Source organism: Corynebacterium sp. MSK019 (genome assembly GCF_030232425.1).
Taxonomy (GTDB): domain Bacteria; phylum Actinomycetota; class Actinomycetes; order Mycobacteriales; family Mycobacteriaceae; genus Corynebacterium; species Corynebacterium jeikeium_D.
This window is the reverse complement of sequence record NZ_JASPJT010000010.1, coordinates 1-57,671: the sequence shown is the minus strand read 5'-3', so window position 1 is coordinate 57,671 and position 57,671 is coordinate 1. Positions and strand designations below refer to the sequence as shown.

General features: G+C 60.4%; 45 protein-coding genes and 1 tRNA gene (1 of these 46 running past the window's edge). 20 read left to right on the top strand and 26 right to left on the bottom strand.

Going from position 1 to position 57,671, the window contains the following annotated elements:
- Nucleotides 1-1,115, top strand: the 3' portion of a protein-coding gene (locus tag QP982_RS08315; RefSeq protein ID WP_284870409.1) for a long-chain-fatty-acid--CoA ligase. The gene continues 721 nt to the left of window position 1, outside the view; the window shows 1,115 of its 1,836 coding nt (coding positions 722-1,836); its start codon lies off the left edge, out of view; the stop codon is at nt 1,113-1,115.
- A gap of 313 nt (nt 1,116-1,428) precedes the next feature.
- On the opposite strand, the gene QP982_RS08310 is transcribed toward QP982_RS08315, so the two are convergent.
- Nucleotides 1,429-2,604, bottom strand: a complete 1,176-nt coding sequence (locus QP982_RS08310) for a UDP-N-acetylmuramate dehydrogenase (RefSeq protein ID WP_284870426.1) — start codon at nt 2,602-2,604, stop codon at nt 1,429-1,431.
- Nucleotides 2,605-2,689: 85 nt separating this feature from the next.
- On the opposite strand from QP982_RS08310, the gene QP982_RS08305 reads away from it, so the two are divergent.
- The 3 genes from QP982_RS08305 (at nt 2,690) to purU (ending at nt 4,966) form a co-directional block, all read left to right on the top strand.
- Nucleotides 2,690-3,187, top strand: a complete 498-nt coding sequence (locus tag QP982_RS08305; RefSeq protein ID WP_284870408.1) for a DUF2505 domain-containing protein — start codon at nt 2,690-2,692, stop codon at nt 3,185-3,187.
- An 85-nt stretch (nt 3,188-3,272) separates the two neighbouring features.
- On the top strand, nt 3,273-4,043 hold the full coding sequence (locus QP982_RS08300; protein WP_049189514.1) for an LmeA family phospholipid-binding protein: 771 nt from the start codon (nt 3,273-3,275) through the stop codon (nt 4,041-4,043).
- 17 nt (nt 4,044-4,060) lie between these two features.
- Nucleotides 4,061-4,966: a formyltetrahydrofolate deformylase gene (purU, locus tag QP982_RS08295; protein WP_016421970.1), complete on the top strand. Its 906-nt coding sequence runs from the start codon at nt 4,061-4,063 to the stop codon at nt 4,964-4,966.
- Between the two features lie 182 nt (nt 4,967-5,148).
- Here purU and QP982_RS08290 read toward each other — a convergent pair whose 3' ends face one another.
- From QP982_RS08290 to QP982_RS08250, 9 genes are all read right to left on the bottom strand, one after another.
- On the bottom strand, nt 5,149-5,505 hold the full coding sequence (locus tag QP982_RS08290) for a DUF2516 family protein (RefSeq protein ID WP_016421969.1): 357 nt from the start codon (nt 5,503-5,505) through the stop codon (nt 5,149-5,151).
- A 79-nt stretch (nt 5,506-5,584) separates the two neighbouring features.
- Nucleotides 5,585-6,934 carry a DUF445 domain-containing protein gene (locus tag QP982_RS08285; RefSeq protein WP_069359366.1) on the bottom strand — a complete coding sequence of 450 codons (1,350 nt, stop codon included), beginning with the start codon at nt 6,932-6,934 and terminating at the stop codon, nt 5,585-5,587.
- 190 nt (nt 6,935-7,124) lie between these two features.
- Nucleotides 7,125-7,523 carry a hypothetical protein gene (locus tag QP982_RS08280; protein ID WP_016421967.1) on the bottom strand — a complete coding sequence of 133 codons (399 nt, stop codon included), beginning with the start codon at nt 7,521-7,523 and terminating at the stop codon, nt 7,125-7,127.
- A 40-nt stretch (nt 7,524-7,563) separates the two neighbouring features.
- Nucleotides 7,564-8,313: a succinate dehydrogenase/fumarate reductase iron-sulfur subunit gene (locus QP982_RS08275; RefSeq protein WP_016421966.1), complete on the bottom strand. Its 750-nt coding sequence runs from the start codon at nt 8,311-8,313 to the stop codon at nt 7,564-7,566.
- Nucleotides 8,313-10,331 carry a fumarate reductase/succinate dehydrogenase flavoprotein subunit gene (locus tag QP982_RS08270; protein ID WP_070439099.1) on the bottom strand — a complete coding sequence of 673 codons (2,019 nt, stop codon included), beginning with the start codon at nt 10,329-10,331 and terminating at the stop codon, nt 8,313-8,315. Before QP982_RS08270 ends, QP982_RS08275 begins: the two co-directional genes overlap by 1 nt.
- Before the next feature lie 19 nt (nt 10,332-10,350).
- Nucleotides 10,351-11,091: a succinate dehydrogenase cytochrome b subunit gene (locus QP982_RS08265; RefSeq protein ID WP_284870407.1), complete on the bottom strand. Its 741-nt coding sequence runs from the start codon at nt 11,089-11,091 to the stop codon at nt 10,351-10,353.
- 416 nt (nt 11,092-11,507) lie between these two features.
- The gene (locus QP982_RS08260; RefSeq protein ID WP_284870406.1) at nt 11,508-14,123 is read right to left on the bottom strand and encodes a glycoside hydrolase family 65 protein; all 2,616 of its coding nucleotides are present in this window, start codon (nt 14,121-14,123) and stop codon (nt 11,508-11,510) included.
- 15 nt (nt 14,124-14,138) lie between these two features.
- Nucleotides 14,139-14,912 (bottom strand): HAD family hydrolase, encoded by a 774-nt coding sequence (locus QP982_RS08255; protein ID WP_179078196.1) that lies wholly within the window; start codon nt 14,910-14,912, stop codon nt 14,139-14,141.
- 270 nt (nt 14,913-15,182) lie between these two features.
- Nucleotides 15,183-17,393 carry a malate synthase G gene (locus QP982_RS08250; protein ID WP_049192971.1) on the bottom strand — a complete coding sequence of 737 codons (2,211 nt, stop codon included), beginning with the start codon at nt 17,391-17,393 and terminating at the stop codon, nt 15,183-15,185.
- Between the two features lie 1,015 nt (nt 17,394-18,408).
- Here QP982_RS08250 and aceA point away from each other — a divergent pair.
- Together aceA and ramB are read left to right on the top strand one after the other, a co-directional pair.
- A complete protein-coding gene (gene aceA / locus QP982_RS08245; protein WP_016421960.1) occupies nt 18,409-19,701 on the top strand; it encodes an isocitrate lyase in 1,293 nt (430 codons plus the stop codon).
- 214 nt (nt 19,702-19,915) lie between these two features.
- The gene (gene ramB, locus QP982_RS08240; protein ID WP_284870405.1) at nt 19,916-21,340 is read left to right on the top strand and encodes an acetate metabolism transcriptional regulator RamB; all 1,425 of its coding nucleotides are present in this window, start codon (nt 19,916-19,918) and stop codon (nt 21,338-21,340) included.
- A 213-nt stretch (nt 21,341-21,553) separates the two neighbouring features.
- Here the strand turns inward: ramB and lpdA are convergent, their stop codons facing one another.
- Nucleotides 21,554-22,969, bottom strand: a complete 1,416-nt coding sequence (gene lpdA / locus QP982_RS08235) for a dihydrolipoyl dehydrogenase (protein ID WP_042389081.1) — start codon at nt 22,967-22,969, stop codon at nt 21,554-21,556.
- Between the two features lie 82 nt (nt 22,970-23,051).
- Between lpdA and QP982_RS08230 the strand changes: the two genes are divergently transcribed.
- The 7 genes from QP982_RS08230 (at nt 23,052) to QP982_RS08200 (ending at nt 31,153) form a co-directional block, all read left to right on the top strand.
- Nucleotides 23,052-25,226, top strand: a complete 2,175-nt coding sequence (locus tag QP982_RS08230; protein ID WP_284857013.1) for a prolyl oligopeptidase family serine peptidase — start codon at nt 23,052-23,054, stop codon at nt 25,224-25,226.
- 10 nt (nt 25,227-25,236) lie between these two features.
- Entirely contained in the window at nt 25,237-26,697 is a 1,461-nt protein-coding gene (locus tag QP982_RS08225; protein WP_070595100.1) for a M1 family metallopeptidase, read from the top strand.
- A gap of 18 nt (nt 26,698-26,715) precedes the next feature.
- Nucleotides 26,716-28,071: a lipopolysaccharide biosynthesis protein gene (locus QP982_RS08220; protein WP_284870404.1), complete on the top strand. Its 1,356-nt coding sequence runs from the start codon at nt 26,716-26,718 to the stop codon at nt 28,069-28,071.
- 80 nt (nt 28,072-28,151) lie between these two features.
- Complete coding sequence (locus tag QP982_RS08215; protein ID WP_049172388.1) at nt 28,152-28,973, top strand: glycosyltransferase; 822 nt, start codon at nt 28,152-28,154, stop codon at nt 28,971-28,973.
- Between the two features lie 23 nt (nt 28,974-28,996).
- On the top strand, nt 28,997-29,689 hold the full coding sequence (gene ppgS / locus QP982_RS08210) for a polyprenyl-phospho-N-acetylgalactosaminyl synthase PpgS (RefSeq protein ID WP_016421953.1): 693 nt from the start codon (nt 28,997-28,999) through the stop codon (nt 29,687-29,689).
- Nucleotides 29,686-30,108 carry a DUF2304 domain-containing protein gene (locus tag QP982_RS08205; protein ID WP_049172389.1) on the top strand — a complete coding sequence of 141 codons (423 nt, stop codon included), beginning with the start codon at nt 29,686-29,688 and terminating at the stop codon, nt 30,106-30,108. The genes ppgS and QP982_RS08205 overlap by 4 nt, the downstream gene beginning before the upstream one ends.
- Before the next feature lie 49 nt (nt 30,109-30,157).
- Nucleotides 30,158-31,153 carry a DsbA family protein gene (locus tag QP982_RS08200; protein WP_049172390.1) on the top strand — a complete coding sequence of 332 codons (996 nt, stop codon included), beginning with the start codon at nt 30,158-30,160 and terminating at the stop codon, nt 31,151-31,153.
- Nucleotides 31,154-31,214: 61 nt separating this feature from the next.
- Here QP982_RS08200 and QP982_RS08195 read toward each other — a convergent pair whose 3' ends face one another.
- Nucleotides 31,215-32,180, bottom strand: coding sequence for a GDP-mannose 4,6-dehydratase (locus QP982_RS08195; RefSeq protein WP_038629306.1), 966 nt, complete (start codon nt 32,178-32,180; stop codon nt 31,215-31,217).
- A gap of 129 nt (nt 32,181-32,309) precedes the next feature.
- Nucleotides 32,310-33,599 (bottom strand): MFS transporter, encoded by a 1,290-nt coding sequence (locus QP982_RS08190; RefSeq protein ID WP_070827639.1) that lies wholly within the window; start codon nt 33,597-33,599, stop codon nt 32,310-32,312.
- Between the two features lie 832 nt (nt 33,600-34,431).
- On the opposite strand from QP982_RS08190, the gene QP982_RS08185 reads away from it, so the two are divergent.
- Both QP982_RS08185 and QP982_RS08180 read left to right on the top strand, forming a co-directional pair.
- Nucleotides 34,432-35,775, top strand: coding sequence for an MFS transporter (locus QP982_RS08185; RefSeq protein WP_048732297.1), 1,344 nt, complete (start codon nt 34,432-34,434; stop codon nt 35,773-35,775).
- A gap of 214 nt (nt 35,776-35,989) precedes the next feature.
- Entirely contained in the window at nt 35,990-38,041 is a 2,052-nt protein-coding gene (locus tag QP982_RS08180; RefSeq protein ID WP_284870403.1) for an acyl-CoA dehydrogenase family protein, read from the top strand.
- 81 nt (nt 38,042-38,122) lie between these two features.
- On the opposite strand, the gene QP982_RS08175 is transcribed toward QP982_RS08180, so the two are convergent.
- A complete protein-coding gene (locus QP982_RS08175) occupies nt 38,123-39,094 on the bottom strand; it encodes an N-acetylmuramoyl-L-alanine amidase (protein WP_016421946.1) in 972 nt (323 codons plus the stop codon).
- A 161-nt stretch (nt 39,095-39,255) separates the two neighbouring features.
- Nucleotides 39,256-39,855 (bottom strand): TetR/AcrR family transcriptional regulator, encoded by a 600-nt coding sequence (locus QP982_RS08170; protein WP_284870402.1) that lies wholly within the window; start codon nt 39,853-39,855, stop codon nt 39,256-39,258.
- Between the two features lie 75 nt (nt 39,856-39,930).
- Here QP982_RS08170 and QP982_RS08165 point away from each other — a divergent pair, with 75 nt between their 5' ends.
- Nucleotides 39,931-40,899, top strand: a complete 969-nt coding sequence (locus QP982_RS08165; protein WP_016421944.1) for an ABC transporter permease — start codon at nt 39,931-39,933, stop codon at nt 40,897-40,899.
- 38 nt (nt 40,900-40,937) lie between these two features.
- Here QP982_RS08165 and QP982_RS08160 read toward each other — a convergent pair.
- Both QP982_RS08160 and QP982_RS08155 read right to left on the bottom strand, forming a co-directional pair.
- Nucleotides 40,938-41,010, bottom strand: a tRNA-Thr gene (locus tag QP982_RS08160).
- Between the two features lie 134 nt (nt 41,011-41,144).
- Nucleotides 41,145-42,518 (bottom strand): DNA polymerase III subunit delta', encoded by a 1,374-nt coding sequence (locus QP982_RS08155; RefSeq protein WP_016421943.1) that lies wholly within the window; start codon nt 42,516-42,518, stop codon nt 41,145-41,147.
- Nucleotides 42,519-42,600: 82 nt separating this feature from the next.
- Between QP982_RS08155 and QP982_RS08150 the strand changes: the two genes are divergently transcribed.
- Nucleotides 42,601-44,127, top strand: a complete 1,527-nt coding sequence (locus QP982_RS08150; RefSeq protein WP_070549776.1) for an adenylate/guanylate cyclase domain-containing protein — start codon at nt 42,601-42,603, stop codon at nt 44,125-44,127.
- 65 nt (nt 44,128-44,192) lie between these two features.
- Entirely contained in the window at nt 44,193-45,506 is a 1,314-nt protein-coding gene (locus tag QP982_RS08145) for a DUF418 domain-containing protein (protein WP_318155899.1), read from the top strand.
- Between the two features lie 46 nt (nt 45,507-45,552).
- On the opposite strand, the gene topA is transcribed toward QP982_RS08145, so the two are convergent.
- Nucleotides 45,553-48,513 carry a type I DNA topoisomerase gene (topA, locus tag QP982_RS08140; RefSeq protein WP_284870401.1) on the bottom strand — a complete coding sequence of 987 codons (2,961 nt, stop codon included), beginning with the start codon at nt 48,511-48,513 and terminating at the stop codon, nt 45,553-45,555.
- 270 nt (nt 48,514-48,783) lie between these two features.
- Here topA and QP982_RS08135 point away from each other — a divergent pair, with 270 nt between their 5' ends.
- Nucleotides 48,784-48,933 (top strand): hypothetical protein, encoded by a 150-nt coding sequence (locus QP982_RS08135; protein ID WP_224784285.1) that lies wholly within the window; start codon nt 48,784-48,786, stop codon nt 48,931-48,933.
- A 254-nt stretch (nt 48,934-49,187) separates the two neighbouring features.
- On the opposite strand, the gene QP982_RS08130 is transcribed toward QP982_RS08135, so the two are convergent.
- A complete protein-coding gene (locus QP982_RS08130; RefSeq protein ID WP_005511370.1) occupies nt 49,188-49,391 on the bottom strand; it encodes a cold-shock protein in 204 nt (67 codons plus the stop codon).
- A 315-nt stretch (nt 49,392-49,706) separates the two neighbouring features.
- On the opposite strand from QP982_RS08130, the gene QP982_RS08125 reads away from it, so the two are divergent.
- Nucleotides 49,707-52,043 (top strand): DEAD/DEAH box helicase, encoded by a 2,337-nt coding sequence (locus tag QP982_RS08125; protein ID WP_284870400.1) that lies wholly within the window; start codon nt 49,707-49,709, stop codon nt 52,041-52,043.
- Here QP982_RS08125 and QP982_RS08120 read toward each other — a convergent pair.
- The 7 genes from QP982_RS08120 to QP982_RS08090 all read right to left on the bottom strand — a co-directional run bounded on the left by QP982_RS08120 (nt 52,027) and on the right by QP982_RS08090 (nt 57,346).
- Nucleotides 52,027-52,392 carry an Rv3654c family TadE-like protein gene (locus tag QP982_RS08120; RefSeq protein ID WP_049171052.1) on the bottom strand — a complete coding sequence of 122 codons (366 nt, stop codon included), beginning with the start codon at nt 52,390-52,392 and terminating at the stop codon, nt 52,027-52,029. The two genes, QP982_RS08125 and QP982_RS08120, sit on opposite strands and share 17 nt — an antisense overlap.
- On the bottom strand, nt 52,389-52,742 hold the full coding sequence (locus QP982_RS08115; protein ID WP_053092999.1) for a TadE family type IV pilus minor pilin: 354 nt from the start codon (nt 52,740-52,742) through the stop codon (nt 52,389-52,391). The genes QP982_RS08120 and QP982_RS08115 overlap by 4 nt, the downstream gene beginning before the upstream one ends.
- Nucleotides 52,735-52,983 (bottom strand): DUF4244 domain-containing protein, encoded by a 249-nt coding sequence (locus QP982_RS08110; RefSeq protein WP_049189400.1) that lies wholly within the window; start codon nt 52,981-52,983, stop codon nt 52,735-52,737. The genes QP982_RS08115 and QP982_RS08110 overlap by 8 nt, the downstream gene beginning before the upstream one ends.
- Nucleotides 52,984-53,191: 208 nt before the next feature.
- The gene (locus tag QP982_RS08105; RefSeq protein ID WP_070595559.1) at nt 53,192-53,845 is read right to left on the bottom strand and encodes a type II secretion system F family protein; all 654 of its coding nucleotides are present in this window, start codon (nt 53,843-53,845) and stop codon (nt 53,192-53,194) included.
- Nucleotides 53,842-54,732: a type II secretion system F family protein gene (locus tag QP982_RS08100; protein ID WP_070595561.1), complete on the bottom strand. Its 891-nt coding sequence runs from the start codon at nt 54,730-54,732 to the stop codon at nt 53,842-53,844. The genes QP982_RS08105 and QP982_RS08100 overlap by 4 nt, the downstream gene beginning before the upstream one ends.
- A gap of 66 nt (nt 54,733-54,798) precedes the next feature.
- On the bottom strand, nt 54,799-55,944 hold the full coding sequence (locus tag QP982_RS08095) for a TadA family conjugal transfer-associated ATPase (RefSeq protein ID WP_083304408.1): 1,146 nt from the start codon (nt 55,942-55,944) through the stop codon (nt 54,799-54,801).
- Entirely contained in the window at nt 55,937-57,346 is a 1,410-nt protein-coding gene (locus QP982_RS08090) for a CpaE-like family protein (RefSeq protein ID WP_284870399.1), read from the bottom strand. The genes QP982_RS08095 and QP982_RS08090 overlap by 8 nt, the downstream gene beginning before the upstream one ends.
- Nucleotides 57,347-57,671: the final 325 nt, after the last annotated feature.

The following is a 57,671-nucleotide window of genomic DNA, read 5'->3' as shown; positions in this document are numbered from 1 at the left end:
ACACCTCTGGCACCACGGGATCGCCAAAGGGCGCACAGTTGAGTCACCAGGGGTTGGTAGCCAACATTCTGCAGGGCAAGGCCTGGGTGCCGGGCCTTGGCAAGGAGCGGGAAATCTCCCTCGGCATCCTGCCAATGTTCCATGCCTACGGCCTGACCATTGTCACCAACTTGTCCATGCTGATTGGCGCTGAACTGGTGCTGGTGCCGGCACCGGAGATTCCGCTGATTATGAAGGTGATGAAGAACAATCGCCCGACATGGGTGCCTGGTGTGCCGACTCTCTACGAGAAGATTGTCGAAGCCGCCGAGCGCGATAATGTCGACCTCTCCGGCGTGAAGTTCGCCTTCTGCGGTGCTGCTACCCTGCCGGTTTCCCTCGTGCAGAAGTGGGAGAAGCTCACTGGTGGTCGCCTTGTCGAAGGCTACGGCCTCACCGAAACGTCACCGATTATCGTCGGCAACCCGATGGACGGCAACCGCCGCCCGGGCTACGTTGGCCTGCCATTCCCTGACACCGAGGTCGCCATCGTTGACCCCGAAGATCCCACCAAGCTCCGCGCTGACGGCGAGGAGGGCGAGGTCATCGTCCGAGGCCCACAGGTTTTCGCCGGTTATCTCAACCTCCCGGAGGCAACGGAGAAGTCCTTCACCGATGGGCCTGCTGAGCTTCCCGCTGGCGATCGTTGGTACCGCACCGGCGATGTCGGAGTCATGGAGTCGGACGGCTTCATCAAGCTGGTTGCCCGCATCAAGGAGGTCATCATCACCGGTGGCTTCAATGTCTACCCGGCCGAGGTCGAGGAAGTACTGCTCTCCCACCCAGACATCACCGATGCCACGGTCGTCGGCCTCCCGAAGAGTGACGGCTCCGAGATGGTCGTGGCCGCCATCACCCTTGCTGACTACGCCCGACTGGATTCCGACGCCTACCGCGACCACTGCTACGACAACCTGACCCGGTACAAGGTGCCGCGCGCATTCTTCCACCTGGAGGAACTTCCTCGCGACCAGATGGGCAAGGTCCGCCGCCGCGATGTCCGCGACGTGCTGCTCACGCAGCTGGAGCAGAAGGGCCAGAGCGTCGATTCGCTTTCCCACCGCAAGCACCATTAGTTCACGGTGGTTTTGTAGTTGGGATAGGGGCCTGAGTAGAGCGGGCTCCTATCCCTTTAAGGCGGACCCCGGCTCCCCCCCCCAGACTTAGTGACTAGGTTTATGACAAAAAACTGAGGGTGAATAATATTCACATGTCATAAACCTAGTCACTTTCTCTATCCCCGACCCTGAGAGAAGGCCCGGGAGCGCAAGCTGAGGACTACTCAGCGGCTCCAGCGACTCCAGCGCCCCCCATCAAGCCCGCCAGCCCCATCAGGCACGCCAGCCTCTCCAGTCCGCCCCCACTGGCCATCAGCCACCCGCCGCGGGCCTAATCAATGCTCACGCCGACCCACACCGGCTCGGGCACCAGATTCACACCGAAGGCCTTTTCCACACCAGCGCGCACATCGCGTGCCAAAGCCACCAAGTCGGCAGCGGTCGTCGGCGCACCATCGCCGGACATCCCGCGGTTGGTCAGTGCCAGGGTGTGCTTAGTCGACAGTCGTGCGGGCGCACCGTCACCGGGGTAGCCCTTGGGGAACCCGGCGCGCTCGATAAGCCACGCCGCCGAGAGCTTCACGCACCCCTCGTGGCCGGGGCCAGCGGGGAATGCGGGCATATTCGCGGCCTCATCAGCCCCACGCAGCGAGGCAACCTTTGCACGCACGGTCTCCACCGAGTTCTCCGGAATGATCGGGTTGGTAAAGAAAGAACCCGCCGACCAGGTATCGCGGTCAGCATCTTCGAGTACCATACCCTTGCCCCGGCGCAGCTCAAGTACCTTTTCGCGGACCAGCTCAGCCGGCCTGCGAATCTCGCCAGCCGCAGCCTCTGCCTCATCGACGCCCAGGCGCCGCGCCAGTTCGCCATAGCGAAGTGGCACGGACATCCCATCCACGCTGAGCTCGAACCGCACGGCCAGCACCACTGCCCGTGCGGTGAACTTCAGGTTCGAGTAGCGGTAGGAAAGGTCGAGGGACTCCGGTTCCACCCACTCGACCGAGCCGGTTGCGCGATCGTAAAGCTGCACCGCGTCCAGAACCTGCGATACCTCAGCACCGTAGGCACCAACGTTTTGCACCGGCGTGGCTCCGGCCGATCCCGGAATACCCGACAGGCATTCCAGGCCGCCAAAACCGGCGTCGACACTCATCTCCACGACTTCGTCCCAGACTGCACCGGCCTCGGCCTCCACGATTGCCGACACGGACTCCAACCCGTGTCCGCGAGTGCTCATGGTCACGTTGTCGGCCTCGATCACCACAGCCACCAGCGGCTCGAGTTCATCGGCTACCACCAGGTTGGATCCGCCTCCCACGATGAGGAGGGGTACGTTAGCGTCGTCAAGCGTGCGTACGACATCGACCACAGCGTCCGTCGTGCTACACCGGACGACGGCACGCGGCACCCCGCCGAGGCGGAGCGTCGTCAAATCCGAGAAAGCGGTATGCGTGCTGAGCTCCACCCCCTCTAGCCCCGCAAGCCCATCGATGGCTTCTTCCATGTCGGAGGTCAGGTGAATTGGGTTCGGCGATTGGTCGAGATTTTCCACGCCCCTAGCGTAGTGCAAATTACGTATCATCAAGCGCATGACTACGACTAACACGCACACCGTCAACTTCGACCAGCCGATTGAGAAGGTTTACGAGGCCCTCACCGACACCGGTTTCTGGGAGAAGGTCGCAAACCGTTTCTCGGCAGCTGACGGCAAGGTGGAAAAGTTCGAGACCACCGATGCTGGCACGACCGTCGTGATTCGCCAGACCGTCTCTGCTGACAAGATTCCGGCGCAGGCGCAGAAGTTCGTTAAGTCCGGGGTCGGCATGACGCGCACGTTCGTCATCAGCCCGCTTAACGACGACGGCGCGACCTCCACCGTGACCACAGAAGCTTCGGGCGTACCGGCGTCTTTCAGTGCGTCCCAGAAGCTCACAGCCCAGGGTGAAGGTTCAGTGCTGACCACCAACTCCGAGTTCGCCATCAACGTGCCGCTGCTCGGTGGCAAGCTCGAGGAGAAGGCAGCTCCGTACCTGGAGCGCGTCCTCAACGCTGAGACCGCTGTGCTGGCGGACTACGTCACTAAGTAGGTTGCGCAGCGGGGCACACCGGGGCGGACACCAGGGCGAAGAAAGGTGGTAGCGGCGGAGCCGTCGTTAAGCAAGACTGGGAACCATGAGTTCTGCTAAACGCTCGTCGAGCGTCAAAGTCCTGCCCACCGTCCTCGGTGTCATCATCGTGGTGGCGCTCATTGCGATCGCCGGCGAAATCGGCGTCCGGATGTTCGTGAGCAAGGAGATTTCCGACGGCTACCGCACCTCCGCCGAAGAGCGTGGTGCGACGGTCACTGAAGACCCCAAGGTTTCTTTCGGCACCCGCCCGATACTGCTCGCCTTGGCCACCAAGTCAGTGCCCTCGATGGATCTGTCCACTCCGAACACACTGGAGGTCAAGAACCCGGAAGCGCTGGGTGGCGCACCGGAGATCAACGGTGACCCGGCAGCGGAAGTGCACCTGGAAAACGTGGATCTGAGCAATCGTGCGGATCCGACGGCAGAGTCGCTGCGAGTAGACGTCACAATCCCACCTCAACTGCTGCAGGCGCTAATTAACCGGGAAAGCGGTGTACGCGCTTCCACAATCACGCCGTTGCCGGACGAAGGCCTGTTCAACATTGAATTCGCCTCCGGATTTGCGACCTCCAAATTCCGCCCGATTGCCAACGGCGGTCATATCGAAATCAACTTGGAGGGCGGCTCAATCCTCGGCTTAAACCTCGATGGCCTGGCCGGCTGGCTGGGAGAAGCGAGCGGTACGCTGTTGAGCTACGACATCGGCCACGGTATGCAGGTGGAGGAAGCGCACGTCACCGGGGAGGGCCTGGCGTTGACGCTGACGGGCGCAAATCTGCCTTTGTCGACCGTGAGCGAACTTACCTTTAGCTAGCAGGTAAGATACCGAGAATGACTCGCTCTCTCATCACCGCAAATAGCGGTACTCCCACCGAGCGCCAGTACATCTTCTCGCTCGGCTGTCCAGACCGTACCGGTATCGTTTCCACCCTGTCGACCTTCCTGTCCGACATAGGTGCGTGGATTACCGAGGCGGACTTCTTCTCCGACCCGGAGACCGGATGGTTTTTCACTCGCCAGGCGGTCCGCGCCGACGCTCTCGACCTGACGGTAGAAGAGCTGCGCGAGAAGTTCGCTGAGCTCGTCGGTGATTGGGGCCCTGAGGTCCGCTGGAAGGTCACCGACAACGCTGTCCCGAAGCGCGCTGTCATCCTGGTGACCAAGGAAGGCCACTGCCTGCAGGATCTGCTCGGCCGCGTCGCACAGTCCGACTATCCGATGGAAATCGCTGCAGTAATTGGTAACCACCGCGATCTGGAGCCACTGGTCGCAGCGTATGACATTCCCTTCCACCACGTGCCCTTCCCCAAGGATGCCGTCGGCAAGCGTAAGGCATTCGATGAGGTCGCCGAGATTGTCGACGCCGAAAACCCGGATGCCATCGTGCTCGCACGTTTCATGCAGATTCTGCCGCCGGATCTGTGCGAGAAGTGGGAAGGCCGCGCAATCAATATCCACCACAGCTTCCTGCCGTCGTTCATGGGCGCGCGCCCGTACCTGCAGGCTTATCGACGTGGTGTGAAGCTCATCGGTGCCACCTGCCACTACGCCACTGAGGACCTCGACGACGGCCCGATTATTGAGCAGGACGTCATGCGTGTCTCCCACAAGTACACCGCTGCGGACATGCAGCGTGAGGGGCGCGATGCGGAGAAGCAGGTCCTCGCCCGCGGTTTGCGCTGGCACCTGGAGGATCGTGTGCAGGTCTACGGCAACCGCACCGTGGTGTTCCAGTAGGTTACCGTGGTGTTCCAGTAGGTTTTCGGGGAACCAGACCTATCCCTATCCCCTCCCCCAGAAAGAAAGTGTCTGGGTTTATGACAAAATCACCGGGTTTTTCACCCAGAAACTGTCATAAACCCAGACACTTTCTCAGTTGTGCGGGCTAACACCCGCCCTGGGCTAGCACCCGCCCGGGACTAATACCCGCCCTGTGCGTTCGACAAAATGTCCTTGATCTGTGGGCGAACATCCAACCAGTAAATCCCCGTGATGACTAGTCCGGCAATCAGCGGGATGCCCAGCATTGCCCAGCCCAGCCACGGCAGGAGTAGGAAGATAGCCGAACCGACCAGCATGCCGGCCCAGACGTTGCGGCTCTTGCGGTCTGCAGCGTCAAAGGCATCCGCGCGGGTGGTGATGACAAGCACCGCACCGATTAGCGCCAAGATGCCGATGACAAACGGAATGGCGAACTGAAACAGGACGTCCACATAGACGGAAATTGCCATCAGCGGCGAATCCGCAAGACTGGGCAAAGATGGTAACAGGCGCACCGGGGGAACAACTCCTTTAACAGGGATGCATTGCTTTTTACATGCTAACGCACACGGTCTGATGTGCTGGGTTGTGCTGCTAAATAGCCCCAAACACCAAGGTCGACAGGGTGTAAATAGCCAAACCGGCCAGTGATCCGACAACAGTGCCGTTAACGCGAATGAACTGCAGATCGCGACCGACCATCAGTTCAATCTTGTCGGAAGCCTCATCGGCGTCCCAACGCTCGACGGTCTCGGAAATGATCGAGGTAATCTCGCCCGCGTAGTTCTCAGCGATGAAGACGACAGCCGCTTCCAGACGGCGGTCCATTCGTTTGCGCAACTCAGGATCGGACTGGATCCGCTCGCCGTAGCGGGCGGCCGTTTCCGAGACCTTCCGACGGAGCAGGGAGTCCGGGTCGCGGGCAGCGTCGACAAGCTTTGCGGATGTCGATGCCCAAATCTTCGCCGGTGCCTGTGTGACGGCGGCGGACGAAAGAATGTCAGTCTTAATTTCTTCGACCTTGGCGATGGTCTTCTCGTCGTTCTGCAAATCAACGGCGAGCTGCGTGAGGAAGCGGTGGAGCGCCAGGCGCGCGTCGTGCTTAGGGTCATGCTGCACCTGCCAGGTCCAATCAACCAGCTCGCGATAGACCTTGTCGCCGATGAGATCGTTGACAAAGCTCGGTGCCCAGGAGGGGGCGCGCTCTCCGACGAGACGGTCGATAAGATTCTGCGAGCCCAGCGACTTCCGGTGCAGCCACTCAGCCATCTGCTGGACAATAGGCTCGGTGCGCCCTTCTTCGATCAGCTGCTCGAGAACCTTACCCGCTGGTGGCCCCCACTCCGGGGCTGCAACTTCGTCGATGACTGCTGACTTCAGCACTGCGGCGGCATCGTCAGGATTAATCGCCTCCAGCACATTTCCGGTGAACTTACCGACCTCTGCGGACACTTTGTCGGCGTTTCCCGGCGTTACCAGCCATTCGCCGATACGCTCAGGAATCTCGGCCTTACGCACCTTGTCCACAATCAAAGCGGGGTTCAGGAAGTTATCACCGACGAACTGCGCCAGGGACTCACCGACCTGGTCCTTCTTGCGGCGGACGATAGCGGTGTGTGGGATAGGAATGCCGAGCGGGTGGCGGAACAGAGCTACGACTGCGAACCAGTCGGCGAGGGCACCGACCATGCCAGCCTCAGAGGCAGCGCGAACGTAGCCCACCCACGCGGGCACAACTTCGCCTGCGGATAAGTGTGAAGACTCAATACCGCGGCATGTGAAATACACAGCGGTTGCGATGACCAGCAGCATCGTAGCGAAGGCCTTGGCCTTACGCAGTTGCGCACGTTTTTCCGCCTCAACCTCTGGTGATGGCCCGGGAACTTCGAGACGGTCCGAGACCGTATCTACAGCTGCCGGGAGCTTAGCGGGGTTGTTATCCATGTGTATAGATTAGGCGCCGAAAACGCGAAAATGCCACCGCGCCGCAGTCCGCTGTTGGTGAGAGAGGTACTTCTCAATACTTCCCTACCCCAGCGCACTGTGCACAGTGGCATCAACTGTGGAGGTGCTAGTTCAAAAGGCTAGCGTTGCATCCGCCTAGAGGCGAGCCCCTTTAAACTGGGGCAAGCCTTTAGTGGTGAGTGCCGAATTCCTTTCGGTAAGCCTTGTAGTCACGACGACCGATGGAGATGCAGGCCAGACCCGCAATAACCATAACCAGTCCGACTACCAGGCCAGCCCACATGAACACGCTGCCGTCGAAGTTCCAACCACCGGTGTAGTCGGTGTAGTTGGCGGCATCCTTAGCCAGGAAACCGTTGCTGTGAGAGGCAGCAGTCTGGTCGGCAAAAACGGTCGTTGCGAGACCGAAAATGAAGGTGCCCCAAGCCGCCAGAGAGGCGAGCATGAGTCCCATGCCAATCCAGGTAATGCTCTTGTGAAGCGAGGAGTATTCGGCATTCATGCTCTGAGGCACGTAACCGTCGACGAAGTGCTCTTCGCCCTGGTAACGCTTGACTGCATTCGCCATAATCTATGTCCCTTCTGGAAAACTCTAATCGAGAAAGAGTTTAGTCGTCCTTACCGCGGAAGAACGAACGAGCTCGTTCCTTGGTAACGGCGGCAACCGCAGTCAGCGGGATACCGGCCGGGCAGACGTCAGCACATTCACCATAGAGGGAGCACGGACCGAAGGTGCCTTCGACCTCGTCAACCATCTTGCGGGCACGCTTGCCACGCTCTTCCTTACCCAGCGGGACCAGGGAGAGGTGAACCAGCTTTGCGCCGGTGAACAGATGTGCAGCACCGTTCGGGCAAGCTGCGACACAAGCACCACAGCCGATGCAGGCTGCGTGGTCAAGTGCGAACTCAGCGGTCTCGTGGTTCAGGTGCAGAGTATCTGCATCCGGAGCGGTACCAGCGTTGATGGAGACGTAGCCACCCTGCTCGAGGACACGGTCCAGAGCGGAGCGGTCAACGACCATGTCCTTGATGACCGGGTATGCGGCGGAGCGCATCGGCTCGATCTTCAGGGTGTCACCATCGCTGAACTGGTGCAGACGCTGCTGACAGGTCGGGGTGTTCTGGCCCGGGCCGTGCGGACGACCGTTGACGTTCAGACCACAGGTACCACAGATACCCTCACGGCAGTCAGATGCGAACGCGAACGGCTCCTTGCCGGACTCGACGTACTTGGAGTTGACGTGGTCAAGCAGCTCCAGGATCGACATCTCTGCGACGGCGTCGTCAACGTCAACGGATTCAAAGTGTCCCTCGACGTTCGGACCTGCTTGGCGCCAGATTTCAAGGTGCAGTTTCATTACTTGTAGTTCCTTGTCATGAGCGGGACGGCTTCGAAGGTGAGCGGCTCGGCGTGGCGAATGAATTCGTGACCGGACAGATCCCATGCAGGACCATTGTTGCCTCGCTCCCATGCGGAAACGAAGCACCAGTTAGCGTCATCGCGCTCTGCCTCGCCATCTTCGGAGATGTGGTCATCGCGGTAGTGAGCACCGCAGGACTCATCGCGGTCGAGGGCGTCGACACACATGAGCTCACCGAGGTCGATGTAGTCAGCAACGCGGTTAGCGTACTCGAGCTGCTGGTTCATCTCGTTCGGCTCACCCGGAATGAACAGGTCAGACCAGAATGCCTTACGCAGTTCGCGGATCTCCTCGATACCGCGAGCCAGGTCTTCCTTGTTACGGGCCACACCACAGTCGCGGTAGAGAATCTCACCGAGCTGGCGGTGGAAGTACTCAGCGCCGTGCTTACCCTGGATGCTCATCAGCTTGTCCAGGCGAGCCTGAGCGCGGTCCAGTGCTTCCTTGGCCTCCGGGGCATCCTCAGCCAGGCGGTCGGTACCGAGCAGCGGGCCGAGGTAGTTCGGAATGGTGAACGGCAGGGTGAACCAACCGTCGACCGAACCGGACAGCAGGGAGTTTGCACCCAGGCGGTTTGCACCGTGGTAGGTCCAGGATGCCTCGCCACCGGTGAACAGACCCGGGATGGAGGTCATCTGGTTGAAGTCAGACCACAGACCACCCATGGTGAAGTGGCAGGTCGGAGCAATGCGCATCGGAACCTTGTACGGGTCCTCACCGATTGCCTCTTCGTACATCTGAATCAGGTTCGAGTAGCGTTCCTTGATGACCGGCTGGCCCAGGCGCTCAATTGCGTCACGCAGATCCAGGTAGACGGAGTTCTTCAGCGGACCAACACCGTAGCCGGCGTTAATCTGCTGAGAGTTGGCACGGGAAGCGACGTCACGCGGGACGAGGTTACCGAATGCCGGGTAGCGACGCTCCAGGAAGTAGTCGCGCTCGTCCTCCGGGATGTCGTTGGCCGGGCGCTCGTCGCCCTTCTTCTTCGGGGTCCAAATACGTGCGTCGTTACGCAGCGACTCGGACATCAGAATGGTCTTCGACTGCCAGTGCGCGTTGACCGGAAGACCGGTCGGGTGGAACTGGATGAAGGACGGGGATGCGAAGTAAGCACCCTGGTCGTATGCACGCATGATGGCCGAAGCGTTGGAGTTCTTGGCCAGCGTGGACATGTGGTAGACGTTGCCGTAACCGCCGGTAGCCAGAATAACTGCGTGAGCAGTGTGAACGGTCAGCTCACCATTGATGAGGTTACGCATGATGGCACCCTGGCAACGGCCGTCGGCGACGATGATGTCAACCAGCTCGTTGTGGGTGAAGATCTCGACGTTGCCGAGACCAATCTGGCGCTGCAGAGCCGAGGTAGTCGACAGCTGCAGCTGCTGACCCGTCTGACCACGGGTGTAGTACGTACGGGAGACCTGCACACCACCGAAGGAACGGGTTGCCAGGGTACCGCCGTACTCGCGAGCGAACGGAGCACCAATTGCATTCAGGTGGTCGATGACGCGGACGGACTCTACAGCCAGACGCCAGCAGTCGTTCTCGCGGCAGCGGTAGTCGCCGCCCTTAACGGTGTCCTTGACGTGGCGGTAAGCGCCGTCGTTGTCGACCTTCTTACCGCGAGCGGAGTTGACACCACCCTGTGCAGCAATGGAGTGCGCACGGCGCGGAGCGTCGTGGTAGGTGAAAACCTGCACGTCGTAACCGAGCTCGCCGAGGGCAGCAGCGGCAGCGCCACCAGCCAGGCCGGTACCGACGACCATGACGCGGAACTTACGACGGTTCAGCGGCGAAACCAGGTTGGCGTGATCCTTCTGGTACTGCCAGTGGTCCTTCATGGAGACCTTGTCACCCGGGGAGTTATCGGACAGAACCTTGCCGATCTTGACCCCGTCGACAACGCTTTCCGGCGCGCGGAAGTCCGCAGCGACGGTTGCTTCAGTGTTAGTCATAGTAAATTTCCTCCTCGACCTACGAGACCAGACCAGTCAGGACGGCGACTGGGATGAAGATGTTGCCGACAACAACCAGCAGCGGCAGCAGGCCGGACAGGAACAGCAGAACCTTGCGCCAGCGCTTACCGGTGATACCGAGGTCGGAAGTAGCAGTCCACAGACCGTGGGACAGGTGCAGCAGCAGAGCGAGCTGCGCAATGATGTACCAAACAACAACACCCGGACGCGAGAAGGACGCAATCACGTTCTGGTACGCCTCACCGTGCTCGAAAGAAGACGGAGCAACGCCAGCACCGATGGTCAGGTCCAGCAGGTGGAAGATGATGAAGGCCAGCAGCACGATGCCGGTGATCACCATCGAACGTGCAGTAAAGGTGTTCCAGCTGGACACCATGCCCTGACGGCGGAACTTGCCGCGGGACTGCTTAGCACGTGCAGCCAGGGTGAGGCCACCGAAAATGTGCAGGACAATAGCTACCAGCAGGACAATGCGGAAAATCCACAGAATGCCCTCGTTCGGAACTGCCGGAGCACCGACAGTGCGCAGGAAGGTCGCGTATGCGTTGAAGTCTTCCTCGCCAGCGAAAATCTTCAGGTTACCCAGCATGTGGACAATAACGAAGAGGCCAAACAGCACGCCAGTGACGGCCATGGTCAGCTTCAGAGCCCATGAAGGGTATTTAGGCTGCTCGCGCAGCGGTTCTACATTAATTTTGCCGTGCGCGATTGCGTCACGGTTTGAACTTTTAACAGTCATGGCACCTCCAGTGTCATATTCACTCTAAAGTCACACAGCGCCTGGTAAACATTTTTCCCCCTTTTGGGTGGGGATTTTCACAGGTTACCTAGGTCTTTTCTCCGCCTTTTCTCAGGTTATCGCATTTTAGCCACTTCTGACGTCGTCGCTGCATAAACCCTCTCCCCCACCATAAAAACGCCCCTACCCCGACTTTTGCCGATTTTTCCCCCGCCCAAACTAGCTAATAACGCAACATAAATAGCACGAAAATAAAAAACCGCCCACTTTTCTCAGGTGGACGGATTTAATACTCAATAATTATGTTGCGAAATTCTTTATTTTTACCCCTGCCGAATTCCCCAAAGGCCCAAACAGCCACCCCCAACAGGCAATCCCCCCCCCTATTGGCACCGTGTACGGCCGAAGCCGTCCGACTAATCCTCGCTCTGATCCGAGTTCGCCATCACCACGGTCAACGGCTCCGGACCAATGATCACCTCATGTCCTGCGACCATAATCGGCCCAACCTGGTGGTCTCCCTCCTCCAGGACGACTTCCACCGTGCGGCCGCGCACCGTCACTCGGATACGACAACCACGAATAGTGACTCGGTACGTCAGACCACTCCAGTCCTCCGGCAGACGCGGGTCAATACTGTAGCGGCCGTCATGATCGCGGAAACCACCGAAACCATAGACCAGGGACTGCCACACACCACCGGCAGATGCGACGTGGACACCATCGGCAGCGTTGCCATGCAAGTTCGCCAGGTCCACATAGAGTCCGCGTAGGAAGAAGTCCATTGCCTGCTCCTGCAAGCCCAACTCGGCCGCAACAATGGACTGCACAACGGCGGACAGCGAGGAATCACCGGTGGTGAGCGGATCGTAATACATGTAGTCTGCGCGCTTTTGTTCCGTCGTAAAGCGATTGCCCATGAGGAACAGTGCGAGGACGACGTCCGCCTGCTTAATGACCTGGTGACGGTAAATCGTCAGCGGGTGGTAATGCAGCAGCAGCGGGCGCAGCGGGCCAACTTCGGGATCGTCGAGATTCCAGCGCTTACGCAGCAGGAACTGGTCATCCTGAGGGTGAATGCCGAGCTTCTCATCGAACGGGATGTACATCGCCTCAGCGGCCTGCTCCCACTCTTCAACCTCGCGCTCAGTGAGGTCGAAGCGGTTGGTCAGTTCGCGATAGGCAGCAGGGCGATCACGCTTCATCTGCTTGACGACGTCCGCAGCAACCCGCAGGTTATACTGCGCCATCACGTTGGTGTACAGGTTGTTGTTCACCACCGTGTTGTACTCATCTGGACCGGTGACGCTGTGAATCTGGAACTCTCGATGCTCGGCATCGAAGAATCCCAGCGACATCCAGAATCTGGCCGTGCCGAGCAGCAGATCCGTGCCCTCCTTGAGCAGGAACTCCTCATCGCCGGAGGCATAGACGTACTTCATCATCGCGTACACGATGTCCGCATCGATGTGGTACTGCGCCGTGCCGGCCTCAAAGTAGGCCGAGGACTCCTGACCATTGATAGTGCGCCACGGGAAGAGGGCACCGTCGTGCGCCAGTTCGTCGGCACGCGCCCACGCGGCTTCGAGCATGTCCCAGCGGAAACGCATGGCATTGCGCGAGAATTGCGGCGACGTATAGGTAAGGAATGGGGTCACGTAGATTTCCGTGTCCCAGAAGTAGTGGCCGCCGTAGCCGGTGCCGGTCATTCCCTTGGCCGGGACGCCTTGGAATTCGGCGCGGGCGGCGGCCTGGATAATCTGCCAAATGTTCCAGCGCACTGCCTGCTGAATCTCCGGCTGATTGTAAATGACCACGTCAGAGCGCTCCCAGAAGCGTTCGAGCCACTCCTCCTGGTTCTCCATCAGCCCCAGCATGCCGATGCGGCCGACGCGGTTCAGGGTGCGCTCACAGCGGAATGCCAGCTCTTCGGCACGCACCTTACGGGAGGAGTGGTACGCGACCAGCTTCTCCAGGCGTATGACAGTGCCGACCGGCGCATCCAGGTTGAACAGGGAGCTGGCCACATCCGGCTCGGTCGACTGCGAAATCTCTACGAACGGCTCCGTGCCGTCGGGAGTGCGGACAGTAAAGGTGTGGTCCATGGAGGTAGCCACGGTCATACCGGAGTTCGCGCAGCGGTAGCCCAGCGTCGAGCGCTGCCCGTGCGCCGATTCCGACTGAAATGCCGGAATGAGAACGCGGTCTTCCAGCGCCTCGGCACGACGGGGATCCAGTTCGGTGCCCTGCGCCTTAGCGGCATCGTGGTATTCGTCCTCGCCGTCCTGGCGGTTGAGGATCTGCGAGTTAATCATCACCGCAGCATCCGCATCCAGCAGCTCGACTTCCAGACTCATCGCGGCGACATGCTTTTCCTGGAAAGACACCATGCGCTCAGAGGTGACGCGAACGCGCTTGCCACCCGGGGTGCGCCAAATGAACCGACGACGCAGCACACCCTCGCGGAAATCCAGGCTACGTTCGTAGTCGCTGACCTCAGCATTGCCGAGACGCAGGGGCTCATCGTCAATGTAGAGACGCATTGCCTTGGCGTCCGGAGCATTGGCAATCGTCTGCCCCTGACGGGCTAGGCCGTAGGCGTCCTCGGCGTGCCTAATCGGCCAGGTCTCATGCAGACCGTTGATATAAGTGCCGTGCTCACTGGAGTCACGGCCCTCCGGCGGGTTGCCACGCATGCCGATGTACCCGTTCGACAGCGCAAACAGCGTCTCGCCCAAACCGAGCGGGAGGCCGTTCGGCTTCGTCTCAATCAGACGCCACTCATCGACCGGAGTGATGTCTCGGTCCATGAGTCCCTCGGCATTTACAAGGTGGTGGTGCTTATCCGCACGATCCGCCGGGAAGTTACGACGCTGCTTACGACGAACTGGGGACACCGTCTCCTCCTGTTTTTCAGCCTCTGCGGTCTCCGCGTCGTGACCCTGCCCCTGCGGAATCACACGCTCGGTCTCGTCGACTGCTGCCGTGGTCGAATCGTTGGCCATGATGCCTTCCGGTTTTGTCTCAGCCATTTGTCACGAGCCAGCCTAGACGAGTGCCGCCAAGTCACTGACCACAACGTCGGCGCCCGCTCGGCGCAGCGCTTCCGCACCAGCACCGCGGTCAACACCAATGACCAGACCAAATGCGCCGGCTGCACCCGCTTGCACACCACTGATGGCATCCTCGACCACCACAGCATCGCGCGGCGCCACCCCCAGATTCTTCGCCGCGTACACGAAAGTATCGGCGGCTGGCTTACCCGGCAGGTTGTTCTCATGCGCCACCACGCCGTCAACAATCTCCACGAACCGCTCACGCAGCCCAGCGGCCGTCAGCACCGGCACCGCGTTCTTCGACGAGCTAACCACCGCCAACTGCGGTTTTTCGCTTGCCGACGAGTCCCCCGCGCCCTGTAACTCGTCGAGCAGCGCAACCGACCCCGGGTAGGCCTCAATTCCCCTCTCGACTCGCGCCAAGAAGTCATCATTTTTGCGCTTCCCGAGTCCGACAATCGTCTCGTCTTTCGCTGTGTCCTCATCGCTACCGTGCGGCAGCGAAATGCCGCGAGATTCCAGGATTGCTGCGATGCCCTCATCGCGGCGGCGGCCATCGAGGTAGGTGAAGTAGTCCTCCTCTGTGTAGGCCGAGACACCCTTGTGCTCGAAGTAGTCACTAAACATGTCCGCCCACGCCTGCTCGTGCACATCGGCGGTAGGGGTAATCACTCCGTCGAGGTCAAAGAGGATTGCGCCCGCGCTATGGAGGAATTCTTTGGCCTTAGCGAGGTTGGTAGCACTGTCGGTCGTGGAATTAGTCATGGGGGGGTCGCAGCTCCTTGGACGTTGCAGACTGCATTTTCTCAATTAACTTCCCAATCAACGCTAGCAACGTTGCCCCTACCCCGCTTGTGAACCCGGGTATCTCGAATCTGAGAATCATGGTGCGATTCCAACCCGAGCACCCAATGCGAGTGCTCCCGGCACAAGCTCGCCCTGCACGAAAAACAAAACTGCCGGCGCGCATGCGCGCCGGCAGTTTGGATATCTATTTTGTTATTTCAGGCTCGGCAGCCGCAGCCCGACCAAGAATTAATCCTGGTCGATACCCTCGCGCTTCTTGAACTCCAGGCGACGGCGGTGCAGGATCGGCTCGGTGTAACCGGACGGCTGGTTCACACCATCGAGGATGAGCTCCTTGGCGGCCTGGAAACCAATGGACTTGTCGAAGTCCGGAGCCATCGGCAGGTATGCCTCATCGCCCTCGTTCTGGCGGTCAACGACCTCGGCCATGCGCTCCAGCGAATCGATGATCTGCTCCTCGGTGACAACACCGTGCAGCAGCCAGTTAGCCAGAGTCTGGGAGGAAATACGCAGGGTAGCGCGGTCCTCCATCAGGTCAACATCGTTGATGTCCGGCACCTTGGAGCAGCCAACACCCTGCTCAACCCAGCGGATAACGTAGCCCAGGATGGACTGGCAGTTGTTATCCAGCTCGTTGGCCTTGTCCTCATCGGACCAGTCAGCGCCCGGCTCGCCAGCCTTAGCTGCCGCTACCGGGATGGTGAGCAGATCACCGAAGGTGTCGCGGCGACCGTCGGTAAGCAGCTTGTCCTGAACGCCGAAGACGTCAACCTCGTGGTAGTGGGTAGCGTGCAGGACACCACCGGTCGGGGACGGAACCCACGCGGTGGAAGCACCCTGCTTCGGCTGACCGATCTTCTGCTCCAGCAGCTCGGCCATCTGCTCGGTCATGGCCCACATGCCCTTACCAATCTGAGCCTTGCCCTGCAGGCCGTGTGCCAGACCGGAGTCGACGTTGTTGTCCTCGTAAGCCAGCATCCATGGAGCGGTCTTCTGGACAGCCTTGCGGAACATCGGACCAGCCTGGATGGAGGTGTGGATCTCATCACCAGTGCGGTCCATGAAGCCGGTGTTAATGAAGACGACACGCTCGGAAACAGCCTTGATGGCGGCGTCCAGGTTGACGGAGGTACGACGCTCCTCGTCCATCAGGCCGACCTTCAGGGTGTTGTGCGGAAGACCCAGCAGCTTCTCAACGTCTGCGAACAGCTCGTTGGTGAATGCAGCCTCATCCGGGCCGTGCTGCTTCGGCTTCACGATGTAGATCGAACCGGTACGGGAGTTCTTACGTGCGTTGTCCTGGTCCAGGCCCGGGATTGCACACACAGCGGTGACGACGGCATCCATGATGCCCTCGAAAATCTCCTCGCCGTCGCGGTCGAGGATGGCCGGGTTCTGCATCAGGTGGCCGACGTTACGGACCAGGTTCAGGGAACGACCGTGCAGGGTGACCTCGGAACCGTCAAGAGCGGTGTAGGTGCGGTCGTCGTTGATGGTACGGGACAGCTTCTTGCCGCCACGGGTGAACTCGACTGCGAGGTCACCGACGTTCAGGCCCAACCAGTTGGTGTAACCCAGGGTCTTGTCTGCAGCGTCAACTGCGGCGACAGAGTCCTCGAGATCCATGATGTTGGTGACAGCGGCTTCCAGGATGATGTCCTTGACGCCAGCCTTGTCGGTCTTGCCAACCGGGGACTCCGGGTCAATCAGCAGCTGGATGTGCAGACCGTTGTGCTTGAAGTAAATGGACTCCGGTGCGTCCTTGTCGCCGGTGTAGCCGACCAGGGTCTCCGGCTCGCGCAGACCGGAGGTAGCGCCACCTTCCAGGGTTGCCTGCAGGTGACCGTCGACGATGTCGTAAGAGGTGACGTCCGCGTGGGAACCGTCGACCAGCGGCAGAGCCTTGTCCAGGAAGTTACGACCCCATGCGATAACGCGGTCACCGCGGACCTTGTTGTAGCCCGGGGTGTCCTTCTCCGCACCGCCATCTTCAGGAATAGCGTTGGTGCCGTACAGCGCGTCGTAAAGCGAGCCCCAGCGTGCGTTCGCAGCGTTGATGGCGAAACGGGCGTTGAGGACCGGCACAACCAGCTGCGGGCCAGCGGTGGAAGTGATCTCGGTGTCGACGTTAGCGGTGGTGACCTGGAAGTCACCCGGGTTGTCAACGAGGTAGCCAATTTCCTTCAGGAATGCGACGTACTCATCCTGATTCTGCTCGCCCGGGTGTTCCTTGTACCAAGCGTCGAGCTTTTCCTGCAGCTCATCGCGCTTGACCAGCAGCTCGCGGTTGCGCGGAGTGTACTTAGCGACAATGTCACCGAAGCCGTTCCAGAACGCGTCCTTGTCCTCAATGCCGGCGGCGGGGAGTGCGGTGTCATTAACGAAGTCGTAAAGAACCTTCGCGACCTGCATTCCACCTGCCGAAATACGCTGTGCCATTGCTCTCCTCAAAACTATTGATTGCAATTTGCCCATCCAGCCATGGCCACGTCAGCGGCTCACACTGGATGCGTTGTTCCCCTACTGTATGTGATTCGGCGCACTTATGAACCGTCTTTTTCCATAACCGCCAACCGCCAGCCCGGTATAGCGCCGCTCACATTTGCCATTTCATTCGCTTTACGACGAGCACCCCGCGAACAGGCCCCACCCCTCCCCGATGACCATTCGGGCATTCAATCCTGACGCCACAACCAGCCCTCCCCCACCCGCATTGACCGCAGCATCCCCGGCGCTCTTTCCTCCAGCCACGGAACACCACACGCAATGGGAAAGTGTCGTGCCTCACAGGCATTTACTATTACGACCTGCACATCAACGGCCAGCGACCAATCACGTCGCTACAGTCTCCGCCTTCAAACCAGACCATAAAAGCGAGATGACAACCGAGACCCTGGCCACTACCCAGGGATGCTCCGGCGGGGTACTGACGGTGTAACGGCAGTGTATTTAGAAGCCCGTTTCTACCTTTGCGGCCGTAATTTCGGGGGTAGCGAAACACCCCCTAAACCCCAAACACTGTTAACGGCCAGCTTTGATAATTACCAAAATATAAATCACCCCAAAGCGGGGGGAACATTATTAGCGAGCCAGCCATAGGGAAATAACAGTACAAATGTACCGGCCGGTCACAGGCGAAAATTGTTAAAGCCAAGCTACACATCACAATGTTTGCAATCTTCACAAGTGTTATCCGTATTACATACTTGAATTCACATCGGAAGCTGCTTGACGAACGTAGCGCTATGCCCCAAAATGTGAGACATGGCACGCGGAAGCGGACATTGTTTTTGTTCGCGTGTTTGCGTGCAGGGGTACAGCATTTTGCTAGCGCCCCTGCATTCACGTGACACCGCGGTCACTATCGGGTCAGCCTGTAGATCGGTTCTGTCGGAATTGTTCTTAAGTCAGCACCCGGAGTTCAAAAAGCAAGCAAAAGGAAGTGACTCCGTTTATGTCTAACGTTGGTAAGGCACGTACCGCCGCCGAAATCCAGAAGGATTGGGACGAGAACCCGCGCTGGGAAGGTATCACCCGCGACTACACCGCTGAGCAGGTTGCTGAGCTCCAGGGCTCCGTCGTCGAGGAGAACACCCTCGCTCGCCGCGGCGCTGAGATCCTGTGGGAAGGCGTCAACGTTAAGGACGACTCCTACATCAACGCTCTGGGCGCACTGACCGGTAACATGGCCGTTCAGCAGGCTCGCGCTGGCCTGAAGGCTGTCTACCTCTCCGGTTGGCAGGTTGCTGGTGACGCTAACCTCTCCGGCCACACCTACCCGGACCAGTCCCTGTACCCGGCTAACTCCGTGCCGAACGTCGTTCGTCGCATCAACAACGCTCTGCTCCGCGCAGACGAGATCGCTCGCATCGAGGGCGACGACTCCGTCGACAACTGGCTGCTGCCGATCGTCGCTGACGGTGAGGCTGGCTTCGGTGGCGCTCTGAACGTCTACGAGCTGCAGAAGGCTATGATCAACGCTGGTGCCGCTGGTACCCACTGGGAGGACCAGCTCGCTTCTGAGAAGAAGTGTGGCCACCTGGGCGGCAAGGTCCTGATCCCGACCCAGCAGCACATCCGCACCCTGACCTCTGCTCGCCTGGCTGCTGACGTCTCCAACACCCCGACCGTCATCATCGCCCGCACCGACGCTGAGGCCGCTACCCTCATCACCTCCGATGTTGATGAGCGCGACCAGAAGTTCATCACCGGTGACCGCACCTCCGAGGGCTTCTACCACGTCCAGAACGGCCTGGAGCCGTGCATCGAGCGTGCAAAGTCCTACGCTCCGTACGCTGACATGATCTGGATGGAGACCGGTACTCCGGACCTCGAGCTGGCTAAGAAGTTCGCTGAGGGCGTCAAGGCTGAGTACCCGGACCAGCTCCTGGCTTACAACTGCTCCCCGTCCTTCAACTGGTCCGCTCACCTCGAGAAGGACGAAATCGCCAAGTTCCAGAACGAGCTGGGCAAGATGGGCTTCAAGTTCCAGTTCATCACCCTGGCTGGCTTCCACGCCCTGAACTACGGCATGTTCGACCTGGCTTACGGCTACGCTCGCGAGCAGATGTCCGCATTCGTCGACCTGCAGAACCGCGAGTTCGAGGCTGCCGAGAAGCGCGGCTTCACCGCTGTCAAGCACCAGCGCGAGGTTGGCGCTGGCTACTTCGACCGCATCGCCACCACCGTCGACCCGAACTCCTCCACCACCGCCCTGAAGGGCTCCACCGAGGAGGGTCAGTTCTAAGTCACTCGGCTTAGGGCTTAGGTCAAGGACCTAACTTCAACACCCAGCGAGGGTTGCACTTGCAGCCCTCGCTGGGTGTTTTTGTGTGTTCATCGACATGTCGACTCCGGGCCGTCGTGAAGCGTGCCTGAGAACCTCAGCACCTACACACGTAAGCAAAGGTTGCAACGGTTTTCTACACAAGTTCAGCAAAGCCCGCGATATGCTGGGCAGTATGTCGAAAACCTATGTCGGATCCCGCCTCCGCCAGCTACGCCGCGAGCGCGACCTCAGCCAGGCTGCGCTCGCACAGGCGTTGGGCCTCTCGGCTAGTTACGTCAACCAGATTGAGCACGACGTCCGCCCGCTGACTGTGCCCGTGCTGCTCCGCATCACGGACACATTCGGCGTTGACGCGACTCTCTTCTCCCGAGATGACGACTCCCGCCTCCTCGCTGAGGTCCAGGACGTGGTAATGGACAAGGAGATCGCTAAGTCTCCCATGGATCTGCAGGAGATCTCGGAAATGGTTCGCGACCACCCTGATATCGCCCGCATCATGGTGGACATTCACCGCCGCTACCGCAACGTCACGGACAAACTCTCTCTGGCCACCGAGGAGCGCAACTTCGGCAACAGCACCGACACCGCCTCCGGTTCACAGGCGCTGACCATGCCTCATGAGGAGGTCCGCGACTACTTCTACGCCCGCCAGAACTACATCGCTTCGGTCGACACGGCCGCCGAGGAGCTGGCTCGCGAGCTGCGCATCACCGACGAGACCACCGATGTCGTCTCTGTGCTGGCCGACAGGCTATCCAACGACCATGGGATTCGGATTGCGCTGGAATCGTCGTTAGGCGATGTGCAGCACAGCCTTGATCGGCGGACGAAGACGCTCTACCTCGCGCGGCACCTCTCGCCGGGGCAGCGGGCCTTCCGTATAGCCACGGAGCTGGGGTTTTTGGAGCAGGGCGAGACCATTTCCGAGGCTGTCGCGTCCGGGCATTTCATGTCGGAGGAGTCGCGGAAGCTGGCGCAGCGCGGAGTCGCGACGTACTACGCGGCGGCGCTGATTCTGCCGTATGAGTCGTTCCATGCGATGGCTGAGTCGAAACGCTACGACATCGAGCTGCTCTCGCGCACGTATGGAGTCGGCTACGAGACCATCTGCCACCGCCTGTCCACAATGCAACGGCCCAGCTTGCGCGGTATCCCGTGGACATTCGTGCGCGTCGACCGCGCGGGCAACATGTCCAAACGCCAATCCGCCACGGGCTTCCACTTCACGCATTCGGGCGGTACCTGCCCACTGTGGAACGTCTACGAGACCTTCTCCTATCCCGGCAAAGTCATGCGGCAGGTCGCGCTCATGCCCGACGGTCGGCCGTACATGTGGATCTCCCGTACTGTGGAACATCACGCGGCACGTTTCGGCAAGCCAGGCAAGGTTTTTGCCATCGGTTTGGGCTGCGAGGCCCGGCACGCTGAGCGCACCGTGTACGCCGATGGTCTCGATCTCGCGGACCTCGATGCCGCCACCCCGATTGGCGCCGGCTGCAGGGTCTGCTCCCGCGAGGCCTGTCCGCAGCGCGCGTTCCCGCCGATTCATCGGGATATCGACATCAACATGCACCGCTCCACCGTCTCGCCGTACTAGTTCGCTTCACGACGGGCGCAGGGCTGGCCTGTTTGCGGGGGCTTGGTTCGCGCAGGATGCCCCAAAAAAGGAAGACCCCAAAAAGAAAGTGCTTAAGTTTATGACACTTTCGCACCGATTTTCACGGTCAAACTGTCATAAACTTAAGCACTAACTCGTATCTGCCTGAGCCAGGACCAGCGAAGGCTGGCCCTAGGCCAAAGCCACAACCTCTTACAGGTTAATCATCTTGCCCATAACGCCCTCGGCTGCTTCCTTCATAGCCTCGGACATGGTCGGGTGAATGTGAACGGCGCGGCCGATTTCCTCAGTGGTCAGCTCGTACTTCTCAGCCAGAACCAGCTGCGGCATGAGCTCGGAAACGTTGGCGCCCACCATGTGACCACCCAGCAGCTCGCCGTACTCAGCATCTGCAATGAGCTTCACGAAACCAGCCGGCTCCGCCAGACCCTGGGCCTTACCGTTTGCAGAGAACGGGAAGGTGGAGACCTTAATCTCGCGGCCGTTCTCCTCTGCCCACTTCTTGGCCTGCGCCTCGGTCTTACCGAAGGAACCAACCTGCGGGTTACAGAAGGTTGCGCGCGGCATCATGTTGTAGTCCGGGATGGTCTCGGTCTCGTGTCCCGCCATGTGCTCAGCTGCGATAACGCCCTGTGCCTCAGCGACGTGTGCCAGCTGCAGCTTCATGGTGACGTCACCGATGGCGTAGATGTTGTCGACGTTGGTGCGCATGTACTCGTCGATGACAATCTCGCCGCGCTCGCCCAGCTCAACACCGGCCTTGTCCAGGCCGATGCCCTCGGTGCGCGGTGCGAAGCCGATGGAGACCATAACGCGGTCGACGGTCAGAGTCTGCTCGTCGCCGCCATCCTTGGCCTCGACCTTGACCTCAACCGAGTCACCATTGTCCACGATGGAGGTGGTCTTGTGTCCGGTCATGAGCTTGACGCCCAGCTTCTTGTATTCCTTGGCAATAACCTTGGAGACGTCTGCGTCCTCGTTCGGTAGAACGTTGTCCATGAACTCGACGATGGTGACATCCACGCCGTAGTTAGCCAAGACGTATGCGAACTCCATACCGATGGCGCCAGCGCCGACGATAACCATGGAGTCCGGCAGCTCGTCGGAGAGAATCTGCTCTTCGTAGGAAACGATGTTGCCGCCGACCTCAACGCCCGGCAGGGAACGGACGACAGAGCCGGTCGCAATAATCGCCTTATCGAAGGTAATTTCCTTGCCTTCGTCATCGCCATCAGTGATGGCCATGGAGGTCGGGCCAGTGAATTCACCGAAACCGTTGATTTCGGTGATCTTGTTCTTCTTCATCAGGAAATGAACGCCCTTGACAATGCCCGCGGACACCTTGCGCGAACGCGCGTGTGCGGCACCGAAGTCAAAGGAGACATCGCCGGAGATACCGAAGGTCTTAGCCTCATGGTTGAAAATGTGCGCCACCTCGGCGTTCTTCAACAGAGACTTGGATGGGATACAGCCAACGTTGAGGCAGACACCGCCCCAGTATTGCTTCTCCACCACAGCGGTCTTCAGCCCCAGCTGGGATGCACGGATTGCTGCGACGTATCCGCCAGGACCGCCGCCGAGTACTACAAGATCAAAATGTTCAGCCACGTGCACAAGTCTACGCACGACTTGTCTTTACTTCACGCGCGAGTCCCGGTTTTACCTACTGCGGTCGGCTACGGTGGTGGGCATGGGCACCGACACGGACACCGACTTGGGCAACAATCTCTCCTTCCTCTCCACTGATCTTGTCCCCGATTGGCTGGACGATATCGACGGCTCCCAGGCGCTGGCGTGGGCTCGCGCGCAGTCGAAGGCCACCGTCGCAGGTGTCGATTCGCTTGCCGACGACACCAGCGACCGCACCAACCTGGAACAACGCATCCTGGCTGCGCTCAACACCGATGCCCGGATCGCATACCCGGTGCGGCGCGGCGAGTACCTCTATAACTTCTGGCGGGATGCCGAGCATCCTCGGGGCCTGTGGCGGCGCACCTCGTTGCAGAGCTATCTGGCTGGCCAGGAGGATCCGCAGGCGACCGAGTGGGAAAATCTCATCGACCTCGATGCGCTGGCGAAAGCCGAGGGAGAAAACTGGGTCTGGAAGGGCACGGTGTGCCGTTATCCGGAGTATGACCGCGCGTTGATTCTGCTCTCTCGCGGCGGGGCCGATGCCACTGTGGTGCGGGAGTTTGACCTCGTCAACTGCACTTTTGTGGAGGATGAGCCGTTCTACCTCCCGGAGGCGAAGTCCGATGTCTGTTGGTTGGGTCGTGACGAAATTCTCGTTGGCAGTGACTTTGGTCCGGGGTCACTGACGGATTCGGGCTACCCGCGGCAGGTGCGGAGGTGGCGGCGCGGCATGCCGTCGTCAAGCGCGGATGTGGTTTTCTCGGGCCACAGTGATGATGTGGCCGTGGGCGGCTGGTTCGACGCGACGGAGGGTTTTGAGCGGCTGTTTGTCGAGCGTGCGCATGATTTTTATAATTCGCAGCGGTTCGTGGCAGCGGAGCGTCCGGGCAAGTTGGCGGCGCAGCAGAATGGGGACTTTTCCCTGCAGATCCTGGAGGTACCGCAGGACTGCCGGACGAGTGTCCATAGGCAGTGGTTGGTGCTGATGCCGCGCACGGAGTTCAATGGCATTCCGGCTGGTGGCGTGGCCGTTGTGGAGCTCGATAAGTGGCTGGCGGGCTCGCGTGAGGTGGAGGTGATTTTCACCCCTGATGCGCACACCTCGTTCCAGCAACTGGCGTGGACGAAGAATTTCCTGGTGTTGACGCTGCTGGAGGATGTCGCGACGAAGTTGGTCGTCTTGCGGGAGGGCTCGTGGGAGCCGGTGGAGGCTTTCGGCGAGTTACCTGCGCAAGCCACTGTGAGCGTGATTGATACAGCCTCTGAACGCGACGATGAGATCTGGTTGGTTTCGACGTCGGCAACGCAGCCGGCAACCCTCTGGTACGGGCAGGTCGGCAGCCCGCTCACGGAAGTGCGGCGTGCTCCGGCGCTCTTCGACAGTGAGGGGATGGAGACGCGGCAGCACTGGGCGACTTCGGCCGATGGCACGCGGATTCCGTATCGCATCACCGGTCGCTTCGGCGCGGGGGCTGGTGCAAGTGCTGACGCAGGCGCTAGTGCAGAGACAACCACAGCCACACCCGCTCCGAACCCAGCCCCTACCCTCGTGCACGCCTACGGCGGTTTCGAGGTCTCACTGGTCCCGCAGTACTCGGCGATTCGTGGCCTGACCTGGCTCGAGCGGGGCGGGTACTTCGTGGAGGCCAACCTGCGTGGCGGTGGCGAATTCGGCCCGACCTGGCACTCCTCGGTGGTCAAGACTGAGCGGATGAGGGTCTATGAGGATCATCAGGCCGTGCTGCGCGACCTGGTTGAACGCGGCTACTGCACGCGCGAGCAGCTGGGCGTGCGCGGTGGTTCCAACGGCGGGCTGCTGACCGCTGTCTGCCTAACCTCCTACCCGGAGTTGGTGGGCGCAGTGGTGTCCCAGGTGCCACTGGCGGACATGATGCGCTATCACAAGCTGTCCGCGGGAGCCTCCTGGATGGCCGAATATGGAAACCCGGACGACCCCACCGAGCGGGCTGCGATTGCGCAGTATTCGCCGGTCCAGCGCGTCGTCAAGCGAGAGCAGCGCGCCTACCCACCAGCGTTGATTACGACGTCTACCAGGGACGACCGCGTCCACCCAGCGCATGCGCGGAGCCTGGCGTGGCTGCTGGAGGAAGCGGGACAGCCGGTGGACTATCACGAAAACACAGAGGGCGGGCACGCGGGCGCGGCGGATAATTCGCAGGTCGCGTTCGTCGAGGCACTCATATCTACGTGGCTGTGGAACAAGCTCAAGTAAGGTAACAGCCGTGAGTAGCGCTGATTTCACTAATCCTTATACCGGTATTGCGTTCAACCTGGGTTTCCGGGTGAACAAATACGAGCTGGACCTCGATTATCGGGTCGGGCCGAATCGTCTGAAGGCGACGGCGACTCTGCATATCGAAATCAATGCTTGGACCTCACACATCACGCTCGACTTTGCGGATGCGCTGGGGGTCGATTCGGTGGATGCGATTTCCGATTCGCAGGCACACTCAATCGATGTAAAGCGCTGGCGCCATTCGGGACGCAAGCTGCGCGTCACCTTTGACCGCGAGTTGGCTCCCGACGAGACGCTGCGGCTGATTGTGACTTACTCGGGCACGCCACGTCCGGTGCGCTCGAAGTGGGGCGAAATTGGCTGGGAGGAACTCGAAAACGGTGCACTCGTGGCATCGCAGCCGGTGGGCGCGGCGTCGTGGTACCCCTGCGATGACGATCCCGAGGTCAAGGCATTTTACGAGTTCACGATGGTCACCGACGCTCCCTACGAGGTCGTCGCACCAGGGCTTGCCGACGCTCCGGTGAACGTGGGCGGATCGCGCCGCCGCTGGCGGTTTGTCACCGAGGAGCCCATGGCCTCCTACTTGGCCACCATCAATGTCGGCCAGTTTAAGAAGGTCGAGCTGCCGTGCCAGACCTCGACCGTAGTGGCCTGGGTGCCCTCTGAGTTGGTGGCAAATGCCCGCCACGACTTCCGCGACCAGGGACGCATGCTCGATGAATTCGCCAAGCTCTTTGGCCCTTACCCCTTCCGTGCCTACCAGGTGGTCATTTGTGAAGACGACCTGGAGATCCCCATCGAGGCACAGGGTCTGTCCATCTTCGGAGCCAACCACGCCGACGGCAAGGACACGTGGAATCGACTGATTGCCCACGAGTTGTCGCACCAGTGGTTCGGCAACAGTGTCGGCATTTCGCAGTGGCGCGATATCTGGCTCAACGAGGGTTTTGCCTGCTATTCCGAGTGGGTGTGGTCCGAGGTCAGCGGCGGTGCCAGCGCGGATGTGCACGCCCGCAAGCACTACCTGGATCTGCTTGAGGAAGAGCAGGACATCGTCATCGCCAACCCAGGGCCAAAGCTGATGTTCGACGACCGTCTGTACAAGCGCGGCGCGCTGACTGTGCACGCTCTGCGTCTGCTGCTGGGCGACGAAGTGTTCTTTGACCTGGTGCGCAAGTGGACCACCACTAACCGCCACAGTGTGGTCGATGCAGTGGACTTCCGCGCACTGGCCAACCGCGTGTGCCGTGAGCGTGGCATCACCACCTCGCACCTGGATGTCATCTTTGACTCCTGGCTATCACGCAGCTCCTTGCCAAACTTCCCCGCTGACCCGACGCGCTCCCCTGCTGACCAGGGCATCGACGATAATGGTGCTCCAATCGTGGACGAGAAGCTGGCTGCTCAGTTTGCAAAGCTCGGCTACTCGAAGGCCAAGGACTAGAGAGCTAGAGGCACGTCAATGTCCGGTTTCAAATGGTTGTCGCTGGCCACGATTGTCGCGGCGATAGGCAGCTTCGCGGTGCTGATTATTTCGGCCCGCGCACTTCCCAATGCTATAAACCTGCAGTTCGTGGCGTTTTGGGGACTGTTCTTCGCGCTCACGGGTGTTCTCGGCGGGTTGATGCAGGAGACCACGCGCGCAATCGGTGCTGCGGAATCGCGGGAGCGGGATCGAGAGCAGGGGCAGAGCCAGGAGCAGGAAGCCTCGGAAGCGGGTCAAACTCTCGGTGCTCGTCCCATCACAGTGTCCCTGGGCGTCGCCGCAGTTACTTTCGTCACCATGGCAGTGACGGGTCCGCTGTGGGCCCCACTGGTCGTGCAGGATGGCGCCGGCACTGCAATTCTGCTCATGGCTTTTGGTCTGGCGCTGTACTCTATGCAGGCAACCACCTCGGGTCTGCTCAGCGGCCGCCAACTGTGGGGCCCCTACGCCGCGCTAATCATGATTGACATTCTCGTGCGCGTGGCTCTGGCACTCATCGCCTGGTACTTCGGCTGGGGCCTGCTGGCCTGGCTGATTATCACGGTGTTCGGCACTGTCAGTTGGCTTATTCTCGCGCTGTTTTCCCCGGCAACCCGCTCGGTCATGTTCGCGCGTGCCGACGTCCCGGTGCGCCGCTTCATCACTCTCATGGTCACGGCCATGGGCGCATCCGGCGCATCTGCTGTGCTGGTCACAGGTTTTCCGACAATCGTCAAGATTGCCGGCGAAGCGGTCACCACTGGCGCAGGGATAGCCGAGTCGCTTACCCCGCCGCATGCCAACAACTTCACCGCAGCGGTGACCATTGCGGGTATCGCCTACGCCGTAACGCTGACCCGCGCTCCACTGCTCATGCCCTTAGAGAAGTTCCAAAACGCCATCATTGTGAGCTTTGTCCGGCATCGCTCCGAAGGCGTGCTGGCAGCGCTGGCCAAGCCGTTGGGGGCGCTGGCTGCTTTCGGCACCTTCGGGGCGGGCCTGGCATGGCTCATCGGCCCGTGGATTATGACTCTCATCCTGGACGATAGCTATCACGTGTCCGGGCCGGTGCTCGCAGCGCTGACGCTCGGTGCGACGTTGACCGCCATGTTGATGATTACCGGCTCGGTCACCTTGGCAGTGGAAAAGCACCACATGTATCTGATCGGTTGGTTGGCTGCGACCACGATCGCCGTTGCCATTCTTTTCCTCCCTGGGCACCTGTCGGTACGCACGGTCGCGGCTATCGCCGTAGGCTCTGCAGTAGGTGTTGTCATTCACCTGCTTGCGCTGCGCAAACTTTCCCCACGTGCTGCCAGGTCAGCCGTATCGGAGGCTTTTGCGGTGGAATAACACCACCCACATCCAATGCCGTCCCCCCCCCAAAAAAAACCGTCCACATCCCCCTGCAACTCCCAAGGTTCGAGACTCACATGTCCACCATCACTAACCTCACGGTTCTCATGACCGTCTACCACCGCGTCGTCCCCGACCAGCTCGATGCTGCGCTGCAGTCGCTGTGGAACCAGACGCGTCCGGCCGCGCACGTCATTGTGGTCATCGATGGCCCGATCGAGCAGGAACTCGACCGGGTCGTCGTCAAGCATGAGCAGGCGCATTCGGAGATGACCGTGCTGCGGTGTGCGGAAAATGGCGGCTCGGGAGTGGCTTCGCAGGCGGGTCTTCAGTTGGTGGAAACGCCATGGGTGGCGCGGCTGGATGCGGACGATATTGCGCGTGCGGACCGCTTTGAAAAGCAGTGGGACGTGCTGACCGCTAATCCGGAGTTGGATGTGCTGGGCAGTGCAATGGCGGAGTTCGAGGGCACGCCGGACAATGTGGTGCGTGTGCGGACCCTGCCGCAGACGCACGCCGAGATTGCGCGTTATATCAAGATCAATTCGCCCGTGAATAACCCCTCCTCGATGCTGCGAACGGCGAAGGTGCGTGAGGTCGGTGGGTATCGCGACATCCGTCTGATGGAGGACTACGACCTCTGGGTGCGCCTCATGGCCGCCGGCGCGAAGTTTGAGAATCTGCCCGAGCCGCTGGTGTACTTCCGCGCCGACGGCATGTTCGAGCGGCGAACCTCGCGCGGCATCATCCGCGGTGAACGTCAGCTCCAGCGCACGCTGGTAGCTGAGGGGCTGATTTCCAGGCCGCGGGCGGTGTTTAACTTGGCGGTGCGGACACTTTTCCGACTTTTGCCAACTCAGCTCATGTCACGCGCGTATCGACGATTGTTTGTGCGGTAGGCTTCGGAGCGATGACTGACAACATGGATTTCTCGGACACCTGGCTGATTGTGCCGTGCTACAACGAGGGCCAGGTTATTCGTGAGGTTCTCGAGCACGCTCGCGAGACCTTCCCCAACATTGTCGCGGTCAACGACGGCTCTTCGGATAATTCCAGCCTGGAGATCCACAGGGCTGGCGCTCACCTGGTCAACCACCCTGTCAATTTGGGTCAAGGGGCGGCTATCCAGACCGGCGTGGAATACGCTCGCGCGCAGGCTGGCTCGAAGTACTTTGTCACCTTCGACGCCGATGGCCAGCACCAGGTCAAGGACGTAGTCGCCATGGTGCAGCGACTGCGCAGCGAACCAATCGACATCATTGTGGGGACCCGTTTCGGCCGCCCTCGCGCCGAAGATGACCAGGTGCCGCTGATTAAGCGAATTGTCCTCAAGACGGTGGTCATGTTGTCACCACGCACGCGCCGGCTCGGTCTTACCGACGCCCACAACGGCCTGCGCGCCTTCAACCGCACGGTGGCAGAGCAACTGAACCTGCGCATGAACGGTATGAGCCATGCCTCCGAATTTGTCGAGGTCATGGACAACAGAGGCTGGCGTACCGCTGAGCAGCCGGTGGACATCCTCTACACGGAATACTCCATGTCCAAAGGGCAATCCTTGTTCAACGGTGTCAATATCCTTGCCGACTCCCTGATTTCGAAGAGGCTGCCATGACCGCATCCATCGTTCAAATTATTTTGCTGCTGGCGATGGTGGGCCTGGTGGCTTACTTCGTCGCTAACCGTCGTAAAGCACGCGCCAAGGCGGGCGTGAAACTGGGATTCGTCGTTTTCGTCATCGCGTGCCTGTGGGCAATCGTGCGTCCCGACGATCTGACCGTGGTGGCCAACTGGATTGGTGTGACCCGGGGCACCGATTTGCTGCTCTACGTACTGGTGTTGGCGTTCGTGTTTACCACGGTGTCGTCCTACATTCGCTTCCGCGAACAGGAGCTACGCTACGCGCGACTGGCTCGTGCAGTGGCCTTGAAGACCGCTGTGCGTCCGGAAGAAGAAATTGTGATTTCGGGCAGCCAGAACAGCAGCCAAAAAGACAGCGCGACGAACGCCGAGAACAACGCTCCGTCCGACTAATCGGCACGCTAAGCGCATGTGAATCTGAGGCTGTGGTTCCATAGAAGCCATGAGCGAAGAAAATAAGGACAACATCGCCGCTGACAACAGCAGCGATTCGCAGCAGCCCTCGGCAGACGCAGCGCCGCAGGGGACACAGCAGGAACCCCAGCAGGCTTCTCAGCCGGTACCCACTGAACAGGACTTGGAGTCCTGGTCTGCCGACAGTGATGGAAAAACCAAGTCGTGGTACTCGATTCCGAACGCCGCATGGGCGCTAGCTGTCGTCGCATTGATCGTTGTCGGCGCAGCGGGCTTCTTCGCTGGCTCGCGTTCGGCTAGCTTCAACGGCGTGAGCACCGTCAACATGGCGGGCGTTGCACCAGGCAAGGGGGAAATTGCGCCTGTACCTGGCCCGAATGGCTCTTTCGACGCCAGCATCTACGGCCCAAAGGCGGGAGCGCAGCTGAAGTCCCCGGAGGATATGGACAATGTCCACCGCCGCAATGAAAATGATCCTTTTGCTCTCGGTGCAGTGGATGCGCCGGTCGTAATCTCAATCTACTCGGACTTCGAATGCCCGTTCTGCGCGAAGTTCGCAAACGAAACCGAGTCTGCCCTCGTGGAAAAGTACGTCAATGAGGGACTGGTCCGCCTGGAGTGGAACGATATGGCCATCAATGGTGAGAAGGCCATCAAGGACGCTGAGGCCGGCCGTGCCGCGGCAGCTCAGGGCAAGTTCTGGGAGTTCTCCCGTGCGCTGTTTAAGAAGGCCGGCGAAAAGGGCCAGGGCCACCCGGAGTTCACTGAAAAGGAACTGATTGCCGTCGCTCGTGAGGCCGGTGTGCCGGACATGAAGCGCTTTGAAAAGGAGCTTAAGGACGGCAAGTGGACCGAGGCGGTCGAGAATGCCACCCAGTTCGGTTCCATGCTGGGCATTTCCGGTACTCCGGGCTTCCTCGTTGGTACTCAGTTCGTCTCGGGCGCACAGCCTCTCGACGTGTTCGAGGACAATATCGAGCTGGCTCTCATCCACGCCAAGCGCGCGGAGGAAGCTGGCAAGTAACCTGGCTGACTCACGGCTAACCTACGCGGACGACTGCGCGAAGCCGCCCGCGTAAGCTGCGCTAGCCCTGATTCCGGAAGTACTCCACAGTACGAGCAACACCTTCCTGAATACTCATAGCTGGCTCCCAGCCGAGTACCTCACGCGCCCGCGTGGGATCCAACGCCGACCGCGCCACATCACCAGTGCGCGGCGGTGCAAACTCTGGATTATCCTCGGCATCCGCAGCCTGCGCCACCAACGAGTGCAGCTGCCGATCCGAGGTTTCTACGCCGGTGCCAATATTAAAGCGCATTCCACCACCGACCTCGCCGGATGCGCGGTAGAAAGCATCCACCACATCGTCGACATAGACATAGTCGCGGGTATTTCCTCCGTCACCGAATACCTTGGTTGGCTCTCCCGCCAGCAGTCGCTGGGCGAAAATAGCAACCACACCGGCCTCGCCGTGCGGATCCTGCCGCGGGCCGTACACATTCGCCGGCGCGATGTGCGAGCATTCGAGCCCGTAAAGATTGCGGAACATATTCAAGTACAGTTCGCCCGTTGCCTTTGAGGCGGCATAGGGGCTCATCGGATTGACCGGCACGTTTTCCGTCACCGGAAGCTCCTCCGGCGTGCCGTAGATGGAACCGCCCGAAGATGTAAACACAACCTTGCGGACACCGTGCTTTCGGGCCGCATCGGCAAGTTTGATTGTGCCAATGATGTTCAGCGTCGCATCTCGCACCGGGTCGGCCACGGAAATCCGAACATCAATCTGCGCTGCGAGGTGGAAAATAACCTCCGGGCCGCTTTGCTCGAGCAGCTCGTCCCAGTCCACCTCCAGCACATCGGCGGTTATGAACTCAAAGTCGTCGTTAAGCGATGCCTGCTGGAGGTTTTCCAGCTTTCCGTGGGAGAGATCGTCCAGCGCCGTGACCGCGTACCCTTCAGCCAGTAGCCGGTCAACCAGCGTCGAACCGATAAATCCCGCACCACCCGTCACCAGCGCGCGCGGTTTCGCGCTTGCCGACGATTCTGTCATCGCGGTGGCCGGTGATTCGTTCTTGTGCTTCTCCATAGGAAGAACTATAGGCGCTTAGTAAGGAAAACCGCTTATACGTGTGCCAACCTCACATTGACGGGGTTGATTAGTCTTCCGAGGAATGCGAGATTACTCAGCGCGCTGTGGCAGGTTGACAGTGGAATTGAAGAAAATAACCAAGCCCATCAAGATGGCGATGACCATACCGCCACCGAGCATGACCGGGTAGGTCATCCAGGAGATGGACTCGGAGAGCTTGGTCAGAATTGCCGGGAATGCGAAGCCGACGTAGGTCAGGCAGTAGAAGATACCGGTCAGACCAGCCATATCGCGTGGGCCAGCGATGCGCTGTACCTCGTTGAGGCCGGTAAACATGGACAGACCGTAGCCGGCGCCCAACACCAGCGCTGCAATGAACGCCGTCACTGCGGTGGGGTTGGCGGACATCCATGCGGCCATTCCCATGCCGATAACCACGATGCCAATTGCGATTAGCGAACCGCGGGCGTTGTGCTCGGTCACAAAGCGTGGACCAATCTGCTGAATACCGAAACCGCAGAGTAGCGCGAACAGTGTGACCATCGCGGAGTAGAACACTGGCTGGGAGACGTGGTCCTGCAGCAACGACGGAATGATTGCGTAGGCAACACCGGCTGCACCGAAGACCCACGGCGCTCCCATCGCGGCGACGAGCAGGAAGCGACGGTTAGTTACCGAAGGGGTACGCAGGGACTCCCAGACGCTTTCGTGCGGGGCGTTGCTGCCGCCCAGGTGCGGAGACTGGCGGGTCTCCGGCACAGCCACCAGACCGAAGATTGTCGGGATAGAAATCAGGATGTGGATGATATAAGCCAACTGCCCCGGCAGCGGTGCGAACTGCGCTAGCGTGCCGGCAATTCCCGCACCCAGACCAAAGCCCAAGGTCAGCGCCATGGACTGACGCTTCGCGCCTGAGGTTGACTTGGCCTTGGGGTCAAAGCGCGAATCAGAGAGCTCCTTTACCCACGAGCCGCCCACGGCCATGACAATGCCGACTGCCAAGCCAGAGATAAAGCGACCGGTAAGGATAAGCGGGGCGGTAGTCTCGCCCAACGCAATAAGAGTCGACCCCAAAATCGAGAGAACCGGCGCGGCGAGCATCACCGGCTTACGGCCGATACGGTCCGAGATTGGGCCGGAAATCAGCAGTGCCGGCGCGATACCGAGGGCGTAGACCAGCAATAGAAGGTCAATAAACACCGGCGCCAGGTCGGCATTTTCGCGGTACATCACCATCAGCGGCGTGAATTCGTTGCCACCCCACGCGACGGCGAAAACTGCAATTGCGGCAAGCAACCACAACGGCGTGCCCTTATTGGATTTGGCCCTGCCGTGAGGTACCTCATTTTCATTGCCGTTAGTTCCTGCGTGAGAAGACATGTCGTTTACTTTACGACGGTCCCCAGCGCCTTACGCACAATGGTGCAGATTTAAGCCACCGGAGCTAACCACAAGAGGTGTGCCGAGATAGTTGAGCAGGCGGGGCGGGGCAACTGAGTCGGTTAGTGCTGTGGCGGCTAGTGGAGTGGTGGCTAATGCGGTGGCGTGCCCAGTTTGGTCACCTCGGGTTGGTCTCGGCACAAATGCCCCTGAAACCTGGGGCTCACACCCCCGTCTCGGGGTGGCATGTTGCCGACCTTGCATCCCCGCCCCATCCGGGGGCAATGACCTTTTCGACACTACATCGTTATTGTTCCGTTACTTCTTTCGTATCTTGCGTCACTTTCGCCACACTATTCACACAATTTCTGATTATATAATTACAAATTAGTTCAATGTGGGGGTAGCCGAACAGCCATAAAACGCAGATTTCACCTATTTAAGACTGTCTCACACACGAACGGCCCTCAGCTCGCGCACATCAGGCCGGAAACGGCCCGTCGTTAAGTAGCATCCATTCCACACCCTTTACATACCCCCGATTCCACCTTTTTCAGACATCTAGAAAATGAATTCGGTCACAAACAAAGGAAATCTACCGCCATTCACCAACCCCCATTACCCCCGTTGCCCACTTTTTGTCATCGCTCGCTGAAGTTCAAACGCTGGTCGCTACCGGTCTGGCTGTGTAAGAATTCGACACCGTCAAACAATCTGTCCATTCCCCAAACGCTGGCTGAGAAAAACCTGGGGCGATTTCTGCACGACCGCTGAGATCGCCAAGGTCCTCGATGGCCGTGCGGACGGGTATGTAAAGAAAGTCTTGTTATTTATGACTACTTCGATCATCGCGAATGATCCCAAGCAGCGCCGCAAGGTGCTCACGGGAACTCTCGTGGGTACGACCATCGAGTTTTATGACTTCCTGATTTACGCTCAGGCCGCAGCTATCGTGCTCGCTCCGCACTTCATCGAGCCGGCTGCGAAGTCGAACCCACAGGTCGCTCAGGTGCTCGCCTGGGCAACCCTGGGTATTTCCTTCCTCTTCCGCCCGCTTGGCGCTATCGTCGCCGGCCATATCGGTGACCGCTACGGCCGCAAGATGATTCTGGTCTTCACCCTCATCGGCATGGGTGCAGCTACTTTCTGTATCGGTCTGCTGCCGACTTATGAGTCAATCGGCATCGCTGCACCTATCCTGCTGGTCCTGCTCCGTATCTTCCAGGGCCTTTCCGCGGGTGGCGAATGGGGCGGTGCGGCCCTGATGTCCGTGGAGTACGCACCGAAGGAAAAGCGCGGTATCTACGGCGCATTCCCGCAGGCCGGTGTTCCCCTGGGTCTGACCCTGGCTACCGGCACCATGCTGATTGTTATGGCTATCATCGGCGAGGAAGCCTACATGGACTGGGGTTGGCGTGTGCCATTCTTGCTGTCCTTCATCCTGGTTCTGATTGGTTACATGATTCGTCGCACCGTCGATGAGTCCCCGGTCTTCCAGGCTATGCAGGCTGAGTCTGCTGAGCGCTCCGCTCCGCTGCCGGAGCTCTTCCGCAACCACTGGGGCAAGGTTATCCAGGGCGCCCTGATCTTCGCTGCTCAGCAGGCCACCGGTTACCTCGTGATCGCATTCTTCGGCGCTTACGCACAGAAGACACTGGGCTACCCCGCAACCGTCGCTTGGACAGGCACTCTCGTCGCCGGTATCTGCTGGACCATCTTCATGTTCATGGCCGGCGCTTGGTCCGACCGTATCGGCCGCGCAAAGACCTTCATCATCGGCTACGTCCTAATCATGATTTGGGAAGCCGTCATGTGGAGCCTCCTGGATAAGGGCCCGTTCCTCTACGTCATGACCGTCGCAGTCCTCACTCTGCCGCTGGCACTGACCTTCGGCCCGCAGCCGGCCATGTACTCCGAGATGTTCCCGGCTGAGGTTCGCTACTCCGGCGCTTCCATCGCTTACGCCATCGGCGCTGTCCTGGGTGGTGCATTCGCACCGATGATTGCCCAGATGATCATGGACGCCACCGGTAACCCGTTCTACATCTCCATCTACCTGATGGCCATGGCTATCCCGGCACTGATTGCCCTGTTCCTGCTGCCGAAGGGTCTTGAAGACCGAGACCTCATCGAGCACCCGGAAACTAACCTCGACGAAGTTAAGTCGCGCGTCTAGTTCCCACAGCTAGGGGGTCTGCCCCACCGAGGGTCTGATTACGCGAGCCGTCGTCAAGCACTGCACAACGCAGTATTTGCTTGACGACGGCTTTTGCGTTTCCGCCTTCGTTCTATCCCCGGTAGCTTGTTTCCGACCCGTGGCCCCGATTTCCTCATGAGTTTCTCAGTCGAAAGCGGCTGACAAGCCCCAGATATCCCATTAACGTTGGGTTATGGCACAGACTTCTTCCAGCTCCACGCGAATCCCCCGCCGTCGCTCGACCGACGGTCCGAAGACGCTCCCCTCCCGTCCTGAACCGGAAGTGGCAGGTGCACTGCAAAAGGCCCTGGACGGCTATTTCCCCGAGGCGCGCGCTGATGTCCGCGTCCTTCTAGAAGACCCCTCCCTGCGGCCCACCTCTGGGCTGACCGTGGAGGAGGCCAGGCAGCACACCACCGAGTCACTGTCCAAGGTGCTTAAGACCGGCATGCCCTATGGCGCTTTCCGCACTGACCAGGGCGGCACAGGAGATACCGGTGGCACTCTCACCGGGATTGAAATGCTTGGCCACACCGACTTGTCGTTGATGGTGAAGTCCGGAGTGCAGTGGGGCCTTTTCGGCGGCGCTGTCAGCAACCTGGGAACAGAGCGTCACGGCGAGTTGGTGCGTGACCTCATTGAGCTGCGGGCTCTCGGCTGCTTTGCGATGACCGAGCGCGGCCACGGCTCGGACGTCCAATCACTCGAGACCACGGCACATTACGACCCCGAGACGGAAGAATTCATCCTCAATTCGCCGACAGCTTCCTCTGAGAAATGGTTTTTGGGCAACGCCGCGCGCGATGGGCGCTGGGCTGCGGTTTTTTGCCAGCTCTACACACCAGGACAAGAAGAATCCCATGGTGTGCACTGCATTGTTGCCCGGATCCGCAATGATGACGGTTCGCCTGTCGACGGGGTTGCGATTGGCGACCACGGCACCAAAGGTGGCCTCTTGGGCGTGGACAACGGCACTCTCATGTTCGACCATTACCGCGTGCCGCGGGAGAACCTGCTTAACCGTTTCGCAGATGTCTCGGCCGCTGGCGAGTACAGCAGCGATATTGGCAGCCCCAATGCACGGTTTTTCACGATGCTCGGTGCCCTCGTGCGCGGCCGCGTGACAGTCGGTGCGGCCGCTGGTGCGGCAACCCGCACCGCACTGACCATCGGCACCAAGTACGCACACTTGCGGCGCCAATTTGCTCCCGACGATTCGCTGCCGGAAAAGAAACTCATTGAGCACCGCCAGCACCGAATCCGACTACTCCCCCGCATTGCGCGTTCGTACGGTCTGCAATTTGCCACCAACCTGCTGATCAAGCGGATTCACGACCTCGAAGCGGAAGGGCTGGACCGTGCGAATCTAACCCCGGAGCAGGCTCGCGATCTACGTGAAGCGGAGGCACATGCCGCCGCATTGAAGGTCGCCAACACCGCGCATGCCACCGATGCCATCCAGGAGATGCGTGAGGCCACCGGTGGAGCTGGCTACATGGCGGAGAACCTGTTGACCATTCTCAAAGAGGACTCTGACGTATTCACTACCTTTGAGGGCGACAACGTGGTGATGTTGCAGCTGGTCACCAAGGAACTTTTGGGTGGTTTTGCCCGGGAGGTACAGAGTTTTTCCAACCTGGAAATGGTGCGCTTCGGCCTCGACAATTTCAGTGGCATTTTGCGCCGTCGCACCGGTGCGGACGCCGTCGTTCAGAACCTCTTGGATGCGCTGACTGACGCTGATGAGTCCTCGCTCTTTGACCCCGCCAGCCAGATGCAATTGCTCATCGAGCGCGAGAATCGACTTCTCAAGTCCCTTGCTCGCAGGCTGCGCCCGGCGCGGAAACTGCCTGTGGAAAAGGCCGCGAAGCTGGTGGACAAGGTCCAGGACCACATGATTTCCTGCGCGTGGGCGCATATCGATCGCATGATTTTGGAAGCGTTCTTTGAAGCTGAATCCACACTCACAGATGAGCGCTCTCAAGAGGTGCTCGAGCAGGTTCGCGATGTGTTCTTCCTGTCGGTGGTCTGCGATAACGCCGGCTGGTTCTTGGAGCAGTCACTGCTCACCGGTACTCGCACCAAGGGCGCGCGGGCGGGCTTGGCCGATCTTGTTGATTCCCTTGGCCCCTGGTCTGAGGTGCTTGTCGACGCCTTCGGTGTCCCCAGCACCATGCTGGATATCCCCATGATGGAGCCTTACGACGCGATGACACCGAAAGCTAAGGCAAACCCGGCTAGTTAGCGTGTTGGCCGGTTGGCCGCTGTGGTGGCTGCTGTGGCGGTGACTGGTGTGAGGTAGCTACGGCCTGGATGCGCAGGTTGGCTACTGCGCCAAGAAACCTTCCAACCCAGCCACAGTGGCCTCTGCCAAGCGCTGACGGCCTTCGTTGGAGGTCAAGAGGGCAATGTCGCTGCTATCACGCATGTTGCCGTATTCGACCAGTGCCTTTGGTTTCGTCGATAGGTTGAGTCCGGTGAGGTCAGCGCGCGGATTCAGCCCCTGGCTACCGAGGTAGTTGGATGGAGCAAAACCGGCTGCGACAAAAGCATCGCGCAGCGCGGTTGCCAGCGCGGTAGATCCCTGCTCGTCATTATTGGCGAGCGGCTGCGAAATCGCAGACACATGGAATCCGCGGTTGCCCTCTCCAGCACCATCTGCGTGAAGGCTCACCACGGCATCGGCGTTGGAGGCATTTTCCTTCTCTGCACGGGCATCGATGCAATCTGCACGACCGGTGTCATCGACGCGGCTGAGCAGCACCTGAGCACCGCGCTGTTCGAGCAGCTGCTTAATTTCCTGCGCCATCAGCCAATTGAACTCATGCTCCGGGAAGCCGTCATTGGAAGCGGTACCGGAGGTATTACATGGCTTCTGGCCACCGCGGCCGTCAGTGACCATCATGTCCGCTGGTGGTGGGGTGCCGGCGTGTCCCGGGTCGAGGTAGATGACCTTGCCGGCTACAGCGCTGGAGCCGTCGGCACGCGAAGTAGCGCGATTAGCTTGCTGTTGTTGTGCATCGCCAGAAGCGACTGCGTCGGGGTTAGCAGAATCAGACATTGCAGACTCCTCATTCGGCGGAGTGGGGTTCGGCATCTGCATAGCCTCTTCTTCAGCTGCCAACGACGTTTGCGTTTCTGTCGACGCAGCTTGCTGAGCGCTTCCTGCTTTGGAAGCCTCCGTGTCGATGGTGCAAGCTACAAGACCGGCTGGCAAAATTGCCGCAGCCACCAAAGCCACAGCTAGTCGTCTTGCTGATCGCTGCACTGCTAGTCCCTGGTGTCCGGGCTGCCGCATAGTGCGTTCTCCTAGTTTCCGCGTACCTGCTATGTGCTGAGTAACAGTAGCAAACACTCGATTGAGAGTCGCCGGCTCCGAGATTTCCTCCCCCTTCGTTTCGGGGAATCACCGCACGTCGGGACGTGTGCAGGATTCTTCAGGACTTATCACCGAGGGGTTTAGTGATTCCCCTTCGCCTGTGCTGCCAAACCCGTAAGCATTAAGTCCACAAGCTTTTCTTGCACACCGGGAAAGTACTGCTCGACCGCTGCAGAGTTAGGAAGGGGACGCGACACCACAGCGAGCCCAAGGTGGAAATCAAGCGGTGCAACGTCCTCCGGGCATAGCCCAGCTGCTTTTGCCTTATCCAGCAGTCGCGTATAGCTCTGACGCAACTCCGTCATTCGCTTTTCGATAATGCCATCAATCTTTTTCGCCTCGCTCCCCAAACTGGTATTGAGATCGCTGAATAATGCCTGGGCAAGTGCCGCAACACTTAATTTCGCGATCGCGTGGACTGCTTCGTGCCAAGCGCCGTCCGGATCGTCGTCAAACTGAGCTACGGCTGCCTCAGTAACCCTGTCGATATCAGCTGCAACACGAGCACTGACTGCGCCGAGAAGCTCAATCCTGCTGGGAAAGTGCCTGCTTGCCGTAGCTATACCGACACCGGCCTCCCTGGCAATCGCACGCATGGATACACCGGCTCCTTGCTCTATCAAGAGTTTTCGCGCTGCTTCCACGATGGCATCACTGTTCATCACTGCATCTTGTCTCACACTTGCATCCTAACAAACGGAACACTATGCTCCACTTTGTAAGTGAAACACTCTGCTCCAGTTAGGAGATAGGCCATGTCAACAGCTACGACTGAGACGAAAAAAGCCTCACCCGCCCCCAAAGCAGTAGCCGTGATCTTCGGTATTCCGCTCGTCATCGGGCTCATGCTCTTCGCGTTCCTGGCACCGACATTTGCCTCCGGCCCGAACGATGTCCCCATTGCGCTGACTGCCCCCGCCCCAATATCCGAACAAATCACCCAAGCCATCGAACACAAAGCTGGCGACGATGCTCCTGATATCCAGGTGATGGACACCCCTGACGCCGTACGCGAGTCAATCCTCAATCGCGAAACTGTTGGCGGCATCGTCATCTCCCCGACGGGCGCTACCGCCTACACCGCTTCAGGCAACGGCGCACCTTACTCGCAGCTTATCGACGGCATTGCGACGACCCTCGAGTCTCAAAACATCCCTGTAGAGCGGGAGGATTTGGCTCCAACCACACAGGATGACCCACAAGCTTCCGGTGTCGCGCTCCTCGGCTTGCCGCTGGCTTTCGGCGGTATCATCTCGGCAGTTATAGCCACCTTCCTCTTCCGAGGTAAGAAGTGGACGAAATTGGGTGTCCTCGCTGGCATCGCAGTCTTCGGAGCCCTCGTGGCAACGTGGATGCTCCACTCTGTCTACGGCACGCTTTCGGGCAGCTTCGGCATGGAATGGCTGGCTATTTCTCTGGGAATCCTGGCTACCTCAATGCTTACCGCCGGGCTTGCGGCCATTATTGGCACTCCCGGTGTGGGCATCGGCGCCATTTTGACGATTTTCTTGGCGAACCCGCTCTCTGGACTGTCCACCGGCCCCTGGCTGCTTCCGGCCGGTTGGTCCACCCTTGGCCAGTGGATGCCCATTGGGGCGACTGGCTACCTAGTCAGGTCACTGTCATTTTTCGATGGCAACGGTGCTGGGGCAGCGTGGTGGGTTCTCATCGTCTGGGTTGCCGCTGGATTCGCTCTCCTCATGTTTGACCGATCCAAAAAATAAAAAACGGGACCCTTTTTAAAGGATCCCGTTTCAAACCGAGCCGCCTGCGAGAATCGAACTCGCGACCTTCTCATTACGAGTGAGACGCTCTACCGACTGAGCTAAGGCGGCACGCACATTGCGCCGAGCTTTCAAGCAAGCAGAAATAACCCTGCACAAAATGTACAAGCGGTAATACTACTGTACTGCCCCCATCGCTACCAAAATGGGGCCTGCAGTCCGCTGCATTAGGCGCGGCTACCGGCTTACCTACGACCAACCTGCCCCGCGATCTGCAATTTAGCCATCAATTCATCCATCAAGACCGTCAACTTCACTGCAGTCACGAGCATGCCGCGCACCTCGGTGACAGCATCGATGGAGGCCAATATCGCCTCCGGCGGAAGGCGTCGGGCTAGCTCCGTGGCTGTCCGACGACGGTCTGGATTTATGAGGTAGACCGCGCCATCGCCAAACTCAGAACCAGCACCAAAGCCCGAATCCCCCGAAGCAGTCTCACCACCACGTTCCGCCCCAAACGCCAGCACCAGGGCGTCACGGTAAAGCCCCATAATGTCGGTCAACGACAGGTCGATCAGATCTGACTCCGCGCGCCTGCGCCGCCGCTTCTGATTTTCCTCCAGCTCCTTGATAACCCCCTTAGAGCCGCGCAGTGCCGCCTGCGCACCCTTGCCGGACGCACCTACGCCCAGTGAGCGCTCGAGGTTCTCCAGCTCCTCAGCCTCTAGTGGCTCCATCCGCCGCTTGACCTCGCCTGCTACTTCGTTGGCCAGCTCACGCGCCGCCACGTATGACTTCGCCGGATCGAACACAGCCTCCACGAAATCCAGGGCCTTACCCCGCCAAGCACGCGAGCCCTCATCGGAGACAAAGCCACGCGCACGCCCAATGTGACCGTTGGACACCGTCGCGGCCCAGACCGCTTGCTCGTCGGTAAGCTCTGGCCGCTCGGCGCGCAGGAGGTTTGTGACATCGTCGATATGCGGCGTCGGCACATAGACATGGCGGCAGCGCGAACGGAGCGTAACGGAGAAATCCTCCGCGTTTGTCGTTGGTGCGCACATGATGATGACGGTGCGCAGAGGCGGCTCTTCCACCACCTTGAGCAGCGCATTTGAGGCGGATTCGTTGAGACGGTCGGCGTCTTCGATGATCAGCACGCGGCAATCCGCCGTCGTGGGCATCTTGTAAGCCCAGGGCCGCAGCTCGTCCCTCACCGTCGCCACCGAGATAATGGTGCCCTCCGGGCGCACGATTTTGATGTCGCCATGCGTTCCCGCCAGCGCCGTCCGGCAGCCCTCGCACTCACCGCATCCGGGGTTGTCATGCCTCGTGCACAGCAGCGCCGCCGCAAACGCCGTCGCCGTCACCGACCGCCCCGACCCCGCAGGACCAGTGAACAGCCAGGCGTGCGTCATGTCCGAGTCGCGTGGCACATCGCTTAACGACGACCCCGCGTCCCCACCTTCCGGCGAAACCTCCGCCCCATCGCCTGCCAGCGGTTGACCGTTGGCAAAGCGATAATGCGCAGCGCGCACAGCAGCCTGCAGCCGCTGGCGAACCCCACCGGTTTCGGGCATACGAGAAAACACGCTGCGCTCTGTCATCGGCTCTGTCATGGCCACAACTCTAGCGCGCCCCACGAGACTCTTGTGAGGTAACTACTCCCTGCAATCCGGGGTTGCCACTAAGGTAGTAATCATGCAACGGCTCTGGCGAAATCTGAAATGGCTAAGCGGGACAATGTGGCCTGCTTATGCCTCATTTATCTTCGTCTGCAACCTTGTCGGAGCCATGATTGTCGGCTTGTTCCTCGGCATGCTGTTGCCACTGAACCAAGAAACTCACCTGCCGCGGTTGGCTAATGGGGTCATCTATGCCCTGGCTGGTTACCTGGTTCTGGCAATTATTGCGGGAATCGGCACTACTTGGATCCTGTTCAAGCCGCTGTTGAAATGGCAGCGTCATCCAGAGCTGCACGATCCGCGGCGGGTGCGCTATCTGGTCATGCGCGTGCCTGTCTATCAGGCACTCTTGGGTACCGTCATCTGGTCTCTGGGCGTGATTGTCTTCAGTGGAGTCGCGTTCGCCTATGACAGCAAGATTGGCCTGATGGTGCTGCTCACCTCGGTGCTCGGTGGCGCCATGGTGGCACTGTTGACCTATCTAATTGCGGAGCGCATGGTGCGTCCGGTTGCTGTGGAGGCGCTGGCGCGTAGGGCCCCGGATTCTTCGCTGGAGCCACCGATTGGCCACCGCCTGCGCCAGACGTGGGTGTTGACCAGCGGTGTTCCAGTGGTAGCAATCCTGCTTGTGCTGATAGGTCAGCGCCGTGGTCTATTCACAGATGACGCGGCAGATTTGCTGCCCACCATCACCGCGCTGGCAATTCTGGCTCTGATTACCGGCTATTTCGGCACGATGTTGGCCACTATGTCCATCGTCGACCCGATTCGTGATCTCACGGGTGCGATTAACAAGGTCCGCCAGGGCCAGGTGGATACGCGCGTGCCTATTTACGACGGCTCCGAGATGGGCGTTCTCCAGGCGGGTTTCAATGAAATGATGCGTGGCCTGCAGGAGCGTCAGCGGGTCCGTGACCTCTTCGGCCGCTATGTCGGGTCTGAGGTCGCCCGTAAGGCTCTGGAAGAAAAGCCGACTTTGGGCGGCGAGAATCGCCTCGTCGCGGTGCTGTTTGTGGACGTGATTGGTTCGACCAACTTCGCGGAGAAGAACTCGCCAGAAGTCGTTGTCCGTGAGCTCAATGCCTTCTTCGACCACGTTGTTGACTGTGTGCACCGCAATAAGGGCATTATCAACAAGTTCCAGGGTGACGCGGCTCTGGCTGTCTTCGGCGCTCCCCTGCCCCTCGATGACACGGCTGGTCACGCCCTCACAGCCGCCCGTGAACTGCGCGAGGAACTGCTCGACCTCCAGCTCACCGCGGGTATCGGCGTCTCCGCCGGGCACGTCGTTGCCGGCCACATCGGTGCCCGCGACCGTTTTGAATACACGGTTATTGGTGACGCGGTTAACCAGGCTGCCCGTCTGACCGAGCTGGCCAAGGACACCCCGGGCCGCGTGCTCGCCACAGCTTCCACCATTCGCCTGGCCAACGAGGACGAGCAGGCTCGCTGGACCACCCTGAAGTCCGTGGAGCTGCGCGGCCGTACGCACATGACGCAGCTTGCGCGCCCGGTGCGCCCGACGCTTGCCGACGAGGCCTAGGGGGCAGCGGACTCGTCGGTCTCGCCAACCTGCGTACCCTCCCACAAATCCTTTACGTTGGAGGAATGACTGACAGCCGCTCCAGCTCTAGCACCAACCCCAGACCTCGCATGCTCGTCCCCGACGCTGCGCGCGGATTCGCTCTTCTCGGCATCGCTATCGCAAACATTGCCACTGCCTGGTTGGTTGCAAGCCCCGAGCTGCCCGGAGCATTCTTCGGCGGCGTCATAAACGACAGCATCGCCGACAAAGCCACCGTGCTTTTTACCGCTGTGACCGCGCATAACCGCGGGCTGCCGATGTTCGCAACGCTGCTCGGCTTCGGTGTCGGACTCATTGTCCGCAGTTTGGCCAGGAGGAACTTTCCACGGTCGCGGGCGCGAGTGGTCGTCGTAAAGCGTTATGCGTTCCTGGGGCTGTTCGGCATCGCGCACATGCTGTTTCTGTTCTTTGGCGACATCATGTTTCTCTACGGCATCTGCGGCATCATCCTGGGGCTGCTTATGGGGCTTAGCAACAAAGTGCTGACTATCCTCGCATGGATTGCGCTGACAGTTAATGCGGTATTGAGCCTGCTGTTTTTGGTTTTCACAATTGCGATGCCCGACGTCGGGTTGGACGGTTCCGACATGACCGAGCTCGTCAACGGCGGTGCGATTGAAACAAGTTACCTGGATATGCTCGCCGCGAATCTCGAGGCCCTGACAATGAGCATCACTACTCTGCCGCTACAGCTGTTCCTCTACCTGCCGGTGATGATGATTGGCTTCGTGTGGGCGCGCAAAGGCGTGCTTGACGACGTTGACGCGCACCGTCCCCTGCTTATTCGGTGGCTCGTGGTGGCCGTGATTGTCGCCTTCGGTGTCGGTATCCCTATGGGGTTGGCAGCGATTGGAGTTCTTCCAGCCGGACAGCACATGGCCTTCTTGGTAATTAATAACTTTGCCGGAGTGTTCGCCGGTCCTGGCATCCTAGCCGGGCTGGCGTTGGCGCTGCAGCCGCTCCAGCGACGCCTGAACGAGGGCGCCGCTGTACCAGGTTGGCTGGTGCCGATTGTGGCGCTCGGCAAGCGTTCGATGACCGGCTACCTGATGCAGTCGGTGATATTCTTTGTGCTGGTGTACCCGTTTATGCTGGATATCCCGCGCGACATGGGCGCGTTCGTGCAAACGCTCATCGCTGTAGGCGTCTGGTTGGTGACACTGTTGGCCGCGTGGGCGATGGAGCGTCGCGGCATGCAGGGGCCGTTTGAGAAGGTGCATCGCCGGCTGTCGTACGGGCCGACGATGCGGGCGGAGGTGGCCGGGGTCGGTGGCCCCAAGCCAACTCCGCAGGAGGCGCCGGGCGCACCAGCTCCGCAGGGGGCGCCGGGCGCTTAAGTGCTCTGCACCCATTTCGCCCCTGCCGCGGCTAACGGTCAATGCGCTACTTGCCCTTACGCGTTGCCTTCACCACTCGCTTGGTGGTGCGCTTGACTGCCTTCCTGGTGGTCTTCTTCGCAGCCTTCTTCGTGGTCTTGCGAGTCGACTTCTTCGCAGCCTTCTTAGTGCCACCATCGGCGGCTTCCTTCGCGCGGCGCTCAGACAGCAGCTCGCAGGCGCGGGCATCGGTCAGAGTCTCAGGCGTATCCCCCTTGCGCAGCGAAGCATTGGTGACACCATCGGTGACGTACGGACCGAATCGGCCATCCTTCACCGACATCGGGCGACCGGAGACATCGTTGTCGCCCAGCTGCTTCAGCGGCGGCTTCGCAGCAGCGCGACCGCGGCGCTTCGGCTCAGCGTAGATACGACGCGCCTCGTCCAATGTCACGGTGAAAATCTGCTCTTCGTTAGCCAGTGAACGCGAGTCCGTGCCCTTCTTCAGGTACGGACCGTAACGGCCATTCTGAGCAGTAATAACCTCGTTATCGACCGGGTCGACACCGACCTCGCGCGGCAGGCTCATCAGCTTCAGAGCCTCTTCCAGCGTGACAGTCGACGGCTCCATGGAGGAAAACAGCGAGGCCGTCTTCGGCTTCAGAGTTTCCTCGATGATTTCCGCGGTGCGCTTTTCCTTCTGCTTGGCAGCGGTCTTGGTTTCCCAGTTCTTCTTTCGCTTGCCCTCGGCAGCGCGCTGAGCGTCCTCTTCGGCGCGCTCAGCTGCGATAATCTCCTCAGCCTTGGCTACGACACTCTCGCGCTCTTCATCGGTAACCAGCTCGGTGACGTAGGGGCCGTAGCGGCCATCACGAGCAACAATCATGCGACCATTGGCCGGGTTAATGCCCAGCTCACGACCACCCTGCGGCATCGCCAGCAGCTTCTCGGCGGCGGCCAGATCCAGCTCGTCCGGAGTCATGGCCTCCGGGATGTTGGCGCGCTGCACCTCGTCGGCACCGTTTTCACCGGCCCCCGGGCGCGTACGCTCGAGGTACGGCCCATAGCGGCCAACGCGAACGATGATCGGGTTGCCCTCGGCATCGTCGAAAAGGTGGAGCGAATTGACCTTCCGAGCATCAATCGATTCCAAGTTCACATCGATGATGCTCTTCAGACCACCGTGGGTCGCAATAGCGTCGGCTCCCTTGTGGCGGTGATCCTTGTCATCGCCGAAGTAGAAACCGGTCAGCCAGGTCGTGCGATCCTTATTGCCCGCAGCAATGCCGTCGAGCTCATCCTCCAGCTCGGAGGTGAAGTCGTAGTTGACCAGATCGGAGAACGCTTCCTCCATCAGCCCCACCACGGCAAAGGCCACCCACGAGGGCACCAGAGCGTTGCCGCGGGAGTAGACGTAGCCGCGATCCTGAATGGTCTTGATAATCGACGCGTAGGTCGACGGACGCCCAATTCCCAGGTCCTCCATCTTCTTCACCAAGCTGGCTTCAGTGAAGCGCGCAGGCGGGTTGGTGGAGTGACTGTCGGCACTGAAGTCCGTGGCCGTCAGGCCCTGGCCTTCTGTCAACTGTGGCAGACGCTTCTCGGCGTTGTCGGCGACCTTGCGACCGTCGGAAAGCGCGGAGACCTCGACGTATGCCTTGAGGAAGCCCGGGAAACGAATCGTGCGTCCGGTGGAGGCGAACTCGACGGCGTGCGTGTCGGTAGCACCGGCGATGGTGACCTTCATGGACGTGCCGCGTGCGTCGGCCATCTGCGAGGCGACGGTGCGCTGCCAGATTAGTTCGTAGAGTTTGAACTCCTCGGCATCCAGCGAGCCAGCCAGCTGACCTGGCGTTGCGAACGTCTCACCAGCCGGGCGAATTGCCTCGTGCGCTTCCTGCGAGTTCTTCACCTTGCGCGAGTACTGGCGCGGCGCATCGGCGACGTATTCCGAGCCGTAAAGCTCCAACGCCTGCTTACGCGCGGCGTCGATGCCGGCCTTGGACAGCGTCGTGGAGTCGGTACGCATGTAGGTAATGTGACCGTTTTCGTACAGACGCTGCGCCACACGCATCGTGCGCTCAGAGGTGTAATGCAGCTTGCGGCCCGCCTCCTGCTGCAGCGTAGACGTCATGAACGGCGGGTACGGGCGGCGCGTGTACGGCTTCTCCTCCACCGACGCGACCTTGAGCTCAGAGCCCACGAGGTCCGCCGCCAGAGTTTCGGCGAGCTGCTTATCGACGACCCGAATGCCCTCAGACTTCTTCAGCTGGCCACGGTCATCGAAGTCGCGGCCCTGCGCTACGCGCTGACCATCAACGCTGGTCAGGGTTGCGACGAATTCCTTCGGCTGGTTGGCATCGGAGGAAGCCGAACCGGTGTCCAGAGTTGCGGCGACGTCCCAGTACTCAGCGGAGATAAACGCCATGCGCTCGCGCTCACGCTCGACGATGACGCGCGTTGCCACCGACTGCACACGGCCTGCCGACAGGCGCGGCATGACCTTCTTCCACAGCACCGGGGAGACCTCGTAGCCGTAGAGGCGGTCGAGGATACGGCGACCTTCCTGGGCATCAACCAGGTTCTGATCCAGCTCACGAGTGTTGGCCGCGGCCTCCAAGATGGCCTGCTTGGTGATCTCATGGAACACCATGCGGCGCACCGGCACCTTGGGCTTGAGAACCTCCAGCAAGTGCCAGGCAATAGCCTCGCCCTCACGGTCGGGGTCCGTTGCGAGATAGAGTTCGTCGACTTCCTTGAGCTTGGCCTTCAGGTCAGCGACTTTCTTCTTCTTATCAGCGCTGACGACATACAACGGAGCGAATCCGTTGTCGACATTCACACCCAGACGAGCCCAGGGCTCCTTCTTGTAACGAGCCGGAACGTCGGCTGCGCCACGGGGCAAGTCGCGAATGTGGCCCACCGACGCCTCCACGATGTAATCATCGCCGAGATACGGCTGAATCTTGCGAGCTTTCGTCGCCGACTCGACAATTACAAGGCGCTTGAGGCCGTCTGAATTCGCCATAGAAGTTTTTCTATCCTGCAACGTTGAATGTTTTTGACTGTTTAGATTCTTGTTTTCGTTTAAATCTTGGGGTTCTTGGCCGGACTCTGGCTGGGCTTCAGCTGTGAGAGGCCCGCAATCGGTTCCAACCGGTTCCGATCAGTGCAAATCAGTTCCCGGCCGCGTTCTCCCCGGAAGATTATCTGGAAAGAATATGAAGAATATAAGGAATACCGTACACACAATCTAGTTTGTCGCGTGGATTCCTCAAGTATCGGGCGGATTTTGGGTGTGACTGAAGGGGCTGCTGTGGGGGATCCCCGGTGGCCGGCAGTTGCCGACCCGACGACTGCTGTGCGGCTGGCCATGATTATCCCAGTGGCTGTCAGTGGCTGGCCACGACAGGCCGCAGCGGGCGCAGCCGCCGCAGCGGCCGCGTGATCGCGGGCTGCAAATGTGAAACTGTATGAGTTTATGACACTTTCAAGCCATTTTTCGGGCCATTTTTGTCATAAACGTAGTCAGTAACTCGGATTGACCCACTGCCACCAGAAATGCAAAAATCCCACGCAGAAATTACTTTCCGCGTGGGAGAATCAAGGCTCACCCCATGAACACAACATGGGCCTTGAAAAGCCAAAAAATTCCGCGCGCCAAACCAGACAAAAGCCCAGTTCAACCTGGAAATGATTGACTTACAGAGGCTTCACATCCAGAGCCTGCGGACCCTTCTGGCCCTCACCAATCTCAAACTCGACTGCCTGGTTCTCTTCCAGCGTCTTGAAACCAGTGCCCTGGATCTCGGAGTAGTGAACGAACACGTCGTTGCCACCGTCAGCTGGGGCGATAAACCCGAAGCCCTTCTCCGAGTTGAACCACTTCACAGTACCCTGTGCCATTACAAAACTTCCCAACTTCAGGATTCGATAAAACAAGTATTCGCCACGCACATCCGGCCACACACGATGGGGTAAACACGGCCAAAGCACCCTTTCGCCTCGTGCGAGTTTTTGCTGGGTGCCCGTTGGCGGGCGATACACTCAAAAAGTCTGCCACGTTTGGGGCGCGAGCGCCGATTAGGAACAGCTTCTTGCCACCCCCGTAAACCCGTGTTCGGAGTCCGGAGAAACTGGGGTGTCGAATAGCGAGAATGTGGCTGATAGGAAGCGTCGTCAAGCATATGAAGTGCGCGTTTACAGGAAAGGGTGGTGTCGGTGGAGTCGTTTGGGCGGGAGCTGCTGGGGCCGGTTATTCGTGCGCATCCGCGGGCGACAGTGACGCACATTGCGGACCTTCCTGCGCGCGCTGGCGTGACTGCGCCTTGGCCTGAGTGGGTGCCAAGTTGGCTGAGAGAAGTGCTGGTAGATCGCGGAATTGAGAACCTGTGGACTCATCAGGCGATAACCGCGAACCTCGCCCGCGAGGGCGTGCACTGCGTCGTCGCGACGGGCACGGCGTCGGGTAAATCGCTCGGCTACCTGCTGCCCGTGCTCACAGAACTGTCCGCCACCCCCGCGGCCACCGCGCTGTACCTCTCCCCGACCAAGGCGCTGGGCGCCGATCAGCTGGACACTGCACGCGCGATGGCACCGGCGTCACTGAGTTCGCTGATTTCGCTTTACGACGGCGACACCCCACAAGACGCCCGGCGCGCCATCCGCGACCACGCCCGTTGGGTGTTTACCAACCCCGATATGCTGCATGTTTCGGTGCTCGGCAACCATGTTCGGTGGACGCGGATGCTGCGCAACCTGCGCTATATCGTCGTCGACGAATGCCATGCCTATCGAGGCGTGTTCGGCGCCAACGTCTCTCAGATTCTGCGTCGCCTCCTGCGGCTATCCCGCGAGTACGGCGCCTCGCCGACCGTGATTTTTGCCTCTGCGACGACCAACGACCCCGCTGACCAGGCTCGTCGCCTCATCGGCGAGCCTGTCGAGGCCATCACCGAAGACGGCGCCCCGGTCGGCGAGCGAACGATCGCCCTGTGGGAACCCGGCCTGCTCCCCGACCTCCAAGGCGAGAACGGCGCACCCGTGCGCCGCCCCGCCCCGACCGAGGCCGCGGATATCATGGCCGACCTGCTTGTCGAGGGCGCCCGCACCCTGACCTTCACCCGTTCGCGAAGCAGTGCTGAGAAGGTAGCGCTCGGCGTGCGTGAGCGCCTGGAGAAGCGCCACCGCAGCGATATCGCCGAGCGCATCGAGTCTTACCGCGCCGGCTACCTGGCCGAAGAGCGCCGCGACATCGAGCGCATGCTCGATGACGGCACCCTGCTAGGTGTGGCCACCACCAATGCATTGGAGCTGGGCATTGACGTCGGTGGCCTCGACGCGGTGGTGCAGGCCGGTTTCCCGGGCACGGTCGCTTCATTCTGGCAGCAGGCCGGCCGCGCGGGTCGTCGTGGCCAGGGCGCGCTGGTGGTGCTGGTGGCTCGTGATGACCCCATGGACACGTACTTGGTCCACAACCCGTCCGCACTGCTGGGCAGGCCGGTGGAAAAGACCGTCTTCGATCCCCGCAACCCACATGTGGTGTGGTCACACCTCTACTGCGCGGCTGTGGAGAAACCCGTCACCACCAGCCAGCTTCAAGCGTGGGGAACCATGCCCGTAGCCGAAGACATGGTGGCCGCGGGATGGTTGCGCAAGCGCACCTGGGAAGGACAAGAGCCCGTCTACTACCCAACCGACCGCGATGAAGGGCCGCGTATCGCCACTGCTCACGATGCCGTGAACGTCCGTGGCGGCGATGGTCAGGAAGTGGCTATCGTCGACCAGACCGATGGCCGACTGCTTGGCACCATCGATCTTGGCCGTGCGATGCAGCAGGTTCACGACGGTGCCGTCTACTTGCACCGCGGCGAGTCCTACCTTGTCGACCAGCTGGACTTCGACAGCCTCGTCGCCCTGGTCCACCCCGAGCAGCCGCGCTATTCCACCAGCTCACGCATGGACACCACCATCCGCATCCTCGATGTTGACGATATGCGCCACTACCAGGGCCTACAGGTCGCTTCCTGCCAGGTCGAGGTCTTTCACCAGGTCACCTCCTATCTTCGTCGCCTGGATACCGGCGAGATTCTCGACAGTGTTGAACTTGACTACCCTCCGCAGCGTTTGGTCACGCGCGCCGTGGCCTACACAATGCCCGAGTCCACCCTGCGCTCCTGGGGCGTGGGCTCCGACATCGCGCCGGGGGCTCTTCACGCAGCCGAGCACGCGGCTATCGGCATGCTGCCACTGATTGCCACCTGCGACCGCTGGGACATCGGCGGTGTTTCCACGGTCATGCACGCCGATACCCAGCAGCCCACCGTTTTTGTGTACGACGGGCACCCTGGTGGTGCGGGGTTTGCCGACCGTGGCTACGAGACCTTCGCTCAGTGGATTCGCGCAACCCGCGATGCCGTCGCCGCCTGCGAGTGCGAATCCGGCTGCCCATCGTGCATCCAGTCGCCCAAGTGCGGCAATGGCAACGATCCGCTGGACAAGGCCGGCGCAATCAAGGTGCTCAGTGGGGTGTCGCGCGCGCTTAACGACGGCCAGTAGCAGCATCCTCCACCGCTACCGGCCCTGCCCTGGACGTGGCTTTTCTCTCCTTTCGTTCGACGCTGACCTGCACGTCCTCCCCATCAATCTCACAGGTCACAAGGAGTGCGTGGTTAGCTTTTGCGATTGACCCCGCAGCTTTGCAGGCATCGTCGCTCTCTTGCGCAGCCACAGCGCCGGCCACCGCAGCCAGATCCGCTGCTACCGCTGCTTGCCGAGCCTGCACCACCCTCACCCCGGCTGTAACTCCAACCAAAGTCAGAACGACGAAAGCGGCGATGAACAGTGCAGCTGCGACTGTGGTGGAACCTTCTTCTTCGCGGAGAAGGCGGGCTGTCACGTTTCTCATGACGATGCCGCTCTTTCCCGCAGTGCGACCGCGCGTGCTTCCAGCGAAAATGGCCCCGCTGAGCGCCGAATGGTCACGCGCACGGTACCGGAGGTTTCCGATATCGCGACCTGCCCATCCGCGTCTGCGCGAAGCTCGGCTACTGTCTCCGCATCGCCCCGCGCCTCAGCCCGTGCGATGGCTCCGGCCGCGTCGGTAAGCCCTAGGTACATTGCGATTGTGACCAGCCCGGACAGAGCCGTGACCATGACCGTGACCAGCGCCGCGAGACCGAAAGCGGTTTCTACCGTCGTTTGGCCTTCGTCGCCGACGCACAGGCGATGAAGCGTAGAGCGGATGCGGCTAGACATCGGTGTTGAGCGCCCTTTCGATGATGTCGGTGAGCGCCTGGGTGATATCGCCGCCGGTCACGACGGTGTAGAGCAGGGCTCCGAAAGCGGCGGCAGCGATCGTTCCGAGAGCATATTCCACGGTTGACATGCCGTTTTCCTCAGTTGCCAGAGCGTGCAGACGCTTGTGCAAATACGAGCGCAGCTGGGACTGCGCAGCGGTCAGCGGATTGGTTGGACGGTTGGAGTTTTGAGTGGTCATGAGTGTTTCCCCCCCTATGTGGATGTCGAGTGACAGGACAGTTGTGAGGTGTGATGTGCATTGACGCGCGTTGACGTGCGTTGACGCATCTTGGATTACGGCGCGGCAGGCGGACCACGCGCACAACCGAAGCCACAGCTGAGAGCGCAACCAGCACTGCATCCGGCGCGTGCCAGCGCGCGAGGCTGGGCGCAGAAGTGTCCACGCTTCATGACGGCATCAGTCCTGCAAACATTTCGTCGGCAAGCCCAGCGATGGTGGGCACCAAACCCAGCACCACAAACGCGGGTAGAAAGCACAACGCCAGAGGCCCGGCAATGAGGACACCAGCCTTTTCGGCGACGGCTTGCGCCGCATCGTGCGCTTGACTGCGGTACGTGGCAGCGGTGTCCTCCAACGCCTGCGCCAGAACGGTGCCGGATTCGCTTGCTCGGCGCCCAGCCGTCGCCAGGGGCACGAGCGCGGGTGTGGCAGCAAGGCTGTCCCAAGCGGAGTGCGCGCCCACGGACAACCTGGCGGAACACTGTCGAAGTGGCTCGGCCAGCTCAGGGTTTGCACCATCGGCAGCTGCTGCCATGGCCTGCGACAACGGCATACCGGAGCTCAAACAAGCACCAATGATGTCGAGGGCCGCTGCGGCATCGAGCAGCACAGCCGGGCTGATGCGCTCACCGCCAATGACAGTTCGCACACGTTCCCGCACCTGTGCGGCAATCTGCGCCACCCGATTGGTCACCTGTCGGCGTACGCTTCCTCGCGTGCGAGCATCCGACTCGGCTACCAATTCGGGCAGTCGGCTGCGGACGGGATTGAACGTCGGCAAGCAGAGGTAGACGGCGATGAGAAGTGCGGCGGCAATCATTGTCCGGCCTCCGCACGATCGATGATGGCGACCGCCCATTCGATGCCCGCGCACACCAGCCCGACACCGATGACCAGCACAATTCCTCCGATGCCGCGACTGAGGAACTCGAATGGGGACGCTCCGAAAGCTTGCCCCATGACCAAACCGAACACCGGCAGTGATGCCAAGATGGCGATCGTCATGCGTGGCCCCGCCAGCGCGGCAGACGTCTGTGAGCGATGCGCCTGACGAGCCTGCAGATCACCCCGCGCGCAGTCCAGCAACCCAGCCAAACTCAGACCGTGTTGCTGCGCCACCGTCCACATACGCCCAATCCGGCGCAGTTGCTCCGAAGATTCTTCGCCCTCCCACGGGTCGGCGAAGTGCGCGCGATGCGCCGCGTGCGCGAGATGATCAGCCAACACAGTCTCATCCTCTGACCTGCGCAATTCCGCTGCTGCCGCGTTGAGCGCTCGTGAAGCCGCCGCTCCTACGCGTAACTGCGCGGTCAAGGTCTCCAGCGCTACCGCAGCGCTGTCCGCTTCCCGACGTTCACAGCGCCTCTCCCCCACAGCGCGCACTACTGCCGCTGCGGTGCGGCCCAGCAACAGCCCGGCTACAACGCCTGGAATCCCGGCGAGCCACAGCAACACGAGCGCCGGGCCTGCAGCGATGAGGATTGATAGCCCTGCAGTTCGATTCGCACTGCCAGTGCTTGCTGCACGCGACCCCGTGGAACCAGCACCAAGTCCAACCATGCGCTGCAACCACTTCAGCCCGCCGGACACCTCGCGGGCACGGCCTGCCAGTGCTCGCGAGCGCACCGCCGCCGAGCTGTCCGGCCAGATAGCGACTGCTGCAGCCGCTCCCCCAATGAGCATCGCCACGCTAAACCCTTCCCCCATAGCTGTTAATCTCCCCGTCTAATCCCCTGACTTTTCCTCTAGTCATTCCATCGGGTATTCCACCGGTTATTCCCCGCCGACCAGCAACTTCTGCAACGCTTCCCAACCCGGCCCAGGCCCATCCCGAGCAGTCCAGACCTCCACCACCTCCGGTGGGTTACCGCGTAGCAGCCCGATCTGTGCCAGCCTGCGAACATCAGCGCGTTCGACCACCAACACCACCTGCACCGCCGAGACCAACTGCGCATGCAGCCCGGCGCGACCAAGGCCACCGATCAGCCCCAGGGCCTCAAAGCGCGCGACGACATCCCCGATGCGGTTGGCGTGAATTGTCCCCGCCCCACCGCGATGCCCCGTATTCAACGCTGCCAGCAGATCCACCACTTCGGCGCCGCGAATCTCACCGACGACAATGCGATCGGGACGCATGCGCAACGCCTGCTTCAGCAACTCCTGCTGTCCAATCGCACCGGCGCCCTCCAGGTTGGCGACCCTGGTCACCAGCTTCACCACATGCGGATGCTGAGGCTGCAGCTCCGGAGTGTCCTCGATACACACAATGCGCTGGTCAGGATTAACTTCTGAGAGCATCGCCGCCAATAGCGTGGTCTTTCCCGCACCCGTGCCTCCGGCAACAATAAATGACAGCTGTCCCGCCACAATTCCCCGGAGCACCGGCAGAATCTCCGGCGGAAATAGCCCGACATCGCATAGCTCCGCAAGTCCGCGACGAGCCGGACGCAACACCCGCAGGCTAATCTGAGTGCCGGTCGCCGACGGTGGTGAAAGCACCGCATGAACTCGCACACCACAGCCGCCGACACCACCAGGAATATGGCCGTCGGCCCAGGGTTGCGCGTCGTCAAGCCTTCGTCCACACCGCGACGCGAGCCGCACCGCATACGCGCGCACCTCACCCTCGTCCGCGAAGGAAATCTCGGCGCGCTCCAGTCCGTTGCCGGCGTCGACCCAGACCTCGCCCGGCGCGGTGACCAGCACATCGCTGACACCCGGGCGTCGCAACAGCGCATCGAGCACACCCGCGCCCACCGTTTCCTCGCGAATCGTGCGCAGAATCTCCAGCACCTTCACATCGGAGACAACCCCCGAGGTCTCTGCGCGAATTATGTCGGCGACCTCGCTATGCGATGCCACCCCAGGCCGCTCCGCAAGCGCCGTCCGCACCGCCGCCAACAGCCTGACGTCATCCATCGCCACCACCGCCGACAAGGGCAAACATCGCTTCCAATCCCCGCGTCAGCTTGCCGACGGCCCCAGCGAGCCCGCCCACATCTATCTCGTGAGCTACCTTCTTGCAGTACTCAATCTCACCAACAATGGGCAGGTCGAGAGCGTATTCCACCTCTTCGACACTGATATCGCGGTACTGCTGGTACCTCACTGCAAGATTTGGGGTGAACCCCGCTTGTGCACAGATGCTCGCCAAGGGGCCAGCGGCTGCGATAGCTCGAACGGAGGTGGGCAGGACTATGACGGTGTCATCGGCAAGCGCGCCGAGAGTGGTGACGTACTCCACCTGCTTCGGGCAGTCCACGATGACCGTAATTCCGGCATGAATAAGGCAACTAATGGTGCTGGCAATGTGCCGGACATCGTCGGGCCTGTCGATTCTGTCGGTTCTGTCGGCGCTGTCGAATGTGTTGTTCGCAGAGGCGTGGTTGTAAGTCGTCTCGGGCGTGCGACTGCGAGTCCACGTCAACACTTTCAGAGCGGGTGATCGCGGGCAGGATGGCAGTGCTTCGTAGAGTGCCGCTCCGTCGAGACGACCATCAGCAGCCGAGAAGTCCTGCCACCTCAGTCCCGGTTCCGTTTCCATCCCGAGCACCAGATCAATGCCTCCCGCGAGCACGTCCGCGTCCACCAAACAGATGGGCCTTTCACGGGAAAGAACCAATGCACTCGCCGCCGCGGCAATGGAAGCCCCGGCACCGCCGACCGCAGGAACCAACATCAGGCACGTTGCCGTGGAATCGGTTGTAGTTGCCGGCACGTTCGATACGGGCTCTGTACCCGGTGCCGTAATCACGTCGGTGCTTGCAGGTGACGCTGGGTTCTGATGGTGGTTCAGGAGGCTCGAGCCGTTTTGGTGATTGGTGGGATTCGGAGCATCCGGGCGTACGTCGCCACGGCCGAGCAGCTCGACAATATCGACGTTATCCGCGGGCAAACTAGCGCTGTAAACAGGAGCTAAAACCTTCGCCACCTGCGTATCTTCCGCCTCAGTATCACTGCGGACCAGAAAGATTGCTCCCTCACAATGAGGCCGCCCGGCTAATCTTCGGGCTGCCGACGCATCAACGAACACCGCTGGTGCCCGACGCCACAGGGCCGATGAAACTCCCGCTCCTGTCGATACTGACGATGGGGAAGGCTCTGGGGCTGATGATGATAGTGATGCTGGCGGCGAAGCAAATGTTTGTGCGGCCACTGACGCTGCAGCCACAGGTGGCACGGTCTCCTGCACACAGTCACGACCGGTAGCAGCGACTATGAGCGCAACCTCTTCACGCAGCGCTTCATCATCGACGGCGTTGACTACTGGATTTGTTGGAGCCTCGGTTCGCTGAGCCATGGACAGTTTCTTGATCGCCATGGCCATAGCGTGCACTACAGGGCGGATTCAATGATGCCCACAAGGGGCCAAAACCTCGCTGTCTGTGGATAATTTTCAGACTGTGGATAACTGCAGAACGCCACGTCGCCTTTGCCTTATGCTACTGCGTAGCATGACTACTGCGCGGCCTAGCCAATGCAAGTTAGTGACTGCGTTTATGTCAGGTGGCGTTGGGTCGATGCGAGTTAGTGACTGTGTTTATGACAAAAATGGCACGAAAAATGACTGGTAGGGTCAGGCGGTCATTGCATCATGGATAACACCAGAGATTACCTCCCGGGGAGTTAACCCGTCGAGCACTACC

Bases quoted from the DNA above. Each gene is read 5' to 3' on its own strand.
- QP982_RS08310 (WP_284870426.1), bottom strand. From the start codon at position 2,604: ATGGAAGAAGCCATCGATGGGCTTGCGGGGCTAGAGGGGGTGGAGCTC.
- QP982_RS08305 (WP_284870408.1), top strand. From the start codon at position 2,690: ATGACTACGACTAACACGCACACCGTCAACTTCGACCAGCCGATTGAG.
- QP982_RS08300 (WP_049189514.1), top strand. From the start codon at position 3,273: ATGAGTTCTGCTAAACGCTCGTCGAGCGTCAAAGTCCTGCCCACCGTC.
- purU (WP_016421970.1), top strand. From the start codon at position 4,061: ATGACTCGCTCTCTCATCACCGCAAATAGCGGTACTCCCACCGAGCGC.
- QP982_RS08285 (WP_069359366.1), bottom strand. From the start codon at position 6,934: ATGGATAACAACCCCGCTAAGCTCCCGGCAGCTGTAGATACGGTCTCG.
- QP982_RS08280 (WP_016421967.1), bottom strand. From the start codon at position 7,523: ATGGCGAATGCAGTCAAGCGTTACCAGGGCGAAGAGCACTTCGTCGAC.
- QP982_RS08275 (WP_016421966.1), bottom strand. From the start codon at position 8,313: ATGAAACTGCACCTTGAAATCTGGCGCCAAGCAGGTCCGAACGTCGAG.
- QP982_RS08270 (WP_070439099.1), bottom strand. From the start codon at position 10,331: ATGACTAACACTGAAGCAACCGTCGCTGCGGACTTCCGCGCGCCGGAA.
- QP982_RS08265 (WP_284870407.1), bottom strand. From the start codon at position 11,091: ATGACTGTTAAAAGTTCAAACCGTGACGCAATCGCGCACGGCAAAATT.
- QP982_RS08260 (WP_284870406.1), bottom strand. From the start codon at position 14,123: ATGGCTGAGACAAAACCGGAAGGCATCATGGCCAACGATTCGACCACG.
- QP982_RS08255 (WP_179078196.1), bottom strand. From the start codon at position 14,912: ATGACTAATTCCACGACCGACAGTGCTACCAACCTCGCTAAGGCCAAA.
- QP982_RS08250 (WP_049192971.1), bottom strand. From the start codon at position 17,393: ATGGCACAGCGTATTTCGGCAGGTGGAATGCAGGTCGCGAAGGTTCTT.
- aceA (WP_016421960.1), top strand. From the start codon at position 18,409: ATGTCTAACGTTGGTAAGGCACGTACCGCCGCCGAAATCCAGAAGGAT.
- ramB (WP_284870405.1), top strand. From the start codon at position 19,916: ATGTCGAAAACCTATGTCGGATCCCGCCTCCGCCAGCTACGCCGCGAG.
- QP982_RS08230 (WP_284857013.1), top strand. From the start codon at position 23,052: ATGGGCACCGACACGGACACCGACTTGGGCAACAATCTCTCCTTCCTC.
- QP982_RS08220 (WP_284870404.1), top strand. From the start codon at position 26,716: ATGTCCGGTTTCAAATGGTTGTCGCTGGCCACGATTGTCGCGGCGATA.
- QP982_RS08215 (WP_049172388.1), top strand. From the start codon at position 28,152: ATGTCCACCATCACTAACCTCACGGTTCTCATGACCGTCTACCACCGC.
- ppgS (WP_016421953.1), top strand. From the start codon at position 28,997: ATGGATTTCTCGGACACCTGGCTGATTGTGCCGTGCTACAACGAGGGC.
- QP982_RS08205 (WP_049172389.1), top strand. From the start codon at position 29,686: ATGACCGCATCCATCGTTCAAATTATTTTGCTGCTGGCGATGGTGGGC.
- QP982_RS08200 (WP_049172390.1), top strand. From the start codon at position 30,158: ATGAGCGAAGAAAATAAGGACAACATCGCCGCTGACAACAGCAGCGAT.
- QP982_RS08195 (WP_038629306.1), bottom strand. From the start codon at position 32,180: ATGACAGAATCGTCGGCAAGCGCGAAACCGCGCGCGCTGGTGACGGGT.
- QP982_RS08190 (WP_070827639.1), bottom strand. From the start codon at position 33,599: ATGTCTTCTCACGCAGGAACTAACGGCAATGAAAATGAGGTACCTCAC.
- QP982_RS08185 (WP_048732297.1), top strand. From the start codon at position 34,432: ATGACTACTTCGATCATCGCGAATGATCCCAAGCAGCGCCGCAAGGTG.
- QP982_RS08180 (WP_284870403.1), top strand. From the start codon at position 35,990: ATGGCACAGACTTCTTCCAGCTCCACGCGAATCCCCCGCCGTCGCTCG.
- QP982_RS08175 (WP_016421946.1), bottom strand. From the start codon at position 39,094: ATGCGGCAGCCCGGACACCAGGGACTAGCAGTGCAGCGATCAGCAAGA.
- QP982_RS08165 (WP_016421944.1), top strand. From the start codon at position 39,931: ATGTCAACAGCTACGACTGAGACGAAAAAAGCCTCACCCGCCCCCAAA.
- QP982_RS08155 (WP_016421943.1), bottom strand. From the start codon at position 42,518: ATGACAGAGCCGATGACAGAGCGCAGCGTGTTTTCTCGTATGCCCGAA.
- QP982_RS08150 (WP_070549776.1), top strand. From the start codon at position 42,601: ATGCAACGGCTCTGGCGAAATCTGAAATGGCTAAGCGGGACAATGTGG.
- QP982_RS08145 (WP_318155899.1), top strand. From the start codon at position 44,193: ATGACTGACAGCCGCTCCAGCTCTAGCACCAACCCCAGACCTCGCATG.
- topA (WP_284870401.1), bottom strand. From the start codon at position 48,513: ATGGCGAATTCAGACGGCCTCAAGCGCCTTGTAATTGTCGAGTCGGCG.
- QP982_RS08130 (WP_005511370.1), bottom strand. From the start codon at position 49,391: ATGGCACAGGGTACTGTGAAGTGGTTCAACTCGGAGAAGGGCTTCGGG.
- QP982_RS08120 (WP_049171052.1), bottom strand. From the start codon at position 52,392: ATGAGAAACGTGACAGCCCGCCTTCTCCGCGAAGAAGAAGGTTCCACC.
- QP982_RS08115 (WP_053092999.1), bottom strand. From the start codon at position 52,742: ATGTCTAGCCGCATCCGCTCTACGCTTCATCGCCTGTGCGTCGGCGAC.
- QP982_RS08110 (WP_049189400.1), bottom strand. From the start codon at position 52,983: ATGACCACTCAAAACTCCAACCGTCCAACCAATCCGCTGACCGCTGCG.
- QP982_RS08105 (WP_070595559.1), bottom strand. From the start codon at position 53,845: ATGATTGCCGCCGCACTTCTCATCGCCGTCTACCTCTGCTTGCCGACG.
- QP982_RS08100 (WP_070595561.1), bottom strand. From the start codon at position 54,732: ATGGGGGAAGGGTTTAGCGTGGCGATGCTCATTGGGGGAGCGGCTGCA.
- QP982_RS08095 (WP_083304408.1), bottom strand. From the start codon at position 55,944: ATGGATGACGTCAGGCTGTTGGCGGCGGTGCGGACGGCGCTTGCGGAG.
- QP982_RS08090 (WP_284870399.1), bottom strand. From the start codon at position 57,346: ATGGCGATCAAGAAACTGTCCATGGCTCAGCGAACCGAGGCTCCAACA.